Annotated in this window: 50 protein-coding genes, 1 tRNA gene and 1 pseudogene (1 of these 52 cut by a window edge); 26 read left to right on the forward strand and 26 right to left on the reverse strand. The window is 68.2% G+C overall.

Annotated elements, in window-relative coordinates; genetic code table 11:
• Positions 1–468, forward strand: a pseudogene (locus tag GGR47_RS05990) (IS21 family transposase); the annotation flags it as partial.
• Positions 465–1316 carry an IS21-like element helper ATPase IstB gene (istB, locus tag GGR47_RS05995; RefSeq protein WP_371859768.1) on the forward strand — a complete coding sequence of 284 codons (852 nt, stop codon included), beginning with the start codon at positions 465–467 and terminating at the stop codon, positions 1314–1316. The pseudogene GGR47_RS05990 and the gene istB, both read left to right, overlap by 4 nt.
• Before the next feature lie 63 nt (positions 1317–1379).
• On the opposite strand, the gene GGR47_RS06000 is transcribed toward istB, so the two are convergent.
• Genes GGR47_RS06000 through GGR47_RS06015 form a run of 4 tightly spaced genes read right to left on the reverse strand, consistent with a single transcriptional unit; the run spans position 1380 to position 6244 of the window.
• On the reverse strand, positions 1380–3686 hold the full coding sequence (locus GGR47_RS06000; RefSeq protein ID WP_183949470.1) for a TonB-dependent receptor: 2307 nt from the start codon (positions 3684–3686) through the stop codon (positions 1380–1382).
• A 57-nt stretch (positions 3687–3743) separates the two neighbouring features.
• Positions 3744–4586 (reverse strand): alpha/beta fold hydrolase, encoded by an 843-nt coding sequence (locus tag GGR47_RS06005; protein ID WP_147037118.1) that lies wholly within the window; start codon positions 4584–4586, stop codon positions 3744–3746.
• A gap of 3 nt (positions 4587–4589) precedes the next feature.
• Positions 4590–5471, reverse strand: a complete 882-nt coding sequence (locus tag GGR47_RS06010) for a VOC family protein (protein ID WP_208663181.1) — start codon at positions 5469–5471, stop codon at positions 4590–4592.
• Positions 5472–5482: 11 nt separating this feature from the next.
• Positions 5483–6244: an SDR family oxidoreductase gene (locus tag GGR47_RS06015; RefSeq protein WP_244305261.1), complete on the reverse strand. Its 762-nt coding sequence runs from the start codon at positions 6242–6244 to the stop codon at positions 5483–5485.
• A 242-nt stretch (positions 6245–6486) separates the two neighbouring features.
• Here GGR47_RS06015 and GGR47_RS06020 point away from each other — a divergent pair, with 242 nt between their 5' ends.
• Positions 6487–7401 carry a LysR family transcriptional regulator gene (locus GGR47_RS06020; protein WP_147037121.1) on the forward strand — a complete coding sequence of 305 codons (915 nt, stop codon included), beginning with the start codon at positions 6487–6489 and terminating at the stop codon, positions 7399–7401.
• Positions 7402–7620: 219 nt separating this feature from the next.
• Positions 7621–8355, forward strand: a complete 735-nt coding sequence (locus GGR47_RS06025; protein ID WP_147037122.1) for an RNA polymerase sigma factor — start codon at positions 7621–7623, stop codon at positions 8353–8355.
• Here the strand turns inward: GGR47_RS06025 and GGR47_RS06030 are convergent.
• The 4 genes from GGR47_RS06030 to GGR47_RS06045 all read right to left on the reverse strand — a co-directional run bounded on the left by GGR47_RS06030 (position 8352) and on the right by GGR47_RS06045 (position 14265).
• Complete coding sequence (locus tag GGR47_RS06030; protein ID WP_147037123.1) at positions 8352–9077, reverse strand: TetR/AcrR family transcriptional regulator; 726 nt, start codon at positions 9075–9077, stop codon at positions 8352–8354. The genes GGR47_RS06025 and GGR47_RS06030 overlap by 4 nt on opposite strands.
• A gap of 269 nt (positions 9078–9346) precedes the next feature.
• On the reverse strand, positions 9347–11977 hold the full coding sequence (locus GGR47_RS06035; protein WP_183949471.1) for an AAA family ATPase: 2631 nt from the start codon (positions 11975–11977) through the stop codon (positions 9347–9349).
• Positions 11974–13101, reverse strand: coding sequence for a metallophosphoesterase family protein (locus GGR47_RS06040; RefSeq protein WP_221204678.1), 1128 nt, complete (start codon positions 13099–13101; stop codon positions 11974–11976). The genes GGR47_RS06035 and GGR47_RS06040 overlap by 4 nt, the downstream gene beginning before the upstream one ends.
• 225 nt (positions 13102–13326) lie before the next feature.
• Positions 13327–14265 (reverse strand): hypothetical protein, encoded by a 939-nt coding sequence (locus GGR47_RS06045; RefSeq protein ID WP_221204679.1) that lies wholly within the window; start codon positions 14263–14265, stop codon positions 13327–13329.
• Between the two features lie 128 nt (positions 14266–14393).
• On the opposite strand from GGR47_RS06045, the gene GGR47_RS06050 reads away from it, so the two are divergent.
• On the forward strand, positions 14394–15038 hold the full coding sequence (locus tag GGR47_RS06050) for a thermonuclease family protein (protein WP_208663163.1): 645 nt from the start codon (positions 14394–14396) through the stop codon (positions 15036–15038).
• Positions 15039–15064: 26 nt separating this feature from the next.
• Here GGR47_RS06050 and GGR47_RS06055 read toward each other — a convergent pair whose 3' ends face one another.
• From GGR47_RS06055 to GGR47_RS06075, 5 genes are read right to left on the reverse strand one after another with little or no spacing between them, the layout of a single operon-like run.
• Positions 15065–15589 carry a hypothetical protein gene (locus GGR47_RS06055; protein ID WP_147036550.1) on the reverse strand — a complete coding sequence of 175 codons (525 nt, stop codon included), beginning with the start codon at positions 15587–15589 and terminating at the stop codon, positions 15065–15067.
• Positions 15590–15633: 44 nt separating this feature from the next.
• The gene (locus GGR47_RS06060; protein ID WP_147036549.1) at positions 15634–16947 is read right to left on the reverse strand and encodes a hypothetical protein; all 1314 of its coding nucleotides are present in this window, start codon (positions 16945–16947) and stop codon (positions 15634–15636) included.
• Entirely contained in the window at positions 16944–23240 is a 6297-nt protein-coding gene (locus tag GGR47_RS06065) for an AAA domain-containing protein (RefSeq protein WP_147036548.1), read from the reverse strand. The genes GGR47_RS06060 and GGR47_RS06065 overlap by 4 nt, the downstream gene beginning before the upstream one ends.
• A complete protein-coding gene (locus tag GGR47_RS06070; protein WP_147036547.1) occupies positions 23237–23884 on the reverse strand; it encodes a 4Fe-4S cluster-binding domain-containing protein in 648 nt (215 codons plus the stop codon). Before GGR47_RS06070 ends, GGR47_RS06065 begins: the two co-directional genes overlap by 4 nt.
• Positions 23881–25677, reverse strand: coding sequence for an AAA family ATPase (locus GGR47_RS06075; protein ID WP_208663162.1), 1797 nt, complete (start codon positions 25675–25677; stop codon positions 23881–23883). Before GGR47_RS06075 ends, GGR47_RS06070 begins: the two co-directional genes overlap by 4 nt.
• Positions 25678–25997: 320 nt before the next feature.
• On the opposite strand from GGR47_RS06075, the gene GGR47_RS06080 reads away from it, so the two are divergent.
• From GGR47_RS06080 to GGR47_RS06095, 4 genes are all read left to right on the forward strand, one after another.
• On the forward strand, positions 25998–26576 hold the full coding sequence (locus GGR47_RS06080) for an SH3 domain-containing protein (protein ID WP_167509755.1): 579 nt from the start codon (positions 25998–26000) through the stop codon (positions 26574–26576).
• 541 nt (positions 26577–27117) lie between these two features.
• Positions 27118–28188 carry a hypothetical protein gene (locus tag GGR47_RS06085; protein WP_147036545.1) on the forward strand — a complete coding sequence of 357 codons (1071 nt, stop codon included), beginning with the start codon at positions 27118–27120 and terminating at the stop codon, positions 28186–28188.
• Positions 28189–28681: 493 nt separating this feature from the next.
• On the forward strand, positions 28682–29323 hold the full coding sequence (locus GGR47_RS06090) for a hypothetical protein (protein WP_147036544.1): 642 nt from the start codon (positions 28682–28684) through the stop codon (positions 29321–29323).
• Positions 29320–29826 (forward strand): hypothetical protein, encoded by a 507-nt coding sequence (locus GGR47_RS06095; RefSeq protein WP_147036543.1) that lies wholly within the window; start codon positions 29320–29322, stop codon positions 29824–29826. Before GGR47_RS06090 ends, GGR47_RS06095 begins: the two co-directional genes overlap by 4 nt.
• A gap of 179 nt (positions 29827–30005) precedes the next feature.
• On the opposite strand, the gene GGR47_RS06100 is transcribed toward GGR47_RS06095, so the two are convergent.
• From GGR47_RS06100 to GGR47_RS06110, 4 genes are all read right to left on the reverse strand, one after another.
• Complete coding sequence (locus GGR47_RS06100) at positions 30006–30176, reverse strand: hypothetical protein (RefSeq protein WP_167509754.1); 171 nt, start codon at positions 30174–30176, stop codon at positions 30006–30008.
• Positions 30177–30266: 90 nt separating this feature from the next.
• Positions 30267–30617, reverse strand: a complete 351-nt coding sequence (locus GGR47_RS06105; protein ID WP_147036542.1) for a hypothetical protein — start codon at positions 30615–30617, stop codon at positions 30267–30269.
• Positions 30618–30680: 63 nt separating this feature from the next.
• A complete protein-coding gene (locus GGR47_RS19270; RefSeq protein WP_276509319.1) occupies positions 30681–30815 on the reverse strand; it encodes a hypothetical protein in 135 nt (44 codons plus the stop codon).
• Between the two features lie 465 nt (positions 30816–31280).
• Positions 31281–31355 (reverse strand) — tRNA-Thr (locus GGR47_RS06110).
• 95 nt (positions 31356–31450) lie between these two features.
• Here GGR47_RS06110 and GGR47_RS06115 point away from each other — a divergent pair.
• Entirely contained in the window at positions 31451–31606 is a 156-nt protein-coding gene (locus GGR47_RS06115) for a hypothetical protein (RefSeq protein WP_167509753.1), read from the forward strand.
• Here the strand turns inward: GGR47_RS06115 and GGR47_RS06120 are convergent.
• Entirely contained in the window at positions 31603–33411 is a 1809-nt protein-coding gene (locus GGR47_RS06120; RefSeq protein WP_147036541.1) for an aminopeptidase P family protein, read from the reverse strand. The genes GGR47_RS06115 and GGR47_RS06120 overlap by 4 nt on opposite strands.
• A 349-nt stretch (positions 33412–33760) precedes the next feature.
• Entirely contained in the window at positions 33761–34693 is a 933-nt protein-coding gene (locus GGR47_RS06125; RefSeq protein WP_147037225.1) for a DUF808 domain-containing protein, read from the reverse strand.
• A gap of 186 nt (positions 34694–34879) precedes the next feature.
• Between GGR47_RS06125 and GGR47_RS06130 the strand changes: the two genes are divergently transcribed.
• The 3 genes from GGR47_RS06130 to GGR47_RS06140 are packed head-to-tail and all read left to right on the forward strand — an operon-like array spanning position 34880 to position 37910.
• Positions 34880–36955: a S9 family peptidase gene (locus tag GGR47_RS06130; protein WP_167509786.1), complete on the forward strand. Its 2076-nt coding sequence runs from the start codon at positions 34880–34882 to the stop codon at positions 36953–36955.
• The gene (locus GGR47_RS06135) at positions 36952–37518 is read left to right on the forward strand and encodes a DedA family protein (RefSeq protein ID WP_043060919.1); all 567 of its coding nucleotides are present in this window, start codon (positions 36952–36954) and stop codon (positions 37516–37518) included. The genes GGR47_RS06130 and GGR47_RS06135 overlap by 4 nt, the downstream gene beginning before the upstream one ends.
• Positions 37515–37910: an acyl-CoA thioesterase gene (locus tag GGR47_RS06140; RefSeq protein WP_183949472.1), complete on the forward strand. Its 396-nt coding sequence runs from the start codon at positions 37515–37517 to the stop codon at positions 37908–37910. Before GGR47_RS06135 ends, GGR47_RS06140 begins: the two co-directional genes overlap by 4 nt.
• A 434-nt stretch (positions 37911–38344) precedes the next feature.
• Here the strand turns inward: GGR47_RS06140 and ppc are convergent, their stop codons facing one another.
• The 3 genes from ppc to GGR47_RS06155 form a co-directional block, all read right to left on the reverse strand.
• Positions 38345–41029, reverse strand: a complete 2685-nt coding sequence (gene ppc, locus GGR47_RS06145; RefSeq protein ID WP_147037229.1) for a phosphoenolpyruvate carboxylase — start codon at positions 41027–41029, stop codon at positions 38345–38347.
• A 229-nt stretch (positions 41030–41258) separates the two neighbouring features.
• On the reverse strand, positions 41259–41714 hold the full coding sequence (locus tag GGR47_RS06150; protein WP_183949473.1) for an EF-hand domain-containing protein: 456 nt from the start codon (positions 41712–41714) through the stop codon (positions 41259–41261).
• A gap of 28 nt (positions 41715–41742) precedes the next feature.
• Entirely contained in the window at positions 41743–42309 is a 567-nt protein-coding gene (locus GGR47_RS06155) for an HNH endonuclease (RefSeq protein WP_017980402.1), read from the reverse strand.
• Positions 42310–42425: 116 nt separating this feature from the next.
• On the opposite strand from GGR47_RS06155, the gene gluQRS reads away from it, so the two are divergent.
• The 5 genes from gluQRS to GGR47_RS06180 all read left to right on the forward strand — a co-directional run bounded on the left by gluQRS (position 42426) and on the right by GGR47_RS06180 (position 47765).
• The gene (gene gluQRS, locus GGR47_RS06160) at positions 42426–43319 is read left to right on the forward strand and encodes a tRNA glutamyl-Q(34) synthetase GluQRS (RefSeq protein ID WP_147037442.1); all 894 of its coding nucleotides are present in this window, start codon (positions 42426–42428) and stop codon (positions 43317–43319) included.
• 9 nt (positions 43320–43328) lie between these two features.
• Entirely contained in the window at positions 43329–43559 is a 231-nt protein-coding gene (locus GGR47_RS06165; protein ID WP_017980400.1) for a twin transmembrane helix small protein, read from the forward strand.
• A gap of 18 nt (positions 43560–43577) precedes the next feature.
• Entirely contained in the window at positions 43578–44126 is a 549-nt protein-coding gene (locus GGR47_RS06170; RefSeq protein WP_147037443.1) for a cob(I)yrinic acid a,c-diamide adenosyltransferase, read from the forward strand.
• Positions 44127–44951: 825 nt separating this feature from the next.
• Positions 44952–46286, forward strand: coding sequence for a NupC/NupG family nucleoside CNT transporter (locus GGR47_RS06175; protein WP_147035880.1), 1335 nt, complete (start codon positions 44952–44954; stop codon positions 46284–46286).
• 159 nt (positions 46287–46445) lie between these two features.
• Positions 46446–47765, forward strand: coding sequence for an amino acid permease (locus GGR47_RS06180; protein WP_208663148.1), 1320 nt, complete (start codon positions 46446–46448; stop codon positions 47763–47765).
• Between the two features lie 71 nt (positions 47766–47836).
• Here the strand turns inward: GGR47_RS06180 and GGR47_RS06185 are convergent, their stop codons facing one another.
• Positions 47837–47983, reverse strand: coding sequence for a hypothetical protein (locus GGR47_RS06185; RefSeq protein ID WP_017980396.1), 147 nt, complete (start codon positions 47981–47983; stop codon positions 47837–47839).
• A gap of 11 nt (positions 47984–47994) precedes the next feature.
• Positions 47995–48864 carry a 3-hydroxybutyryl-CoA dehydrogenase gene (locus GGR47_RS06190; RefSeq protein ID WP_147035897.1) on the reverse strand — a complete coding sequence of 290 codons (870 nt, stop codon included), beginning with the start codon at positions 48862–48864 and terminating at the stop codon, positions 47995–47997.
• 92 nt (positions 48865–48956) lie between these two features.
• On the opposite strand from GGR47_RS06190, the gene GGR47_RS06195 reads away from it, so the two are divergent.
• Both GGR47_RS06195 and GGR47_RS06200 read left to right on the forward strand, forming a co-directional pair.
• Positions 48957–49817, forward strand: a complete 861-nt coding sequence (locus GGR47_RS06195; RefSeq protein WP_147035882.1) for a CPBP family intramembrane glutamic endopeptidase — start codon at positions 48957–48959, stop codon at positions 49815–49817.
• The gene (locus GGR47_RS06200) at positions 49814–50881 is read left to right on the forward strand and encodes a DUF1176 domain-containing protein (protein WP_147035883.1); all 1068 of its coding nucleotides are present in this window, start codon (positions 49814–49816) and stop codon (positions 50879–50881) included. Before GGR47_RS06195 ends, GGR47_RS06200 begins: the two co-directional genes overlap by 4 nt.
• Before the next feature lie 17 nt (positions 50882–50898).
• Here GGR47_RS06200 and egtD read toward each other — a convergent pair whose 3' ends face one another.
• Together egtD and egtB are read right to left on the reverse strand one after the other, a co-directional pair.
• Entirely contained in the window at positions 50899–51876 is a 978-nt protein-coding gene (gene egtD, locus GGR47_RS06205; RefSeq protein ID WP_147035884.1) for an L-histidine N(alpha)-methyltransferase, read from the reverse strand.
• Positions 51876–53132 (reverse strand): ergothioneine biosynthesis protein EgtB, encoded by a 1257-nt coding sequence (gene egtB, locus GGR47_RS06210; RefSeq protein WP_147035885.1) that lies wholly within the window; start codon positions 53130–53132, stop codon positions 51876–51878. The genes egtD and egtB overlap by 1 nt, the downstream gene beginning before the upstream one ends.
• Positions 53133–53505: 373 nt before the next feature.
• On the opposite strand from egtB, the gene GGR47_RS06215 reads away from it, so the two are divergent.
• The 6 genes from GGR47_RS06215 to GGR47_RS06240 all read left to right on the forward strand — a co-directional run.
• Entirely contained in the window at positions 53506–54186 is a 681-nt protein-coding gene (locus tag GGR47_RS06215; RefSeq protein ID WP_063689782.1) for a queuosine precursor transporter, read from the forward strand.
• A 185-nt stretch (positions 54187–54371) separates the two neighbouring features.
• On the forward strand, positions 54372–55271 hold the full coding sequence (gene argB / locus GGR47_RS06220) for an acetylglutamate kinase (RefSeq protein ID WP_147035886.1): 900 nt from the start codon (positions 54372–54374) through the stop codon (positions 55269–55271).
• 69 nt (positions 55272–55340) lie between these two features.
• Positions 55341–55652, forward strand: a complete 312-nt coding sequence (locus tag GGR47_RS06225) for a YggT family protein (RefSeq protein WP_063686846.1) — start codon at positions 55341–55343, stop codon at positions 55650–55652.
• Between the two features lie 10 nt (positions 55653–55662).
• Positions 55663–55965 (forward strand): DUF167 domain-containing protein, encoded by a 303-nt coding sequence (locus tag GGR47_RS06230; RefSeq protein WP_017980387.1) that lies wholly within the window; start codon positions 55663–55665, stop codon positions 55963–55965.
• A complete protein-coding gene (gene folD, locus GGR47_RS06235; protein WP_017980386.1) occupies positions 55962–56828 on the forward strand; it encodes a bifunctional methylenetetrahydrofolate dehydrogenase/methenyltetrahydrofolate cyclohydrolase FolD in 867 nt (288 codons plus the stop codon). The genes GGR47_RS06230 and folD overlap by 4 nt, the downstream gene beginning before the upstream one ends.
• Positions 56825–56863: the 5' portion of a MarC family protein gene (locus GGR47_RS06240; RefSeq protein WP_043060971.1), read on the forward strand. 582 nt of this gene lie beyond the right edge of the window; the window shows 39 of its 621 coding nt (coding positions 1–39); the start codon lies at positions 56825–56827; its stop codon lies beyond the right edge, outside the window. Before folD ends, GGR47_RS06240 begins: the two co-directional genes overlap by 4 nt.

Consider the following 56863-nt stretch of genomic DNA (forward strand, 5'->3'; position numbering starts at 1 on the left):
GTGAAGGGGTTCGTCGACGAGGTCGTCATCAGCATCGCCGGCGAGGAGATCGCCCGCCATCCGCGCAGCTATGGCGAGGGCGCCTTCGTCGCCAACCCGCTGCACTATCTCGCGCTCATCGAGCAGAAGCCCGGCGCGCTCGACCAGGCGGCCGCCTTGCAGGGCTGGGATCTGCCCGAGATCTTCCAGCATCTGCGCCACCTTTTGGAAGCCCGTATGGGCAACAAGGGGAAGCGGGAGTTCATCCAGGTGCTGCGGCTGCTCGAAGCCCTGCCGCTCGCCGTCGTCACCGACGCGGTGACACAGGCCGTGCAGCTCGGCGCCATCGGCTTCGACGCGGTGAAGCTCATCGCGCTGGCGCGTATCGAACGGCGACCGCCCCGTCTCGATCTGGCCGCCTATCCGCACCTGCCCCGGACGGACGTGAAGACGACCCGGGCGGCGGACTATGGAGTGCTGGCGGCATGACAAGCGACAAGATGCCGACCGGCACGACCGGCGGGACACCCCAGGTGCTGCTCGCCCACCACCTCAAGCAGCTCAAGCTGCCGACCGTGCTGCGCGAATATGAGAAGGTCGCGCGCGAATGCGCCCGCGACGGTATCGACCACCCGCGCTACCTGCTGCGTCTCATCGAGCTTGAGCTCATCGACCGGGAGCGGCGCACGGTCGAGCGGCGGATCCGCGCCGCCCGCTTCCCGGCGGTGAAGAGTCTCGACACCTTCGACTTCACCGCCATCCCCAGCCTCAACAAGATGCTGGTGCTCGAACTCGCCCGCTCGGAATATATCCTGCGCCGAGAGAACGTCATCGCGCTGGGTAACAGCGGCACGGGCAAGACGCACGTCGCCCTCGCGCTCGGCCTGGCGGCTTGCCAGAAGGGTTTCACCGTCGCCTTCACGACCGCGGCCTCGCTGGTCAACCAGCTGATGGAGGCGCGCGACGAGCGGCGTCTGCTCAAACTCCAGCGGGAACTGGCGGCCGTGAAGCTGCTCATTGTCGACGAGCTCGGCTATGTGCCGCTGTCGGCGACCGGCGCAGAACTGCTCTTCGAGGTGCTGTCGCAGCGATACGAGCGCGGCTCGACCATCATCACGTCGAACCTGCCGTTCGAGGACTGGACCCAAGTGCTCGCCTCGGAGCGGCTCACCGGCGCGCTGCTCGACCGCCTCACGCACCACGTCTCCATCCTCACCATGAATGGCGACAGCTACCGCCTCAAACAGTCCGCCGGCCGGCGCTCCGCCAGAAGGGCGGAGCAAAACCAGGCCACTGTGTCGGCCGACCCGAACACCGGAGAGATCCCGCCGACATAGCCGGGAGAAAACGGTCGCGACGACATGGAAAGGGCCCCGATCGGGGCCCTTTCCATGTCGTCATCACACCTCGACCGCTGGCCTACTTTTACACCGCCACCGTGGCCGGATTTTGCTCCGCCGTTGACACGTGCGCGAGACGATCCTAGCGAGCTGCAGATCCTTGTAGCGGTAGTAGAAGCCCGTGAGATTGAGCCGCAGCTGCCCGCCTGCGAACGTGTTCTTCGAGCCGATCTCGAACGCGTCGATCGACTCGGGCCGGAAGGTCACCGGTACGGCGAAGATGGGCGAGACCGGGGGATTGATTCCTCCCGACTTGTACCCGCGCGAATAGGAGGCGTAGACCAGATTGTCGCGCGTGATCCGGTAGTCGAGAACGGCTCGGCCGGTCAGTCGGCTGAACTTAACGTTCTGCTCGGCGAACGGCTGCGCACCTGCGCGGGTGACGTCGTAGTCGAGCGAGGCGTAGTTCAGCGCCTGGTCGAGAGCGGTCGCGCCGTAGGGCAGCAGCGGATTGGCCCCGGCGGAGTCGATGAGGTAGGTGGTCCGCGCCCGGATGTACTTGTCGTCGTGGTTGTACCTGGCGCCGAGCGTGAGCTTCACCTTCGGGCTGAACTGAAGGTAGGCCTCGCCGAAGACGCCATAGGAGTTGAGACGGTATGCATCCGCATTGCTGCGGAAGTAGGGCGTCGAGAACATCACCGGCGGCAGCGTCGCGGGGAGCGCCCCGTTCGCCTTCGCGAGCGAGGGGAGCAGACCGGGACCGTAGTCGACGCCGGCCGCGGTCACGTAGTAGTCGTTGTCGCTGATGCTCTGGTGCGCGTAGATGCCGCCGAGCAGGAAGTTGAACGCACCAGCGAATTCGCTGTCGATGTGCCCTTCCGCCGAATACTGCCGGTAGGTGCCGGTGGACCTGTCGAAGTCGAGGCTGTTGGGTAGGCAACCCGCCGAAGCGCCCGAGTAGACGCCGCCGTCGTTCGTCGTCGGCGCCGACTGGCAGAAGCCGCCGGCCGCGCCGTTCGGTATCAGCACACGCGCGAGCGGAGCGAACGGATTGACGCCTCCCGCTCTGGGGAAGAGCGCGTTGAACTGCCCGGTCGGCAGCGACGCGAGGTTCTGCAGCTGCAGCAGACCGGCGTTGTTGGTGAGCGGCGCGGCCACCGATTGGGTGTAGTCGGTGGTGGAGTCGACGACGTTCCTTGTGTAGCCGCCGGTCAGGTTGAAGCTCACCTTTCCAAAGTCGTGGTAGAGCTTCAGCTGATACTGCTCCTCCTCGGCGAAGTACGTCGGATCGTAGTCCTGCGAGACCGTCCGCAGGTCCGCGGGACTGGCCGTGGTCGCCAGCGGATCGGAGCCGTAGATGCTGCCGAGGCCGAACGCTCCTGCGGCCGCGCTGCCGGTGGCGATGCGGAAGAACTCCGTCGAACTGAGGACGTTGGCGAGGACGGCGTTGCCGTTGCCCCGTTCGAAGGCCAGCCGGTCCGGCGAGCATCCCAGCACTCCGGTCGGATCCCTATGGCACAACTGCTTCTGTATGCGTGCCCGACGGTCGTTCTCGTGGAAGTAGTATCCCATGAGGTCGACCCGCGTGTCGCTCGTGGGCTCCCAGGACAGGGTTCCCCGCACGGCGTAGAGATCGCGATCGTCCACGTGCGTGTCGTTGTAGGAATTGTACGTGTAGCCGTCGCGCTTCAGGTAGGTTCCGGCGAGGCGGATGCCGAGCGTGCTGGTGATGGGGAGGTTGAGCATACCGCGGGCGCGCCTGGAGTCGTAGTTTCCGTACTCGATCTCGCCCGCCGCGTGGAATGCGTTGAGGTCCGGTTTGGCGGTGATGAAGTTGATGACCCCCGAGGTGGCGTTGCGCCCGAACAGGGTTCCCTGCGGACCGCGTAGGACCTCGACGCGCTCGAGATCGAAGAACTCGCTCTCGAACAGCCTGGTCGACAGCAGCGGCATGTCGTTGACGTGGACCGCCGTGGCCTGGTCGCACGTGGTTCCGGTGCACAGGTCGCCGATGCCTCGGATGGTGAAGCTCGACCCGGTGAAGTTCGTCTTCGTGAAGGTGATAGACGGAAGCGACTGCTGCAGCGCGGTCGGATTGACGATCTGCTGGCGCTCGAGGGTCTCGGAGGTGAAGGCGCTCACCGCTATCGGGACGTCCTGGAGCCGCTGCGACTGCCGCTGCGCGGTGACGACGATGTCCTCCACCGCCTGCGGGGCGGCCGACGCCTCGGGTGTCGGGTCGGCCGGCGCCTCGGACGCCGCGCGTCCCGAAGCGCTTCCGGCTTGGCTCTGCGCCTGGGCCCGAGTCTGAGCCGGTTGGGCGACGACCGCGGCGACCGCGCAGCCGATGAGCAGCTTCACCTTCATGTATCCTCCCGTCGTGGAGGCGGGCCGGTCGCGTGTTCGCGATCCGGGTCCGCCGTTCTATTGCGTTGCGAAATCGATCACGGCCCGGTTGAAGTCGTCCGCCTTCTCCCATTGCGCCCAGTGGCCGCACTTCGGCAGGACGAGGAGGCGCGCGTCCGGGATCTGGCGCATGAGGATCATTCCCTGCTCGAGCGGGTTGACCCGATCCTCCCGGCCCCAGATGATGAGCGTGCGGTGGGGCAGCCGATCCAGCCGCTCGCGCCACAGTTCCTCGATCGGAGTGGGATCGCCCGGCCGATGGCGCAGAGGGAAGTTCTCTGCCGTCTCGGGGTCGATCGCGACTTTGAACCGCTCTTCGAGGACGTCGTCGGTGACCTGGCTCGGATCGTACACGAGCTGCTGCACGAAGCTCCTGAGCTTCTCGATGGACGGTCCTGGCGGCCCGTAGAAGGTGAGGATCTGCATGATCCCGACTGTCGGCGACGCGTTCAGGGTGGCGTAGCCACCACCCGGACCCATGAGGATGAGGCGGTCGACCTTGTCCGGGAAGTCCAGCGCGGTCTTCAGCGCCGTCGCTCCACCGAGCGAGTTGCCGACCAGATGCGCCCGTCCGATCCCGATGGCGTCCATGAAGCCCGCCACCGCCTTGGCCATGAAGCCCCAGAGGGGCTCCCTGATGCGCGGTTTGCTCGATTGGCCGTATCCGGGAAGGTCCAGCGCGATGACGCGGAAGCCTGCGGCGGCAAGCGCGTGCACGTTCCTGGAGAAGTTGCTCAGGCCGTACGACCCAGGCCCGCCGCCGTGGAGGAGGATCAGGGCGGGTCCCTCGCCGACTTCGTTCCAATGCAGCCTGAGGTCGCCGACTTCGACGAAGTTGCTGGAGGTGCGCGGCTCGCTCATCGATCAGGCTCCGTTGGGTCGAGGGCGTCGGTGCCCCCAGCTGCTCATCTTGTCGTGACGGGTGACGCGCGGACCTTCGGCGCCGATCGTCGAGCCTCCCCAGCCGAACTCGACCTCGAAGCCCGAGGGAGTGGCGGCGTAGAAGGAGATCATGCCGTCGTTGGTGTGCCTGCCGATGGTCTGCGTGATCGGCGAACCCGCGTCCTGGGCACGGTCCAGCGCGAAGCCCACGTCGTCGAGCGTCCGCGCCTCCAGCATGAAGTGGTGCATGCGCTTCGGGGCGGCCGCGGGCACCAGCGCCAGCGTATGGTGGCGCGCATTGCAGTGGTGGAACTCGAGGTCGATCGCGATGCCGGGCGCGGGTCGCATGGTGATGACGTCCGAAAGCCGGAATCCGAGGACACCGACGTAGAAGGCGCGTGCCGTGGCGATGTCGGGAGTCGAGATCACTATGTGGCCGAGCCCCTGCTCACCCGTGTTGAAGCCCGAGACGGCCGCCGGGGAGGCGAAGGGTCGGTCGCGCCGCTGGGTCGGGCCGTGGAAGAACTCGAGGCGAAGGCCGTCGGGATCGGTGCAGCTCGCAAGGCCCATCACGCCGCGATCCGCACGAAGCTCCGCATCGGCCCGGCTGACCGGATGTCCCGCTTCCTCGATCGCGGCGACGAGCTCTTCCAGATCGAAGGCGTCGGCCACCTCGTATCCCGCGTACAGGAGGTCGTCGTCGCCCTGATGGACCGCGATGCGCCAGGCGAGGTCGTCGAGCCGGTAGCGGCGGCCGTCCCGGCCGTTCTCTGCCCTCATGAGACCGAGCACGTCTGTGGCGAACGCGATCCAGGCATCGGTGTCCGAGACTCCGAGTCCGAGATAGCCCAGGCTTCGGATCAACGGCCGCCGCCTCACGGCGTGCTGCCGCCGTTGGCCGCCACGACCTGGCCCGTGATCCATCGCGCATCCGGGCTGCAGAGGAAGCCGATCACGTCGGCGATGTCGTCGGGCCGTCCCAGACGACCGAGGCTCGTCTGCGCCGCCGCCGCCTCCTTCATCTGAAGCGGCATGGCCGCCGTCATGTCGGTGGTCACGACGCCGGGCGAGACGACGTTGACGGTGATCCCGCGCGGACCGAGTTCGCGCGAGAGGGACCGGGAGAACTGCTCGATCGCGGCCTTCGATCCGGCGTAGGCGGCTGCCATCTGCGCCCAGTTGCGCGTCAGACCGGTCGAGACGCTCACGATGCGACCGCCGTCCCGGAGGCGGCGGGCTGCGCATTGGAGGGTGAAGAACGTGCCCTTCGTGATCGAGAAGAGCCGGTCGTACGCCCCCTCGTCCGTTCCGGCGAAGGGCGCCAGGTGTCCGACGCCGGCGTTGTTCACGAGGATGTCGGCACCGCCGAAATGTTCGTCGGCCGCATCGAAAAGGGCCGTGCCGGACTGCGGATCGGCGGCGTCGGCCGCAAGGGCGACGGCCCGGCCGCCTGATCGCCCGATCTCGTCGCACGTCCGGAGCGCGGAGTCCCTCGAACGCGCGTAGCTGATGACAACGTTCGCGCCGTCGCTGGCGAGCCGCCGCGCGACGGCGGCGCCAATGCCGCGCCCGCCGCCGGTGACGATGGCGGTGCGCCCACGCGATTTCGTCGCGTCCGTATGCACGATTGTAGCCACGTCCTCTCCGCGCCTGTGGGCTTCAGCATGCGGTGCGTATGCCGAGCCGTTGATCCCGAGCAGGCCGATAGTTGCGATACGAGCGATCGGCGGGGCCGGTGGCTGAGGGACGCTTCCAGCCGACCTCCCATGTCTCACTCTGCCGGTTCGGGTTGATGACGCGGCGGGCTGGAATGCCTTTGACCCATCGGGCATACCGATGCCTGCCGCCTGGTCGATCGGCGGGAGCGATGGGATGACCGATGACGAATTCGCTGCGTTCGCTGAACCTGAACCTCCTCCCGATCCTGCGGGAGCTTCTGCGCAGACGGAACGTCACCCGGGCCGCGGAGGCCCTGAACATGAGGCAGTCCACGGTCAGCGAGGCGCTCGGTCGTCTTCGCGAGCTTCTGCATGACGACATACTCGTGTCCCAGGGGCGGCGTCTCGAGCCGACCGCGTATGCCCAGCGGCTCGAAGCCTCTCTCGACGATGCGCTCGCCACCATCGAGACGCTCTTCCTCGAACCGACCTTCGACGCCGCCGATCAGCGCGGCACCATGGTCATCGCGACGGCGGACTACGTGGTCCTGACGCTCGGCCCCGATCTGGCGCGACGGGTGTGCAGCGAAGCTCCTGAGCTGACGATCCAGTTCGTGAACGTCGCATCGAGCAGTCTCACGGCGCTGAGACTGGGCGAGCTGGACGTCGTCGCGGTCCCGAGCGGGCTTCGCGATGGCATCGCGAACGAGTTCGACTCCTGCTTCCTCTTCGAGGACGATCTGGTGTTCCTAGTTGCCGACGATGCCCCGGAACGGACCGAAGCGCAGATGCTCGGCGGCAGGTTCGCCTTCTTCTGCGCGGACCGTGATCCGTCATCGTCCTTCGAGGGACTGGTTCTGAACCAGTTGGGAGCGCAGCACAGCGACGCCGTGCGCGTCGCCCACTTTAGCCTCGTGCCCTTCTTCGTGGAGGGCACGCAGAACGTCGCGCTCCTCCAGCGGCGCCTGGCCGAACGTCTTCTCGCCTCGGCGCGCGTGCGCATCGTGGAGCCGGAGACCGCACTGCCGAAGGTTCGCGTCCATCTGTACTGGAACAAGTCCCGGACGCGCGATCCCGCCCACACCTGGTTGAGGGAACGCATCATCGAGAGTTCGGCGCTGTTGACCGCACGCTAGGATCGCACGCGTGCTGCGAGGAAGAACGGGGCGCCGGAGGGCGGGACGTCTGTGAACGACCGCGTGTCGGACCGGGAGCGACTTCGCCCGCGCTGAGAATGCGGCAATCTTTACACTGCATAGATTGAGGTCTAGGGGCTCCTGATCCGCTGCACAGTCGCTGTGGAGGCCCGATCCGACGGCGCCTCGGTATGATTTGAGCGGCCGGTTGGAGTTCAGATGATCGGTTTCGATCAGGGCGTGTTGGCCCGCCTGGGTGCGAGGCTGCGACTTGCCTTCGCGGTTCCGAGCGAGCGTTCCGAGCGGATCGAAGCGCTGCTGGTACACCTCGGCGCTCGTGACGAGCCGGATCGCGCGGCGTTCGGCGAAGAGCTCGCCCGGCTCAGACCCAGGTTGACGGCGTTCGCGAGACGATGGACCCGCGATCCGGATCTTGCCGAGGATCTGGTGCAGGATACGATGCTTCGTGCGTGGGTCGCGCGGGCGAGGTTCGATCCCGGCACCAACATGCGCGCCTGGACGTTCACGATCCTCAGAAATCGTTTCCTCAGCCAGCAGAGAGGCAACCGCTTCCTCGCCGACTACGACGAGACCGCGGCCGAGGCGATCCTCTCGAGGAACGAGACCCAGAGCGCGTCCCTCGAACTCAAGCAGACGCTCGCTCTCTTGGCCGACCTCCCTCACGATCAGCAGGCCGCGTTGAGGCTCGTGATCCTTGAGGGCGAGAGCTATGAGAACGCGGCCGACAGGCTCGGCGTGGCGCTGGGAACGCTCAAGAGCAGGGTCTTCCGTGCGAAGGAGGCCGTCCGGCGGATCGCGGGTGAGCAGCACGTGCCCTCAGAGGACCCGCCGGAGCGCGAGGATGCGTCGGCGATCCAGATTTCGCGGAAGGAGGACGCTCGTAGGGCATGGGCCAGCGCCAAGGCGGCTGGCCGTCCGTTGATCATCGGTTAGCGGGTGTTGCCGATCGGCTCCGCGGCCTCGACGCTACGAACGGTTTCGTCGGGCCACGACAGGGCGACCAACGTGCGGACTGAGTTGCCCATGATCGCGGGCCGATCCTCTTCGAAGTCCTCGGGCCCGACGCCATGGTCCAGCGCGAGGTGAGCCAGTCCATGTGCGAGCGCCAGAGAGCCGACGACCTCCGGAGGCACGTCGGACGGAAGTTCGGCGGGTATCTCCAGACCCGCGTACGACCCCATCAGTCTGCCCATCCGCTCCAGGGATCTCCGGGCGGCCGCCTTGAGTGGATCGCCCGCCCGCTGACCATGCATCCTCGCCATCAGCTTGTAGAGCTCCGGCTGATCGATCGCGAAGCGGACGAAGGCGAGAACCAAGGCTCTGATGTCCCCCGAGACGCATCCTGTCAGAGGGACTCCCTCCAGGTGGGCGGCCAGGGCGTCGAACCCTTTGGTCGCGACCTCGCCCAGGAGATCCTCGACCGATCCGAAGTGGTGTTTAGGAGCCCCGGGGGACACGCCCGCGCGCCGGGCGGCCTCACGCAGGGAGAAGTTCTCGTGCCCCTTCTCCCTGATGATCCCGTCCGCCGCCAGCAGGAGAGCCTCCCTCAACGACCCGTGGTGATAGGATCCTCTCTTCGCTTCCGGTGTCATGGGTGAGGCGTAGTCCATGACGTGGTCGCGCGCGATACCCGAACGACCGTTCCGGCGGGCCATTGGGAGGTTCCTTTTCCGTGCGAAAGCACGAACCCCGACGCGACGTCGGTCGCCACCGCGATCCAAGGGGGGAAACCAGCGCCTGGTTCACCCATCGCGCCCGGATCGGGAGACCGCACGCCCGCGTCACGAGTCCGGCCTCGCCCGTTATCCGACCGTGGGTGGAGGTCATTCGAAAGGACGTGTCGGCAGGACGGAGCTTCTCCGGACGGCGGTCGACCCCGACGTGTTGAGGCTTGGCCGTACTCTCCGCCGATGCTCGCCCGGACTCAAAGCAGCGTGATCCTGTTTCCGTCCACGTGGCGGAACGCCTTCGAACGGCAGGTCAGAAGGATGACCTGCATCCTCTGCGACGCCTCCTGCAGGATGTCGGTCATCGTCTCGAGCCGCGCGTCGTCGGAGTAGACCAGCGGGTCGTCGAGTATGAGCGAGATCGGCGCGCCGTCTTCCAGCAGCATGTCGGCGAACGCCAGGCGCGTCAGGATCGCGAGCTGCTCCTGCGTTCCGCGGCTGAGATCGCCGCAGTTCTCCTCAATCCCGGTGCGCGCGAGCCCCGTCAGACGCAGTTCTCCGTCGAACGAGAGTTGAGAGCCGGGAAGAAGGCGCTCGATGTAGCGCGCCGACCGCTTGGTGACCGGTGCGAGGAACGTCCGCGTCGCCTCGCCGGCCGCATCCGTCAGCACCTTGCGCAGCGTCTCCAGCACGTCTGCCTCCTGGGTGAGCCGTTCGCAAGCCGCGGTCGCCGCGATCTCCTGCTCCTGCGCCTCGGCGAGCAGCCCGGCGGGACCTGTCGTGCCGGTGCGGACGATGGTGGCCTCGAGCGCTGCGATCCGACCTGTCAGTTCGAGCCTCTCCTGGCCGGCGCGGGCGTTCGCCCGATCGAGGTTGTCGATGCGGCGCCTGATCGCCGCGAGGTCGAATGCCCTGGCCCCCATGCGGGCCTGCTCGAGAGCTTCGAGCTTGGCGGCATGGTCCCTCTGCGTTTCCGCCAGGTTCTCCTGAAGGGCCGCGCGGTCTTCGCCCTCGAAGGCGACCCCGAGACTTTCCACGGCTGCGTCCCGCTCGCGCGTGGCGGCGGCGAGATTGGCCTCCGCCGTCGCGAGCAGGTTCTCCGCCTTCGACAGGGCGCCGCGCGCTTCGTCGTGCCTCGCGGCGGCCGAAACCTCCAACAGTCTGGCCTTCGCCAACGCCGCCTCCAGCGCCTCCGTGTCCTGGGGTGGGGTGAGTGGCTCCGCTTCGCCGACGTCGAGGCCTTCGACGAAGGCCCGCAGGGCGTCGGCACCCGGAGCGAGCCCGATCGTCGGATCCCCGGGGCATGCGGCGGCCATCTGCGATCTCAGCGCTCGAAGCTCGCGCTCCGCACTGTCGGCACGCTCGGCCCGGGCGAGGCCAGCGGCATGGGAGGCGATTCCGAGCGAGCGAAGGTGCGCGGCCAGATTCTGCCGTGCCGTGGCCAGATCCGCTTCGATCGAGCGACCGGAAGCCTGGGGAGGACGTACGACGATGCTGCCGGCGTCTCCAAGTTCGAACCGCGTGGTCGCGACGATGTCGATGCTCGCCGCGCTGCTCGCTTGTCCGTCGATTCTGAGCTCGACGCCGGTGGCGGTCTCGAACTGGATCTTGACGGTGCCGGCCTCGAACCGGGCGAGCGCCGCGATCTCTTGGCGCTCCAGCCTCGCAGCCTCGTCCAGCGATCCGCGATCGAGCGCGAGCGCCGTCTCGCCGAGCAGCTCCCGCTCGCGCGTCTCAAGCTCCCTCAGCGCCGTGCGCGACTCGATCGCGCGCCGCGCCGCCGCCGCTGCCGCAAACGCGCGCGCGACATCCCTGGCGGCGGCGAGCGAAGCCTCCGCCGCCTCGCGCGCGCCGCGCGCTTCACCCATGGCTTCGCGCTGCCTTCTCTCGTCCAGGCTGGCCGTTTCCGCGCGAGCGAGCGCGTCCGCTCTCGAGGAGAGACGAGAAGCGAGTTCGCGGTTCGCCGCGTCGATCCGCGCCTCCGCCGCATCGAGGCGCTCGATCCGGGACGCGGCCCCCTTCGCCAACTCGTCGGCGCGGTCGAACTGAGCCTCGGCTGTGGCGGACCGGAGGGAGGCGGTCTCGGCCAGCTTGGAGTCTGCCTCCAGCGCCCTGCGCTGTTCGAGCGATTCCGGATCCACGAGATCGCGCTCGACGATCCGGAGCCGAGCCCTTGCGTTGTCCAGATCGCTGAGGGACTGCTCGTACTCGCGGAACGAACCTTCGGCGCTTTGGCGAGCCGCGGTGGCCAGGACGAGGCGCGCCTCGGCTTCGGCGAGATCGCCTCTGGATCTACCCGTGGCGGCGGTCCGCAGCTTGCCGTACGCGATCTCCACGCTGCTGCGGATCGCGTCGAACCGACGGCCGCCCGTCACGGCACCGACCTCCGCCTCCAGCACGCTGCGCACGGAATCGCGCACGATCCGATTGGGACTCTCGATCTCGAGGCCCTTCATCTGCTCGACCCAGAGCATGCCGAGCGGCCCTCGGACGTCGTTGTCGGTTCCCCGGTTGTTGCCCCGTTCGAAGCCGAGAAGCTGCTGCAGCGCATCCTCGGCGGATTCGCTCTCCTTGCGGCCTGACGGTCCGCTAAGCCGAACGCTGGCAGCCTTCATGAACTGCTTCTCGAGCGTCCAGGCCTGCCCGCCCACGTCGAAGCCGATGGAGACGCGCGGCGCGACGTCGTCGCCGATCGGAACGTAGGAGCGGACAAGCTCCGTCTTCGCCGAGTAGCGGATGAAGAAGGCCGCGCGCAGCGCTTCCAGCAGAGTGGACTTGCCGGTCTCGTTGGGCTCGACGACGATGTTGAGGCCGTCGGTGAAGCCCTGGAGGTGCAACGGATCACGGAACTTGCGGAAGTTGGCGACTTCGAGCGATCGGATGATCATCGGTTCGACTCCCCTTCGTAACGCATGGCCTCGACGTAGAGCCTCTCGAGTGCCGCGGCCGCCGTCGCGGCGTCCGGGCCGCCGCCGGTCGCGCGGGCCTGCAGCGTCGCGGCCGCTGAGGCGAGTGCTCCGCGGACGTCTATCCGAGCGACGTCCTCGTCCGTGGGTCGTGCCGCCAGTCCGCTCATGTCGACGTCGAGATGCCGCAGCTCGTGCAGGAATCGCCCTTCGAGCGCAGAGATGGCGGCCACGCGCTCGGCGAGGCTGGCGACGCCGGTGAGCCTCAGGTTCAGAAGGACGTCGGAAAGGCGCGCCTCGGACCTCATCGCCGCGATCCGGCTCTCCACTTCCTCGGCGGTCCGCACCTCCCACTCCCTGGTGAGCCAGCGGTAACGCCCGGTTTCGATCCGTTCGATGATGGGGGCGTCGCCGGTGCGGACGTCGACAAAGGCGCATGCGCCGAGATCCTCCCGACCGAAGCGGTCGACTTCCGGCGTTCCGCTGTACGCGGTGCGGTCGCCGACCTTGAGGAAACCGTGCCAATCACCAAGCGCGAGATAGTCCAGACCCGCCGAGCGGGCGCGGTCGGGCGGAATGAGGTTGCTGCCTCCTCCGGATGCCCCGAACTCCGCGATGGAGCCGTGCGCCATGCCTATCCGCAGCGCGCCGGAAGGCGTCGTCATGTCGCCCATGCCGGCACTCGGGTCGGACACGGTCTTCCTGTGTTCGAGCGGCGCGGGCAGCAGCCAGGCGCCCTCTTCGATCTCGAGTGCCGCGGGCTCGTCGACGATACGGACGTTCGGCGGGGCGAGCCGCCGCACGCGGCTCCAGAGACCACCGGGACGCGCATGGTCGTGGTTGCCCGGCATCAGCCACCACGTGACGGCGGCGCGCTCCATCCTGGAGAGCGCCTGGCCGACGATACGGTCGCCGGGATCGACGTTGTCGAACACGTCGCCCGCCACGAAGACGTGACGTGCACCGTGCGCCGAGGCGACCGAGCCCAGCCGGTCGATGGCGTCGAGACGGGCTTCCGAAAGCGCATTGGCCACGTCGACGGGGAAGCGTCCGAACGGCTTGCCCAACTGCCAATCCGCGGTGTGGACGATCTTCAGCGCAGGCATGGCAGTCTCCCGATCGTAAATATCCGCCTGTTGTCACATGGGGGTGTCAATTCCTGTCACGTGGTGCGGTGGCCAGATGAAGGAAGGATCCGTCCTGGTCGCCCGTCCATCGCGACGGCCTTCGGCAGCCTCGCCGGCTTGGCTCCTGCATGCGCGCACTTCCGCCTGCTGGCCGATGACGCGATTGGCAGCGCGGGCGAGACGCGGTGACGTTCGATGCGTTCGTCACTCGTTCAGATCGATGCCGAACGCGGCGGGGTTCAGCGCACGGAAGCCGTCGCGCTTCGACCATTCGTAATGGCCTCCAAGCCGCTCGACGAAGGCCGCCGCGTCGGTGCGCGCCATGTTGGTGACCTGAAGCGCCTGCGCGCTCACCCGGAGGTGCAGGACCGGGGCGGAGGTTATGTGGCCGGTGCCGCGATCCAGGATGTCGGTGAGCATGAGCACCTCCACCTCGTCCAAGGGCAGTATGGTGAGGCACTCCATGGCGACGCGGGCGGCGGCGGAGCATATCGCGTCGCGGTGCATCTCCGTCCGCTTTCCGGCTGGGATGGCCTTGAGGGACGCCTTGCCCGACTTCAGGAGCGAGATGCTCTCCTCCGGCATGTCCTCCAGATCCAGCCCGTCGACTACCGCGATCACGCGATCGTCGATGAAGAGGGTGTCCATGCCTTCGACCGAGAATGGGAGATCGCCAAGGTCGCTGTGCAGTTCCAGTGCCTCGACGATCGCATCGGGCTGCCGTTCGACGAGTCTCTGGGCGGCCTCGATTTCGGCGTTGCGGGCATGCGCCGCCTGCACCAGCTGGATGTGCGCCTCGTCGTCCCGAGCCCGAGCCTCCATCACCCGTTGTCCGAGTCGATCGAGATCCCGCTGCTGCCGTCCGAACAGGCGGGACACCCAACCAGGCGCGTAGGCGTCGAACTCCTCCTGAGCGGCGTCCTCGGCGTCCGATCGCCGCTCGGGCGGAGCGACGCGCGGTGAGGTCGCCGTCTTGAACCAGTCGCGACGACGGAAGTCGACGCGGTGAGCGCCGATCAGCGCTTCGATGATCTCCTCGTACTGCGCCGCCGCTCGAGACGAGGAGTCGAGCACGGCCTGCTTGTGCAGCGCGTTCTGTCGCGCGATCCGCTGCCGCTCCGCCTGCTTGGCCGCGCGGTCCATGGCCTTCATCGTCCGCACGACGCCGCGCGTGATCTGCCTCGACGTGACCACCTTCGCTTCCCCCGGATTGTTGTTCCCCGGCAGCGGTTTATAGCCGGCCCGTTCCGGGGAGCTAGGGAGGTTCGGCGTTGACGTGGTTGGCTGCGCTGGCGGCGTTGGCGTCTATCGTGGGTTCGGCGCGGGCGATCGACGGGGATACGCTGCGGATCGGCGCGACGCGCATACGCCTGTACGGGATCGACGCGCCTGAGCTGCACCAGCTGTGCGGTAGCGGATCCCGACGCAATCCATGCGGCCGCGCCGCCGCCGACGCGCTCGGACGCGCCGTTGAGGGTCAGACGGTGACCTGCATGCCGATGGACGTCGATCGCTACGGCAGGACCGTGGCCGTGTGCCGGAGCGGGGGAAGGGACGTCGGAGAGGACTTGGTCGGCCGGGGGCTGGCGGTCGCCTACCGCCGCTACAGCACCCGCTACGTCGGCACGGAGGACGTCGCGCATGCAAAGCGCCTGGGCATGTGGTCCGATGTCTTCCAACCGCCGGCGGAGTTCCGGGCCCTCCGCCGTGGAGACGGAGCGCAGCCGGAAGAAGCGGTTAGCGCGCCGAACCCCTCCTGCACGATCAAGGGCAACGTCAGCTCGAAGGGCGCTAGGATCTATCACGTCCCCGGCGGCCGGGACTATGCCAAGGTGCGCATCGCTCCGCCGAAGGGTGAACGCTGGTTCTGCAGCGAGGCCGAGGCCGAGGCGGCCGGCTGGAGACCGGCCCGCTAGCGAGCTCCGACCGGCTCCTCGGGCGATCAGAGGAGATCGGACAGCATGTCCTGGAGCTCGGCCTCGGCCTGCTTCATCCTGACGGACGCGTATTCGAGGCTGACGCTGGTATCGTCGGAACTGAGGCCATTCACCCCGAGGAAGATCGAGTCGACGTCGTCCGGAAGTTGTCGGGCTGCCGGCCGCTCCCAGATGACGTAGCAATGCCGTTCGTTGGCGGTGAGACCTTGTGTCCAATATCGTGGTTCATCCCAGATCGATCCAGACAGCAATCGGTCCGTGTAGGCCCCGGTGCTGTATCGCTTTTCGAGCTGCGACCGCAGGGTGCCATGCAGCTGTCTGGCCTGCGCGCCGAACGCGTCGTTGCTCATTGCGGGGGAGATGCCTTTGATCCAGCAGATCCCGACCGAGGGGGTTGCCTGCACGACGTAGCTTTCGAAGCTGGGGTGCAGCTTTGGAGGCGTCACGAAATACTTGCCTTGTCCAAGCTCCCTGACGATTTCCAGATTCTCCACAGGTGTGTGGAATTCGATGCCGAACGGCGCTGTCATGGATAATGCTCCCTCTTCAATCGTGATTGCGCGTCGCCGCGCCGTCATCGGTCCGATCTGATCGCACGCAACTGGGGGGTCGCGGCCGACGCGACGGTCTCCGGTCCGGTGAGCCGCATCCGCTTGAGCGGCACCGCACCCACAGGCAGCGACTTCTCTATCTGGAGTCCCGCTCCCACGGCGGCGAGGCTGGCCTGGAGCGACGTCACGTCTCCGCACCAGATCGTCTCGGCGTCGCGGTCGCGGGCCGGGTCGGGCCCGAGGCCTCCGCCCTCGAAGGCGACTGGACGCATCTGCATCTTCGCTCCCGCAGGGGAGACCTCGACCCCGTAGTCCGGCCTGGACGCACTCCTCAGGATGAGTCGGCTGTCGCCTGCGACCTGCGTCGTCATCCCCTCCGCGACCTCGTAGCCGAGCTCCGCGAGCCCCTTCAGCACCGCCGCTCGTCGCGCCTGCGCGGCTGCGGCCGTGCGGTGGGCTTCGATGGCCGCCCGGGCGGCGGCTATGCCGTGCTCCAAGGCGGCCGCGTCCATGCTTTCCGCTCCGGCGTCGAAGGCCGCCCCGTCGAGACCGGCGGCCGAAGCCTCGGCCGACAGCAGCCGAAGTTCGTGCAGAAGGGCGGCCGTGCGGCGCGCGGCCGCCAGCGTGCGTCCGATCTCTACCTCCAGCCCGTCCAGCAGCAGCCCGCGTCGGCTTCCCGAAGCGCCACGCGCCTCCTCGAGCCGTGCATGCAGATCGTCGAACTTGATGGCATGCGCGATCTGGGCGAGTTCGGAGAGGCGGTTTTCGAGCCTGTCGATCTCGGGGTCGGTCGCGCCCTGCCTGTCGGCCATCCACTTCGAGAAGTTTCTGTCGACGTCCTCCTCGCGCAATCTGCGCGCGAGTTCGGATGAGGCGCTATGCTCCCAGGCGGCCGACGACATGATCTCGAACGCCTGCGGAAACGCCTCCTCACGCCCGTTCCGCAGGTCCTCGGCGAGCTGGGGAGGAACCGGCCCCTTCTGCTCGAGCGAGCGCAGAAGTGCCGCGCCGGTCTCCTTCGACCGGCGGTCCCGCGATCGCGCCGCCGCCTGCGCCTGTGCGACCTTGGTCAGCCTCCGTCTGAGGTCCTCCTCGAGGAACGCCTCCTCCGTGGGAGCCTGCTTCTGAAGGTCCATGAAGCGGTCGGTCCGGATGAGGGCCTCGAGGGCCGCCCTGCGTCGCCGTGCCGCTGCCAACGCGTCTTCGTCGATGCACTCGTTGCGCGTTCCGACGCGCGTCCATTCCTCCAGCGCGGCGTCGACCCTCGCGAGGTGTCCTCGGCAGATGTCGAGTATCTCCTCGCGCGTCACGATGCGCACGACCTTGGGGCCGCTCATCTCCGTCCTCCCATCGCGGTTTCAACCGCCACCTTCAGCCGCTCGCGCTCGCGCTCCGGCTCGGAGAACCAGCGATGCGAGGAGACACGGTGGATGACGGGGATCGAGCGCCGCAGCACCTGCGGCCGCCACATCTCCCGGGCCCGGGCGCTGGTCAGCAGTGGATGCCGGGGCGCATCGCATTCGATGCCGATGCCGTATAGACCGGTTCTCGGGTCCTCGATCGCGAAGTCGAGGCCGAACGCGCCGTCGTCACCGACGCTGGTCGGGTTCCACCCCATCGTCCGCAGTTCCTCCGCCACGCAGACGCGCAGGCCGTCCGCATCGTCGAACGAGGCACCTCCACCGCGTCGTCTTTCCGGCGTCAGTCGCGTCAGCAGCCCGTCCGCGGCATCGAGATCGCCTTCGGATATCGATCTCGCATATTCGAAGTACGCCTGCAGGAAGTCGCGTGGCGAGGATGCCTGACGGCGGGTGCTCAGGAGATCGGATATCTCGGATATCGGCATGGAGGTCACGAGGATCACCTTCTGACGGGCCCGGGTGACCGCGACGTTCAGGCGTCGCTCGCCGCCCTTCTGGCCCAGGACGCCGAAGAACCGACGGAAGGTGCCCTGCGCGTTGCGCCCGAAGGTCGACGAGAAGACGATGACGTCCCGCTCGTCGCCCTGCACGTTCTCGACGTTCTTGACGAAGAACCCCATGTCCTCGCCGCCTTCGACGCGGTCGCGTTCACGGGTCAGCGCCGCGCGGAAGGCGGCGTCCGTCTCCGCACGGCGTTCTAGCGCCTCCTCGATGACGTCCGCCTGCTTGCGGTTGAAGGTGACCACGCCGATCGTGGGCGGCGTTCCCTCGTTGCGCCAGAGTTCCGCTAGCTTCTCCACCACCTGCACGGCTTCACCGGGGTTCGTCTGGTCGACGTAGGTTCCTTCCGCCCGGACCACCTCGATCGGGCGCTTGCGTCTGATCTCGTCGGCGGGATGGCGGGCGGGGACGCTGAGGCGGTTCGAATAGAAGGACGCGTTCGAGAACTGGATCAGTTCGCGGTAGATCGACCGGTAGTGGATCTGGAGCGTCGTCGCCGGCAGGACGGACTTGCCGAGCTGCAGCAGATCCGGACAGTCCTTGATCTCCCGCCGGTTCCACGTCTCGTCCGCGGCCTCGCGTTCGTCGTCCTGCAGGTCCTCCTCGTTGGCGTACCCCTCGAAGATCTCGGCCTCGTCGCTCTCGACCTTGCTCGAGAAGAACGCCGTCGGCGGCATCTGCTTCTCGTCGCCGCTGACGATCATCCGCTCGGCTCGGAACAGCGTGGGCAACGCGTATTCGATGGGCATCTGCGACGCCTCGTCGAAGATGACGGTATCGAACAGGCCCTTGCGGAGCGGCAGCAGTCGGCTCGCCACGTCGGGATTGACCAGCCAGACCGGCCGCAGGCGCATGAGGCCCAGTTCGACCCCGCGATCGACGAACTCGCGCAGCCGGCGGGCCCTGGCCCCGCGAAGCCGCGTGATGTCCTCCCACTCCCTAAGCGGCCTGAGGCGGCTCGCGTCGAGCCCCTCGACCAGCAGCCGGCGGTTCAGCGCTCGCATGTCCCGGTCCGCCAGCGCCAGCGCCGCGGCCTTCGCCTCGAGCTCCTGCGCTTCGAGGAGGAGGGTGGGATCCGCCGTCTCCAGGCGGCTCTTCCACGCCAGGCGAGCCTCGATCGCCATGATGCGCCGGACCGTCGGCTCCAGTTCGACCTCTTCGATCCTCGAAAGTTCCTCCCTTATGCGGGAGAGCTGCGCGAAGACCTTCATCGCCCCTTCGCCCAGTTGGGGAACCCGCGCCCGGAAGCGCTGGAAGGCGGGCACGTGGGGCACTGCGCCGAGCAGAGGCTCGATCCTCGCCGCGTTGGATTGCTGCGATGTCACGGCGGCGCGGCACTGGTCGACCCAGGCCTCCGACATCCAGGCCGCGAGCCGATCGAGAGCGGAACGGCTTACGGTCCGGGCCGCGTGCCTGGCGAGGCCCTGATCGATTCCCTCCATGAGGTCCTCCACGGCCTGACGGGTCGCGGCTCTCGCCATCGCCGCCGAGACCGAGGGTTCGGGGTAGGCTTCGAGCCGGACGGCCAGCCCTTCCGCCCCGTCGATCAGAGCGCGGCACGCTCGGGTTTCTTCGATCAGCCGGGGGATGCGCAGGATGGCGAGGTGGCCGGCGGCCTCGCCCAGCCCGGCGGTCGCCTTCTCGAGCCTGCCGCGAAGCGGGCGCAAGGCTTCCTCGCGGTGGAGCGCGGTGCCGAAGGCGACAGGCTCGCTCAACCCGGCCTGCTTCATGAACGTCCGTCGTCGCCAGAGCGCCATCCACCTGGATGGCGTCAGGCGTTCCATGAACGTCGGTCGGCGCTGCAGCCGATCCGAGGTTTCCGTCCACGCCGCGAGATCGACGTCGTCGAGGCCCCGCGCGACCTCCACGGCGTCGTCCGGGGCGTCGTCCGCCGGCAGCGCGAGGAGCGAACGCTCCAGATCAGCGAGCTCCTTCTGGAGTTCGGTTTCGCCGGGCGTGCGCTCGGACGCGCCCGCGAGGAGCGGAAGCCAGCGTGCTAGACGTTGCCGCGCTTCATGGTCGATCGATAGGAACGCTGCGCCGTGCTCCGTCGACCAGCTTCGGTAGGGTTGGGGATCCTCGATCTCGAGGGCGTTGGGCGTCCGGGCTATCACGTCCCGGCGCTCCTGCTCGGCTGCCGCGAACGCTCCGAGATCTTCCGCGAAGGTCTGCACGGAGCCGGGATCGGTCCCGAATGGAAGCGTGTCGTGGAGGGCGCTGCCCTCCCAACGTGCGGGCAGCCACAGACGGGCGATGGGCGCGCAGATCTCCTGCAGGACCGTCAGTGCTCCGGGATCTGTGTCGGCGAGCACCGGGCGCAGCGACGGGAGGGCGGGCGTGATCCCTTCACGTGCCAACCCGATGAGGTCGCCCAGGATCAGCCGGAAGGACAGGCCCGTCCGTTCGTCGACGGCGTGCAGCGCGCGGTGCTGACCGTCGAGATCGGCTTCGAGCGCCTCTATGCGGGCCGCCGCCTGATCACGCAGCTGCCGCCAGCCGGTTGCGCCTCCGGACCTGGCGTGCAGCGCCTCGAGCTGCTCGCGGACGGCTCGGATGACGGGTTCGCGATCCTTGTTGACGTCGTTGACCATGACGACGCGCTCTCCGAGGCCCGAGGCTTCGAGCCGCTTGTGCACGACTTCCAGCGCCGACTGCTTCTGGCAGACCACCAGCAGGCTGCGCCCGGTGCCTATGGCGTCCGCGACCATGTTGACGATCGTCTGGCTCTTGCCGGTGCCGGGCGGTCCTTCGACGAGCAGCCCGCGACCCTGCCTGGCTTCGAGGACCGCGGCCTCCTGGGAGGGATCGCTGTCGGCGGTGAAGAAGCGCTCGCGCTCGGGGACGTGAAGCCGCTCCCCCCTGACGATCTGTTCGCCCGCGCGGAACGCCGTCTCGAGCGAGGTGCCCGCAGGCGGCCTGCTCTTGAGTTGCCGCAGGTCCTCCATCACGGCCTGACCCATGAAGCCCAGATGGAACAGGGCGGCGGCGCAGGCGACGCGATCCTCGCCGGGCCGCAGCCGGAGATCCTTGGACGGGATACCCTCCAGCGCTCGGCCTTCGACCCGGGCGAGCTCGCGGAAGGCCTCGACCACGTCCTGCGCGGTGACGGACGATCTGCCGAGCACGTCGTCCGCCGCCTCCTGCCAGCGGGCCGCGGTCTCGACGCCTAGCAGCGTCTCGAAGGCGGGATTGAGGCGGACCTCCTCCCGGTCCCGGTCGAACGCGAGGGTGACCCGCCCACGCGATCCGGTCTCGGGATGGATCCTGATCGGCCACAGGAGGACGGGGGCGATGCGGGGACGGGTTGAGGCCCGGGCCTCCTGCATGACGAGGAACGGGAAGCCCAGATAGAGGCCGTCGATCCCGGTGTCGCGGCGGTAGAGGGTGGCGTGGCTGTGGAGGGTCCGGAGACGACGCTCGACGCGCGGATCGTCGACGAGGGGCGTCGGGTCCAGATCGATTCTCTGATCGTTCCGGAGCAGGACGTGGTCGAGCAGCTCGGAAGCCCTCCGGCGAGGACTGTCGAGCTCCATCAGATCGAGGCGGGCCGTGGTCTTGCCGATCACCATCCGGGTGAGCGGCCCACGCATGATCGTGCCCGTTATCCGACGCGAGAAGAAGTCCAGCAGGGTCGCGATGTACGCCTGTCGCGGCGGCTGCCGCCACTCAGCCGCCGGCACCGCCAGAAGCGCGAGCGCGCGCGAGAGAGGCAGCCGCTTCTCAAGCCTGAACTGGTCGCCCCAATCGTCGATGCGCTGCCGGCCGCACCTGGCGAAGCCCTCGAGACGTCCTTCGATCTCCGCGTGCAGCTCGCGTCTCGGCGCGCCCGTGCGCGCAAGTGCCGCTGCACGGTCGAACTCCGCGAGCCCGGCGGCGGCGGCGGCGGATGCCGCTTCGTCGACGATCGCCTCCGCGGATCGGAAGTGGATGGCCGACGCGCTCACGAGGAGGATGAGGTCCTCCTCCTCGGTGATCCTGCGCTCGACGATGGCGAGGAGGCCCGGGTGATCTGTGTCCGGAAGGATGCGGCTGCGGTCAGCCCAGACGGCGGCGAGCCGCGACTTCGACGTGGACAGGACCGAGGCCCGGAGCTGGCCCTCGTCGATCTCGACGTCGAGCTGCTTCGCCCTCTCGCGCACGCGGGCCTCGCGGCGCTTCAGGCGGGACAGCCACACCTCGTCGTCGTCGCGTTCGAGGCGATCCGGCAGTGGGCCGGTGATGAGCGCGTAGCCGTCGTCGGGATGGTCGATCAGCCACCCGGGCGTGACGATCTCGCCGCGCACCACGAGCGGCATCGAGGGGTTCAGCGCCTTCAGCGCGAGCGCCAGCCTGAAGTCCTCCGATACGTCCTCCAGCGCGGCGATCGTCCTGACTTCGGCGCGAAGGTCGGCATGGTGTCCGGCTTCCTCGATCCACGTCGCCAGCTCGCCGCGGAGCAGCATCGACCGGGCCTGGTCCCAGTGTTCGGGCTCCGCCGCCGAGAGTGCGAAGCGTTCGGGCGTGTCGAGCTTCACTCCTGCGAGCATGATGCCGCGCATGCCTGCCCCGTCGCCCATCGGACGCAGTCGGGAAGGCGCCTGGGGAACGTCGCCCGCGAGCCAGCGCTGGACTTGGGGCCAGCACCAGCGTTCCCGGCGGTCGAGTGCAAGGAGCCCTCTCAGAAGCGCGTCCACCTCGTCGGGTAGACCGTCGGGGATCGGCGCTCCGTTCGTTAGGACGCTGATCAGGAAGGATTGGTCGTCGGCGCCGGCGAAGCAGGCGCCTCGGGTGACCTGTTCGAGCAGGATCATGCCGAGGCTCCACCAGTCGCTGGCGGCCGCGACGCCGCCGGCCACCGCCTCGGGGGCCGTGTACCGCGTGATCTCCAGGGGGGACACGACGTCGAGATCGTAGTCCGAGAGGCGCGCCGAGCCGAAGCCGGTGATGACGAGGTCCAGCGGCTCGCGCGTCCGCACCATGATCGCCGTGGGTCGCAGATCCCTATGTCGCAGACCGCGTTCGGCGAAGGCCGCCAGCGCGCCGCCCACTTCGTCCAGGATGCGGCAGAGCGTCGCCCGATCGGTCGCCATCAGCCCCAGGTCGGCGAGCGTGCCGCCGCGCAGGTCCTCCGACACCTCGTAGGCGCGATCCCGCCACCTTCCCGTATCGAGGATCTCCGGCACGTGGTCCCGGTCGAGGACGCTAAGCGCGTCGTACACCTCGGGATCCGGCTCGCTGCCGTTGGCGTAGAGCGTCAGGACCGCCTCCCGGCCGTCTTCGTCCCGGACAGTCTCGAACCGCTCCCGGACATGACTGGTCGTCGGTATCCGTCGCAGCAGGCGCCAACCGGCGATCTCCGTCTCGACCTCGGGTGCGGGTGCGGGTTCGGGGATGGGCGGCGTCGCGTTCTCGTCGATCCCGCCCGCGTCCCGGTTCTGGTCCCGTGGCGGGTGCCGTTCGACGGCGGCGTCCGCGGCGTCGTCGGGCACCAGCGGATCGGCGCCGCATTCGCCGCACATCAGGTCGCCGAGTTCGAGGGCGTGTCCGTTCGTGCAGGTCGGCGTCGATGCCGGGCTGGCCGCGGCCTCCTGGGCCGCGGGCGTCCAGCCGGCTGGTCGCAAGGGCAGGTCGGAGAGTTCCCATCCGCATGACAGGCCCGCGATGTCGCCGTCGCACAGGATCTCGTCGGCCGGCCGCTCGGTCTCGCAGTTGGGGCAGAAGCGGATCATCGGACGGTCTCCCGGATGGATGCGGACGTCGACGCCGAGTGACCCTCCCGGGCGAGCAGACGGCGCAGCTTCGACAGGTCGCCTCTGGCCGGTATGCCGGCGAACCAGGCGTCCCCCACGTCGTCGAACATGACGTCCAGTCGCCGGTCCCCGACCCCGGCGACGCGATCGTAGGCCCTGAAGGCCGAACCGCGTTCGGTGAGCACGTGCAGCGTCTGGTTGTCGCTGCCCCGAAGAGCGGCGGTCTGGGGAAGATCGGAGCGGAACGGACCCGTCATGACGACGTCGACGAGGTTGGGATGGACGTCGAACCAGCCGGCCACGTCCTGCATTTCGCGGCCCGTGAAGACCAGAGTGGGTGTCGCCGAATGTCGGCGCCACCCGTAGAGTATTTCGGCAAGGGCGTCGGGCTGATCGAACGGTTCGCCTCCCGAGACGGTAAGGCCGTCGCACGAGCCCGAGAGTTCCCTCAGACGGTCTACGACGTCCGCCGCGTCCACGAGGTTGCGGCCGGCGTCCCAGGTGTCGACCGAGATGCAGCCGGGACATCGGATCGAGCAGCCTTGGAACCAGAGCCCGATGCGACGTCCGGGTCCGAGCGTGGTCACGGGGAAGTGGATGCGGGAGATCGAGACCTGCGTCACGCCGGTTCGATCTCGAGGGTCGTGACGCCGCCCGTGACGACGCGGGCGATCCTCACCGCTCCTTCGCGGTCCAGGTCGAACAGCGCGCGGGCCAGCGGATTGATGAGATGCGCCTCGATCATGTTGCGGATGCCGCGACCCCCGTTCGAGAGATCGGTCGTGCACAGCTGTCGCAGGGCCTCGCGGGCCTCGTCGGAGAGGACGATGTCGCGTCCGCCCGAGGCGGCGTCCCGGATCACGCTGTCCACCATGGAGGCGAATATCTGGTCGGCGATCCTCGGCCGGATGAAGTCGAAGACGATGACGTTCTCACCGAAGCGGTTGAGGATCTCGGGTCTGTTGAGGACGAGCTTGAAGTGGTTCGAGATCTCGGCTCGGACGCGCGAACGCACCTCGTCGAAGGGCTGGTCGGGCGTGACGTTCGCGACGCGGGCGCCATCCGCGCCGGCGGAATAGATGCCGAGGTTCGAAGTGAAGATGATCAGCGCTTCGGAGAAGTACACGCGGTCCCCGCGACCCGAGGTCAGGACGCCGTCGTCCAGGATCTGGAGGAACTTGTCGAGGATGCGCGGATGGGCCTTCTCGATCTCGTCGAACAGCACGACGCTGAAGGGACGCTCGCGCACGGCGTTCGTGAGCTCGCCGCCAACGTCGTAACCCACGTACCCGGGTGGCGCGCCGATCAGGCGCTGGTCCGCGTGTTCGGCGCTGAATTCCGACATGTCGAAGCGGATGTACGCGCTCTCGTCTCCGAACAGCAGCTCCGTGACGGTCTTCGCCAGCTCCGTTTTGCCGACGCCCGTGGGGCCGGCGAGGAACGCGATGCCCCGGGGACGGCCTCCGCGACGTCCGCCGCCGATGCCGGTCGCCGCGCGCTTCACGATGTCGAGCATGTGCACGACCGCGTGATCCTGCCCGGCAACGCGGCGGCGGATGATGTCGGCGCCGTCGCGGATCTTCCGCCGCTCGATCTTGAGCCACGCGTCCTCGGTGACGCCCACCTTGTATCGGCGGACGGCCTCGCCGATGTCGGTGACGGCCACCTTCTCGGCTCGGGCGAGCTGCGCCACCGCGTTGAGGTCGACGAGCAGCATTCCTTCGGTCGCATCGACGAGCGAGCGGACGGCGTCCTCGAGAACCTCCGCCTCGGCGTCGCGCGCGCCGGGCAGCGTCTTCACCAGCGAGGGGGCGACGGCGCTTCGCGCCGCCCGATCGGGCGGCGCGATCGGCACGTGCCTGACGCGGGGGTTGTCGATGGTGAGCCAGTCGGGAAGGTCTCCCTCCTTCTCGGCTATCCAGATGACGGTGTTGTAACGCGGCGATCGTTCAGGACCGCTCGGTCGCGCGCGGGCGGTCTGGCTGAGGATCAGCGCCCGTGTGAACAGCTGCTGCTCGGCGGGCGACAGGGCATCGCTCCGGACGATCATGCGGGAGGCGAAGTCGGCGACGAGCGCGATCGGTTCGCCCTTGAGCGCCACGATCTTCTCGAGTGTGGCGCCGAATACGTCCGGGCCTGCTTGCGCGCGGCCGTTGGAGGGCGTCAGCCCGAGCCTCCTGAGAAGCGCGTCGCCGTCGGTCTGCGTCCCGTTCGGACGGCTCAGGACCGTGAAGCCCTTGAGCGGATCGTAATGCACGACCTCGGCGTATCCGGCCTCGGCGAGGGTGGAAGTTATGACGTCCGCGATCGGCGCGGCTACCGCCCTGCCGTCGATCACGCGGATCTGAAGGTCCCTGACGTTGCCCGTCAGGACGAACTGGCTCTTCAACGGCAGGAAACGCGTCAGGTCGCGCACCCAGCGCGACCTCAGGTCATGCGCATTCAAGCAAGTTCTCCCATCGCGACCGGTCCCCAGCTCCGGCGCGTCGGCGAAGACTATCGACCCCGAAGTTAAATACAATGCGAACAGGCGCTTGTTGCCGTCGATCGAAATGGCGGGCAGGCTGCTCCGGGGATCTGAGATCGTACGGGGGAAGTCTCATGGCGGTGCGCAGGCAGGTGAGAATGAACCGCACCGGAGGCGGCAGATCGCAGATGGCCGGAATCACGCCGCCGAGGCCAGCCGGCGGCAGGTCGACGGCGGGCGATCCTACCGGTGCCGGTCGTGGCTGCGGCGTGGTGCTGGTGATCGCCATCGCCCTCTTCGCGATCGGGAAGTGTTCGTCGAGCGCGCCGAACGACGCGACGGTCTCCGAGCCGATGGTCGGTGCGGCAGGCGCTTCGGAACCGGCCCGCGTGTCCGCTCGGAGCCTCAACTGCCGGGCCGAGCCTACGTCGTCGGCACGCGTGGTCGAAGCGCTGAGCAGGAACGAGCAGGTGGTGGTGGCCGAGCGTCGCGATGGTTGGGCCGGTCTCACCCGTGCCGGCGGCACCTGCTGGGTTTCCGAAGACTTCCTGGACCGCGGCACCGCCGATGCGGCCGGCGCGGCGACCCGATCCGGCGGTACGCGCGGTCTGCTGACCGCGGGTTCGGCCGTGGGCGCCGGTGCGGCAGGCGCGTACGTAGCCACGCGCGCCGGCGTTCATCACGCGAAGCGTCGATCGACGTCGCACGGAAGACATGGACGTCGTAGCCGCGGCGGAGGATCCTATTTCGGCGGCGGATGCCCGTGCTCCGGTTCGCAGATCTGCATCGGGCCGCGTGGAGGGAGGTACTGCATCACCAGCGGCGGCAACAAGCGGTACGGGGTTTGAGCCTGCTTCCCCTTTTCCCCAGTTTGACGCCGAAGTTCGTGCTTTCGAGTAACTAATTTGTCGGCGTGGCCCCATGTTGTCGGGAGGGGCCGCAGGCCTCATTTCGACGACCTGGCCGGGTGCCGGGGGTTCATCCCCTCACGCTTGAAGATCGCGGAGCGCCGGTGTGGCCCAGCGGTGCACGACCACTTGGACGAGCCATCGGCAGCCGTACGTCTCGCCGAGTTCGAATCGTTTGCGCCCTGCTGCAGACATGGAAACGCCAGGTGAGGACTAGCCTGACCTGGCGCACCGTATTCGATGTCGAGGGCGCATGGCGCGAGCCAGTGGGGCCACTTCGACTGCTGTTTCCCGAGTACCTCCACGGAAGTTAATGTCAAGTGAGGATGGTACCGCAGGGATCGACGGACGATGCATGGTTGCCCTAGACGCGAAAACACCAGGTGGGGACTAGCCCGACCTGGTGCTCCGAATTCCTGTCGAGGGCGCTTGGCGTTGACCAGTGGGGCCACTTCGACTGCTCAGGTAAGCCTACAACCGCATGGCCGACAGTCAAGTTCCGTACCCTTATCTCGCCGACCAGGTCACCGCGATAAGGGCCTCCATCTCGGAGCCTCGGTTCGGCGCATACCTGTACAAGGGCGGCGGCGACGTGGAGTACGCGCTCAGCTTGTACCTGTACAATGCGCGGCTGGCGAAGGCCTTCCTGTACCCCCTTCACGTGGTGGAGGTGACGTTGAGGAACGCGATCGATCAATACCTCGTATCGAGATACGGCATCAATTGGCCACACGAGAACGCGTTTCGCGATGGGGTTCTGAGCGATCCCGGGCGTGCGAACCTTGATAAGGCCGTGACCCGCGCCGGAGCGGGGGCGAGCCGCGGCCAAATCGTCTCGGAACTCACCTTCGACTTCTGGTCGAATCTTCTCAGGCCCGAGTATCACATGCTCTGGCGAACGGGGTTGAACATCGTGCTTCCCCACGTGCGCGGCGGAATCGGTCGTCATGAGGTTCAGAAGCTCGCCAAGTCGATCAACCTGTTCCGCAACCGGGTCGCGCATCATGAGCCGATCTTGGATCAGAACGTGGGCGACGTGCAGAAGAGCATCCTCGAGCTGATCGGCCTTCGATGCGTCGAGACGGCCGCGTGGACCAAGCATCACTCGACGGTGGCCGCCGTCATGAGGAGCAGGCCGCGTGGAGGTTCGGGAGCAACGGTCTCCGCCAGGCAGGCACCCGACTTCGTACTGGTGAAGCGGGAGACGACGCTTCAGGACGTCATCTCTCAACTCGATCGTAACCGGCAGGCGGCGGTGTGCGTGGGCGACGATGATCGTCCATGTGCTGCCTTCTCAGCCCTCGATGTAACGCGCTTCATCGCGATAGACGCCGCAAGGAATGCGGGGCTCTTCGCGCCGGGTGAGCGAACCGTCGCGGATATGCTGGCCGACGTGGACGTCGAGACCCGCTGGGCCGCGATCGCGGACGGGGAACCCGTCGCACTCGGGATTGATCAACTCAGACGGCCGCGCGTCGACGTTCTTGTCGGCGTCGACCCGATCGGCGGAAGGCCGACCGGTACGATCCTGCGGGCGCACCGTCGCTACTGAGTCGGACTTGCCCGGTCGGGGGTGCTCCGCTCGTCTCTGCAGCTTCGCGGATCGTCCGGAAGACGTGGGCAGATGCGGCCGGAATCGCGGCGGGATTACCGCCTCCGATGATTTGGCGGATTGAACGCGGTGACGTTCCGAAGCTAGAGTGCGGATGTTCGTCAGCAGGCGGACCGAGGCGTGGAAACCTCGCTATTAGTAGCCGTATGCCCGGCCCGAACCAGTTTCGGCCGGGAGGCGGACGCGCATGTCCAAGGCCTTCGGGCCCAAAGGCGTCCGCGCTCGTCTAATAGCGAGTTTCCAACTTCCGGCTCACGGGCCGGCACCGCCTCGTACCAACGGGCGGTGCCGCCGGCTGGACGGTCGAACGGCACCCGAGCGGAGATCGCGCATGGGCTTGTTCGTGAGACGACTTAGCATTCGGTCGGAGGCTGGTGCCGCTTCGCGGCCGCCTGTTCGGACTGCCCCTCTGCATTCCGGTCGGGGCCGTTAGATGGAGGTCGTACCGCCCGCGATCCGGGGCGGCGAGGGTCCTGCGATCCCGCTGCGCAGCTGGCTCGTTCCATCGCGCCGCATCGAAGGCATCGGCTACCAGGGCGACTGCCTGATCGCCCGCGTCAGGCTGGCTTCGTACCAGCAGCAATCCACCACGTTCGGTTCTTCGTCCGGCGTGTTCGGACTCGCCGGTCGGGGCGCGGGGTTCGTGGCCGGCGGCGGCGGCTTCGTCGACACGGTGCATCGCGGCGTCGTCAGCGTGGTGCTGGAGGATGCGGCGGGCATGCATGCCAATCTCGAGCTGCCGGCGGAGCTGGCGGTCCTCGACGGCGGCATCGTTCGCCTGGACCGGATCAACGGTCGCGTAGTCGCCGCCACCAACCTGACCGGCGGACGGGAGCCCGTGATCCTGGTCGGTCCGTCTGCCTTCATCGATCGGACCACGCTGACGAAGCGGCACGTGCTTCTGCTGATCGGAGCCGCGATGATGGTTCCGCAGATCCTCTCGCCCCATCCGTTCCTGGCGATCGGCTCGGCCGCGGCCCTGGCGGCGGCGCCTCTGCTCCGCTTGCGGAGGATGCGGTCGCAGGCACGCCAGCGAAGGCAGTTCAAGGATTACATGCTGGAGGTGATGTCGTGATCGTCTCGGCCCTCGCGATGCAGGTCGTCGTCGCCGCCGCCGTCGATCAGGCCGTTCACGATGATGCGGCCGCGCGAGTCGCGGCATCCATGCGCGGCTTCTTCCGAGCACGGCGCGGCGAGGCGGTCGAGAGTCGTGCGGCCCACCGATCCGATCCCCTTTCTCAAGGCTGGCGAACCATCGGCGACGAGGAGCTTCGCCGAAGATCGAGCTATTCCGCTCCGACCGGGTACAGGTTCCACCGGAGGGCCAGCGTCGATCTGGACCACGATGGTCGAGCCGACGTCGTGGAGATGGTCGAACGCTCCGGCCAGATGGCGCTCCGCATAACCTACGGACGTGGTGGGCGCGTCGTGGTGGCGAACGCTCACCGGGGTCGTTGGACGGATCAGGGACTGTTCGCCGCTGGTGCCGACGCGGTCATGGTCAACTTCCCCGAGAGCGGCGCGTACTTCCTGTTTCAGCGCGAAGGGAAGCTCCGGATCGAATACGCAGGCGATTGAGGCCGCGGCGGCATGCGAGTCCATTATGCGAGGTCATCGGCCGCTTCGACCTGAGGAGGCGGTTCCGCCCATTGGTCCAAGAGTTGTTGTGGGCCGGCTCATCACCGTTCGACTGCGTCCGCGGCCTCAAGGTGGATCAATGTCGAGAACGGACGACCGGCTGGAAGCCGGCCCTTCGATCAGGCCGCCACGGGCGTGGCCCAGGCGACGATCTGACCGCCTTCGCTGCGCAGCACGAAGATGTAGCCATTGTCCAGGTTGCGCAGGTCCTGGGACGCGAGAAGCCGCCGCAAGCGGACATCTGCTCGACGGAAACCCGCCTCGATGTCGCCGGGCAGCGGGCCATCCACGAATTTCAGCGGACGCCCGGGGCGGAAGGCGAAGTATCCGCGGCGACCGCCGCCTCGGGGGACCAGAAGCGCGCGCCCGTCGTTGGTGGGCTACCACAGGCGGCAGTTGCCGAACACGACCACGTCCTCGCCGCGAGGGCTGAAGACCCCGCTGGCGATGGGCGGACCCGCCGCGTCGTCCACGTCGAACGCGATGTAGACGTAGTCGGTCCCGCTGCGGCGAACCGTGTCGGCGCATATGCACTGCTCGCCGTGCATCAGCACGAAGCCCGCCCCGATCTGCGGTTCGCCCTTGAGGCGATCCCGGCCCCGCCGCCCGGTCATCATGAGGGAGTAGGCGGCCGCGTGGCGCAGCATGTTCGCGCTTGCCGCGGGATCCGACGCCGACAGATCCTGAAGCGCGTGACGCACCTGGCGCATTTCCTCGGTCTCGTTCATCATTTCTCAACTCCTTGCCGGTCATGACGAAGTCACGGGGCCGGGCCCGACCTCCGGTTTTTCCCCTCAGCCCCGCTTCGCACTCCGATCGCCCAGCATGCTGCTGAGGCGCTGCGGCTCGAAGGCGATGCCGCTCTTCGCCGCGGCCGCCATGTCGGCGGTCAGGCCATCCGACCGCCGGTCTTCAGGTGGAGCAGCCAATCACCAGAGCACTACCCATCGCTCCATAGTGAGGACGTTCGCGGTTTCGGCTGAGCTGATGCGTTCGTGCCGCCACGCGGCAATGTCGCCAGCGCGTTCGTCGTCACGGATATGTCCGGCCGTGCCGATGCGGTCGACATATCCCGATCAGGGGTCGGCTGAGTGATTCCGGGAGCCGTCAAGGCAGCGACAGCGACGGCGCCCGCTGCCAAAGCGGCGATCACCCTGCGGTCGATCGTCTATAAGCGTCGCCGGCCGACGGGAGCAGGCTGGTGACGGAGCGGCCATCGTAAGGCCGGTGACACCGGATGCTGCACCCTGAAGAGCGGCCTCGATGGCTCGCTTCGTCCCGTTCGCGCGGCGGCGCGCCTCGTGGACCACCTGTCCGGCGTGGTGATCTGGTGATGCCCCGGTGATGCCCGGGTTTTCCGACCGGCCCCGAAGGGCTGCTAAGTCATTGAAAAATGGTGCTGCCGGTGAGGATTGAACTCACGACCTCAGCCTTACCAAGGATGCGCTCTACCACTGAGCTACGGCAGCACTCGTTTTTCCGCCGGCGTTCGCCGCGGGAAGGGCGCCTAGAGACGACCGGGGGCGGATTGTCAAGCGTTACCGGACGGGGCTAGGGTCGGGGCATGGCAAATAGCGACGAACGGGCCGCCCGGCTGGCCGCGCAGCTGCGCGCGAACCTGCATCGGCGCAAGGCGCAGGCGCGCGCCGTGGCGGCGGGCACCGATCGCGGCACCGCACCCGCGCCGGTGCCGCCACCGACCGACGGATCGACCGATTAACCGCCGATCGGCGCGCATTTGGCGTTGAGCCACGCGCGGTCCGCAATGTCGAGCTCGGGGCCGATCCGCGCCGCCACCTCGGCATGATAGGCGTCCAGCCAGTCGCGCTCGTCGCGGGTCAGCAGCGCCGGGTCGATCAGCGTCCGCTCGATCGGCGCGAAGGTGAGCGTTTCGAAGCGCAGCATCGTCCGCTCGCGGTCGCCGCCGGGGATGGCGGCGGGGACGATCAGCAGCAGGTTCTCGATCCGGATGCCGTATTCGCCGGCCTTGTAATAGCCCGGCTCGTTCGACAGCATCATGCCCGCGCGCAGCGGCTCCAGGCTGGCGCCGCCGGGATAATTGGGCGCCGCGATCCGCTGCGGCCCTTCATGCACGGATAGATAGCTGCCGATGCCGTGGCCGGTGCCGTGCGCGAAATCGAGCCCCGCCTCCCATAATGGCCGGCGGGCGAAGGCGTCGATCTGCGCGCCGCTGGTGCCGTCGGGGAAGACCGCGGTGGCGATGGCGATATGGCCCTTCAGCACGCGGGTGAAGCGGTCGCGCATCTCCGCGGTCGGCGGCCCGACCGGCACGACGCGGGTCACGTCGGTGGTGCCATCCGCATATTGCCCGCCCGAATCGATCAGGAACAGCTGGCCGGGCAGGATCGGAGCGTTGGATTCCTCGGTGACGTGATAATGCGGGCTGGCGCCATGCGCGCCGGTGGCCGAGATGGTGTCGAACGACGTGTCGAGCAGGCAGCCGGTCTGTTCGCGAAAGGCGAGCAGCTGTGCGGCGGCGGAGAGTTCGGTCTGGCCGCCCTTGGGCGCCTCCGCCTCGATCCAGCGCAGGAAGCGGCTCAGCGCGGCGCCGTCGCGGATGCTGGCGGCGCGATGGCCGGCGATCTCGGCGGGGTTCTTCAGCGCTTTGGCGAGCACGACGGGGTCACGTAGCGCCAGCACCTTGGCGCCGCCTGCGGTCAACGCGTCGAACACCGCGGCGACGGCGCGCTCGGGATCGGCGGCGACGCGCTGGCCGGCGTAGCCGCGCAGCGCGGGCGCGAAGGCGTCGCGATCATGGATGCGCACCGCATTGCCCAAATGCTGGCGCACCGCATCGTCGACCTTCTCGGGCGCGACGAACAGGTCGGTGGTGCCGTCGCTGCCGACGATCGCATAGGAGAGCGCGACCGGCGTGTGCGCGACATCGGTGCCGCGCACGTTGAGCGCCCAGGCGATCGAATCGAGCGCGGTCAGCACCACCGCATCGGCGCGCTGCGCGCCCAGCCAGTCGGCGATCGCGGCGCGCTTGGCGGCGGAGGACTGGCCCGCATGCGTATCGGCGTGGACGGTCATCCGGGCGGGCGAGGGGGCGGGGCGGTCGGTCCACACCGCGTCAATCGGGTTGCTGTCGACCGGCACCAGCGTCACGCCGCGGTCGGCGAGCGTGGCGGCGGTGTCCTTCGCCCAGGCGCTGGTGTGCAGCCACGGGTCGTAGCCGATGCGGCTCCCCTCGCTGGCATTGGCGGCAAGCCAGCCGGCGATGCTTTCCTGCGGTACGGGGACATAGGCCCAGTCGTCCGCCGACACCTGTTCGCGCACCTGCAGCGTGTAGCGCCCATCGGTGAAGATCGCGGCCTTTTCCGCCAGTACCACCGCGCTGCCCGCCGATCCGCCGAAGCCGGTCAGCCAGCCCAGCCGCTGCGCATAGGCGCCGACATATTCGCTCATATGCTCGTCGGTCAGCGGCACGACGAAGCCGTCGAGGCCGCGGGCGGCGAGCTCTGCGCGGAGGGCGGCGAGGTTGGCGGCGGGCGTGCTGGTCATGCGTCGGGTCCTGTGATCACTCAGCTGCGCGCATACGCCCGCCGCCGCGCGGCGCCAACTCCATCAGGCCGGATCAACCCTGAGCGTGATCGCCTGAGCGTGATCATAAGTCCTCCCCCGCCAGGGCGCATCGGGATGAACGGCCCCCGGCCGTTCAAGATCATGCCGGGGGCATGATCGACCCGATGCGGTGGCATGCCGCAGGCATGACGGAGGGGGCGGTAAGGGTAGGGCTTTGTAACCAAGGACGTTTCTGTCCTCCCCCTCCGTCACCGCCTCCGGCGGCGCCACCTCCCCCTTGCGGGGGAGGAATAGGGGCACGGTGTCGCATGTCGATCGGCGGCCGGGATCAGTGGCCGCGCCGCGGGATCAGGTGGAGCACGCCCGCAATGACGCCGCCGATGACGATCCCGACGATCCCCGATCCGATCGCCCCGACCAGCCAGCCGATGACGCCGCCCAGCACGCCGGACGACGCCGCAGCGACCTCTGCCGCATGGTGGATCACATGTGGGATCGCAGTGAAGCCGAATGCCTCCATCCCGTGGACGATGATGCCGCCGCCCACCCACACCATCGCCGCGGTGCCGATGATCGACAGTGCCGACAGCACGCGAGGCATCGCGGCCACGAGGCCGCGGCCCAGCGCCTGGCTGCCCGATCCCGGCCGGCGGGCGAGGTGCAGGCCGATATCGTCCATCTTCACGATCAGCGCGACGAGGCCGTAGACGCCCGCGGTGATCGCCACCGCGACGAGCGCCAGCGCGATCGCCTGATTGACGAGGCTCTGATCGGCGAGTTCGGCGAGCGCGATCGCCATGATCTCGCCCGACAGGATCAGGTCGGTACGGATCGCGCTCGACACCTGCTGCTGCTCCAGCTCTTCCGGCGAGGTGGCGGCCGCGGCCTCGTCGCCATGGCCATGGCCGGTCAGCGCGCCGAGGATCTTCTCCGCCGCCTCGAAACACAGGAAAGCACCGCCCGCCATCAGGATCGGCGTGATCGCCCAGGGCGCCAGCGCGCTCAGGATCAGCGCCGCGGGCAGCAGGAACAGCAACTTGTTGCGAAGGGATCCCTTGGCGATCTTCCAGATGATCGGCAGCTCGCGCGCGGGGCTGAGGCCCACGACATAGGTCGGCGTCACCGCAGTATCGTCGATCACCACGCCCGCCGCCTTCGCCCCCGCCTTGCCCGCCGCGCCCGCGACATCGTCCAGGCTGGCGGCGGCAAGCTTCGCCATCGCCGCGATATCGTCGAGCAGTGCGACCAGTCCGCCGGCCATGTGTGTTCCCCTGTGTTATCCGCGATGTGCATGGCGGCGCGCGCGCACGGGTTCAACTGCGGTCGTGTTGCTGGCGTGTTGCTGGAGCGGGCCGCCAGCCCTCCCGCATCGTCACCCCGGACGTGATCCGGGGTGACGGACAGGATGGCGTTCCCATCGCCCGCCATCCTGTTCTACAGCAAGGCGATGACCGACCCCACGCCCCCCGTCGCCGAGCGCCGCCCCCACAGCTTCACCACGCACGGCGTGACGATCGACGACCCCTATGCCTGGCTGAAGGACCCGAAGTATCCCGAGGTCACCGACCCCGATGTCCTCGCCTATCTCGAAGCCGAGAACGCCTATTTTGAAGCCGTCATGGCGCCGCACCAGCCGCTGGTCGACACGCTGTACGAAGAGATGAAGGCGCGCATCAAGGAGGACGAATCCTCGGTCCCGCAAAAGGACGGCGACTGGCTCTACTGGACCGCGTTCGAGACCGGCGGCCAGTATCGCAAATGGTGGCGCAAGCCCGTCGCGGGCGGGCCGGACGAACTGCTGCTCGACGAGCCCGCCCTCGCCGAGGGCAAGGACTATTTCCGCCTCGGCGCCTTCGCGATCAGCAACAACGGGCGGCTGCTCGCCTATGCGATCGACGACAGCGGCGCCGAACGGTTCGAGGTGCGCGTGAAGGACCTCTCCACCGGCGAGCATCTGCCCGAGGTCATCCCCGGCATGCTGTCCGAGATCGTCTGGACCGCCGACGATACGGGCTTCCTGTACGGCGTCGCCAACGACCAGTGGCGCACCGACAATGCGCGCTTCCACCGGCTCGGCACGCCCATCGAAGACGACGTCGAGCTGTTCCACGAGGATGACGAAGGCTATCGTGTCGCCGTCGCCGAGACGAGCGATCGCCAGTGGATCGTCATCGGCACCGGCGATCACGTCACCAGCGAAGTCCGGCTGCTGCCCGCCAACGATCCCTTCGCCACGCCGATCCTGGTCGCCCCCCGCCAGGAAGGCCGCGAATATGACGTCGACGCGCACGACGGCACGCTCTTCATCCACACCAACGATACCGATCCGATGTGGCGGCTGTGTACCGCCAGCCTCGACGCGCCCGGCGACTGGCACGAGCTGATCCCGGCCGATCCGCATTTCTACATGACCGGGGTCGAATGCTATCGGGACTTCTTCGTCGTCGAAGGGCGCCGCGACGGCCTCGATCAGATCGCCATCCACCGCTACGACGCGCCGACCGTGCCCCAGCCGATCACCTTCCCGGAGGCGAGCTATGCCGCGGGCCTGGGCGACAATCCGGAATATGACGTCGCGACGCTGCGGCTGGGCTATGAATCGATGGTCACGCCGGGGACGGTCTATGACTATGACGTCGCGACCGGCGGCCTCACCGTCCTGAAGGTTCAGGAAATTCCCGCAGGCTATGACGCCGCCGGCTATCGCACCGAACGGTTGAAGATCACCGTCCGCGACGGCACGCAGGTGCCCGTATCGATCGTCTATCCGGCGGGCTTCCAGCGTGACGGGTCGCAGCCGCTGTTCCTCTACGCCTATGGCGCCTACGGCTATGCGATCCCGCCGGGCTTTTCGACCGGGCGCCTCAGCCTGCTCGACCGCGGCTTCGCTTATGCCATCGCGCATATCCGCGGCGGCGACGACCTCGGGCAGCAATGGTATCACGACGGCAAGCTGGAAAAGCGCACCAACACGTTCAACGACTTCGTCGATGTCGCCAAGGGGCTGATCGAGCAGGGGTGGACCAGCGCTGGCCGCATCGCCACCGCGGGCCGCTCGGCGGGCGGCGAGCTGATGGGCGCGATCGTCAATTCCGATCCCGATCTGTGGGGCGCGGTGATCGCCGACGTGCCGTTCGTCGATGTGCTCAACACCATGCTCGACGCCGATCTGCCGCTGACGCCGGGCGAATGGCCCGAATGGGGCAATCCGATCGAGGACAAAGCGGCGTTCGACCTGATCCGCAGCTACAGCCCCTACGACAATGTCACGGCGCAGAATTATCCGCCGATGTTCATCTCGGGCGGATTGAACGATCCCCGCGTCACCTATTGGGAACCGGCGAAATGGGCGGCCAAGCTGCGTTCCACCAAGACCGATGACAATGTGCTGCTGCTGAAAACCAACATGGGGGCAGGGCACGGCGGGAAATCCGGCCGCTTCGAATCGTTACGCGAGGCCGCGGAGGAACATGCCTTCGTGCTGTGGCAGTTGGGATTGGGGCAGATGGGAATAAGCGGCTGAGCATCGAGACACTGATTGCCGAATACGGCTTGGCCGCCGTCTTCCTGGGCGCGGGGATCGAAGGCGAGACGATGGTGCTCGCCGGCGGCCTGTTCGCGCATGAAGGCATGCTGTCGTTGCCCGGCGCGATGATCGCGGCGGCGTGCGGGTCGTTCGTCGCCGACCAATTGTTCTTCGCGGCGGGGCGGCGCTTCCGCTCGCACCGCTGGGTGCAGCGCGCGCAGAAAAAGCCCGCCTTCGCTAAGGCGTTGACGACGCTGGAACGCTATCCGGTCGGCTTCATCTTCGCCTTCCGTTTCCTCTATGGCCTGCGCACCGTCAGCCCGATCGCGATCGGCACCACGCATGTCCGCACGCGCCAGTTCCTGTGGATCAACGCTGTCGCCGCGGCCGTGTGGGGCGCGCTGTTCACCAGCCTCGGCTATGTGTTCGGCACGGGGATCGCCGAACTGCTCGGCCGCTACCGCCCGCACGGGCGGCAATGGCTGTGGGTCGCGGGTGCGGCGGTGCTGCTGGGCGGCGCCTTCGCCGCCTTCCGCTGGTGGCGGAGCCGGCGGGCATGAGCGCGCGCTTCACGAGGACGATCACCGCCGCGGCGGAGGACATCGACGAACTCGGCCACGTCAACAATGCCGTGTGGGTGCGCTGGATCCAGGACATCGCCGTCGCCCATTGGGATGCGGTGGCGCCGGCGGAGCATCGCGAGACGATGGTCTGGGTCGTGACCCGCCACGAAATCGACTATCGCGGCAACGTCGTCGCGGGCGAGACGGTGACCGGCGAAACCTGGGTCCCCGAACCCCCCAAGGGCGCCCGCTTCGACCGCCACGTCCGCTTCACCGGCGCCGACGGCAAGGTGAAGGTGGAGGCGGTCACGACCTGGGCCCTGCTGGAACGCGCCACCGGCCGCCTGATGCGCGTCCGGCCGGAGGTCGCGGCGCCGTTCCTACCGTAAGTCCACCCTCGCTTCAGCGGGGGAGGGGGACCGCCGCCGCAGGCGGTGGTGGAGGGGGCGTTTCCGCATACGGTCCGTTCGCCGTATCCTCCCCCTCCGACCGCCTGCGGCGGCCACCTCCCCCTGGCGGGGGAGGACTTGCATCACCCACTATTCCGCAGCGCTGGAACGCGTAACCGGCCGCCTGATGCGCGTGCGACCCGAGGTGGCGGCGCCGTTCCTGGCCAGCTGATGCGTTCTCCACAAACTTAACGTCACCCCAGCGCAGGCTGGGGTCCACCGGGCCGCCAGGGGGTGGCCAGAGCCTCCAGCCGTCCCCCTCGCCGCGGAGTGGACCCCGGAACGAGTCCGGGGTGACGGGGTGTGTCTGGCGTGCCTTGGCGCGCCGCCGCAGCGTCGGCTATGGACGCCCTCAGGGCATGACGCGCGCCGTCTCACCCGCTATTCCGCAGCGCCGTCGCGATCGCGTTGATCGACAGCAGGATGCCCTCGCCGATGCGCGGATCGTCCTCGCCGGCGCGGTGGCGTTTCATCAGTTCGATCTGCAGGAAGTTCAGCGGCTCGATATACGGCAGCCGCAGGCGGATCGAGGCATCGAGCGCCGGGTGCTTGTCCAGCAACCGCGTCTGCCCGGTCACGTCGAGCAGCCCGTCATGCGTCAGATGCCAGGCGTCGCGGATGCGGGTGAAGATGCCGTCGCGCAGGGCCTTGTCCTCGACCAGTTCGGCATAATGGCCGGCGATGGCGATGTCGGACTTCGCCAGCACCATCTCCATATTGGCGAGCGTCGCGGCGAACAGCGGCCACCCTTGCGCCATGTCGCGCAGCAGCGCCTTGTCTTCGAACGCCGCAATCGCCTGCCCGACGCCGTACCAGCCTGGCAGCATCGTGCGCGCCTGCGCCCAGCTGAACACCCAGGGGATGGCGCGCAGATCCTCGATCGCGTCGCTCTTCTTGCGGCTCGCCGGGCGGCTGCCGATCTTCAGCCCCGCGATCTCGCCGATCGGCGTCATCTGGCGGAAGAAGGTGCGGAAGCCCTCCGTCCCGTAGACGAGGTCGCGATAGGCGTGGAACGCGGTGTCGGACAGCGCATCCATCGCGCCGGTGAAGTCCGCATTCTGCGCGTTCGACAACCGCTCGGGCTCCAGGCTGGCGAGCAAGGTCGCCGAAGCGATCGCCTCCAGATTGGTCATCGCGCTGTCGCGGGTGCCGTATTTCGCAGCGATCACCTCGCCCTGTTCGGTGATGCGGATGCGGCCCTGCACCGTGCCGGGCGGTTGCGCGCGGATCGCCGCAAAGGCGCTGCCGCCGCCGCGCCCCACCGCACCGCCGCGGCCGTGGAACAGCTGCATGCCGACGCCCGCCGCCTCGAACACGGGCTTGAGCGCGGTCGACGCCTTGGACAGCTGCCAGGTGGAGGTCAGGTAGCCGCCATCCTTGTTGCTGTCCGAATAGCCGATCATCACCTCCTGATGGCCGCGCTTTGCTGCGATGTGCGCGATCTCGGGCAGCGCGAACCAGTCGGTCATGATGCCGGGCGCAGCCTCCAGATCGCCGACCGTTTCGAACAGCGGCACCGCCATGATCGCCGCCGACGGCTCGTCGCCACCGCGATACAGGCCCACTTCCTTCAGCAGCAGGTTGATCTCGAGCAGGTCGGACACCGACTGCGCCATCGACACGATATAGTTGGTGATGCACGCCGGGCCGTAGGTCGCATGCGCCTCCGCCGCGGCGAGCACGATCTGCAATTCGGACTGCGTCTCGTCCGAATAGGTGGTGAAGCGGCTGGCGAGCGGCCGCGCATGCGCCAGTTCGCGGCGCAGCAGCGCGACGCGCGCGGCCTCGTCGAGGCTGAGATAATCGTCCTCGACGCCTGCGGTCTTGAGCAGTTCGGCGACGACGCGTTCGTGGACCGCGCTGTTCTGGCGCAGGTCGAGCGTCGCCAAGTGGAACCCGAACGTCTCCACCGCGCGGATCAGCCGGCCGAGCGCGCCACCGGTCTTGAGCGCCCCGGCGCTCGCCAGCGCATGCGCGATCGCGGCAAGGTCGGCGCGGAACGCCTGCGGGTCGGGATAGGGTTCGCCTGTCAGCCGGCCGGGGCGCGCGGCGGGCTTGCCGGTCAGTGTCTCGTGCGTCGCGGTAAGGCGCGCGTAGATGCCCGACAGCGCACGGCGATAGGGTTCGTCGCTGCGGCTGGCGGCGGTGTCGCCGCTCGCGTCCGCCAGCGCGAGCACCGCGTCGTCCACCGCGGCATGTTCGGTCGAGATCGACAGTTCGGCGCCTAGCGCATGCACCGCATCAAGGTAGAAGCCGAGCACCGCCTCCGCCGCGCGGGCCAGCGCGGTGCGCAATGAATCGGCGGTGACGAAGGGATTGCCGTCGCGGTCGCCGCCGATCCAGCTGCCCGGCTTGACGAAGCTCGGCACGCGCTCCCCGAACGCGCGGTCCCAGCGCTGGTAGAGCGCTGGCAGGGCGGGCAGGAACACGTCGCGCATATAGCTCAGCGCCGTCTCGACCTCGTCGGTCACGTACAGTCGCTCGCGGCGCAGCACGCGCGTCTGCCACAGCAGCGCGATCTGGCGGGTGATCGCATCGTCGACCAGATCGCCGTCGGGCGTCTCGCTGCGGCCCGAATCCTTCAGCGCCATCAGCTCGGCGATGCGGTTCTTGTGGTCGATCATGCTCTTGCGCCGCACCTCGGTGGGATGGGCGGTCAGCACGGGGACGATCAGCGCATGGGCGAGCAGGCGCTGCACCTCGGCCCGGTCGATCCCCTCCGCCTGCAACGTCGCGAGCGCGGCGGCGACGTCCGCTCCCTGTTCGGCGGCGATCCCCTGGCGATCCTCGGCGAGGTTGGCGAGCATCGAGAAGAGCATGAATCCGCGGACGAAATCGAGCGTCTCGTCGAGGCCCAGGTCCTGAAGGTGGCGATGCACCGCATCGCCATCGCCGGTGCCACGATGGCGCTCCACCGACGCCCGCCGGATCGCCTCGGTCGCCTCGAACAACGCCTCGCCGCCATAGGCGCGGATGACGTCGCCGAGCTTCGCGCCCAGGAAGCGCACGTCGGGGTTGTTGGCGATCGGCGGAAGCGAAGCGGGGTCGATATTGGCCATGCTCGCATGCTGCGCTGCGGCAGGGACCGGGTCAACCGGGCTTGGGGTTTGCGGGGCAAAAGCTGAGGTGCGGAGCGTTTGCCGCAAATTCCTCGTCACCCCGGACTCGTTCCGGGGTCCACCGACCCGCAAGGGGGCGGCAAGAGCCTCCAGCCACCCCCCTCGCCGCAGAGTGGACCCCGGACCAAGTCCGGGGTGACGGCGTGGATGGGAGGCCTACGCCGCCCCCCTATTGCGCCCGCGTCCCCTGGTTGCTCAGCGTATCGCCCAGCACCGGCGTGGTCGGCTGCGCCGGGGGGGCTCGGCCGGCGTCGCGGGCGGCGCGCCATTCGCTTTCCTCTTCCGACGTCACCGTGCCGTCGTGGTTGAGGTCCATCTGGTCGAAGCGGCGCATCGTGCCTTCGCTCCATTCGATCTGGCTGATCACGCCGTCCTTGTTGCGGTCCAGCCCCATCAGGCGGCTGTTCTGGCGCGGCAGCTCGGTCGCGTCGATGCGGTCGTCGCCGTTGCGGTCCAGGCTGCGGAAGCGCTGGTCCATCGCGGTCGAGAAATCGATGCGGCTGGTCACGGCGGGCGGCACGAAGCCCGCCGCATTGGCGACCGCATCCGCCTGCGCCGCTTTCTCCTCGCTCTTCTTGCCGCATGCGCTCAGCAGGGCCACCGCAAGGACCAGCGATGCCGTCATTCCGTGTCGCCGCAACTATCGTCTCCGCTTATGCTTCCAGCTCAACATCCCAGTAGAGCCAGTCGTGCCATGTGTCGTGCAGATAGTTGGGCGGAAAGGCGCGGCCATGTTCCTGAAGGTGCCAGTTGGTCGGGCGGATCGGCTCGACATACAGCGGCATGCCCGCTTGCTTCGGCGTGCGCCCGCCCTTCTTGAGGTTGCACGGCGCGCAGGCGGTGACGACATTCTCCCACGTCGTCCGGCCCCCTTGCGCGCGCGGCACGACATGGTCGAACGTCAGGTCGCGGCTGACCCCGCAATATTGGCAGGCGAAGCGATCGCGCAGGAACAGGTTGAAGCGGGTGAAGGCGGGAAAGGCGGACGGGCGCACATATTGTTTGAGCGCGATGACCGAGGGCAGCTTGATCGCCGCATTCGGGCTGCGCACCTCGCGCTCGTAATGCGCGACGATGTCGACCCGGTCGAGGAACACCGCCTTGACTGCGGTCTGCCACGGCCAGACGCTCAAGGGATAATAGGACAAAGGCGTATAGTCCGCGTTGAGCACCAACGCGGGGCAATTGTCGGGATGGCGGATCAGATCGGGATGAAACACGGCTCCTCCCACGGGTTACCCATGGGCCATGTCGCCCATGAGAGTGACGGGGGTATGACAGCACGCGCCCTTGGGTGCGGTCAAGCGGCTTGCGGTGGCCGGCGGGGCCGCGCGGCATGAGCGTCCCCGGTGCCGGCATCGTGGTCACGCGTTTCGCCCCCAGCCCCACGGGCCTGCTGCACCTGGGCCATGCCTATGCCGCGATCCAGGCGCACGACCATGCCCATGCCGCGCATGGCCGATTCCTGCTGCGGATCGAGGATATCGACGGGACGCGCAGCCGCGAGCCATTCGTCGCCGGCATCCTCGACGATCTCGCCTGGCTGGGACTGTCGTGGGACGGCCCGGTGGTCCGCCAGTCGCAGCGGCTGGCGCTGTACGATGCGGCACTCGCCCGGCTGCGCGAAGCGGAGCTGCTCTACCCATGTTTCTGTACCCGCGCCGATATCGCGCGCGAGATTGCGGAGAGCGCCAGCGCGCCGCACCACGGACCGGACGGACCGGTCTATCCCGGCCTCTGCCGGCACCTCGACCCGGCCGTGGCGGCAGCGCGGATCGCGGCAGGCGAGCCGCACGCCTGGCGGCTGCGCATGGAGGCGGCGCTGGCCCGCACCGGCCCGCTCCACTGGCACGATAGTGACGCGGGCGATCGCATCGCCGATCCGGCGGCGTTCGGCGACGTCGTGCTCGCGCGCAAGGACGCGCCTGCCAGCTATCACCTCGCGGTGACGGTGGACGATGCCGCGCAGGGCGTCACCGATGTCGTCCGCGGCGTCGATCTCTACCCGGCGACCGATGTCCACCGCCTGCTGCAGGCGCTGCTCGACTTGCCGACGCCGCTCTATCGCCACCACCCGCTGCTGACCGGCCCGGACGGCACGCGGCTCGCCAAGCGCAACGGCGCCCCTTCGCTCGCCGATCTGCGGCAGGCGGGCGAGGACGGACGCGCCCTTGCCGAACGCTTGCGCGCCGGGCGGCTTCCCATTGGCTTTGCCGCGCGCGATGCTTAAGTATGTCGCATGAACACCTTCCTCGTCATTCTGCTGATCGCGGCGATGCTGGCGACGGTGGTCGCGCTGGTGCGGGGCGTCATCGCCTTCCTCCAGGATAGTCACGCCCAGGTCCGCAATGGCGAAGGGCCATCGGCGGCCTCGCTCAAATCGAACAAGATGATGCAGATGCGCGTCTTCTTCCAGGCGCTGGCGATCCTCATCATCGTCGTCATCCTGTTCGTCGGCGGCCGCACCTGAGCCGCTGACGCCCGCACGATGGTCAAGCTGAACCGCATCTACACGCGCACCGGCGACGCGGGCACGACGGGCCTCGTCGACGGATCGCGCGTGTCGAAGGCGGCCGCGGTGATGCAGGCGATCGGCGACGTCGACGAGGCAAACAGCGCGATCGGCGTCGCGATCGCCGCGTTGCAGGGCGCCGCGCCCGCGGACCGGTTGCTCGTCATCCAGAACGACCTGTTCGATCTTGGCGCAGATATCGCCACGCCGATGGGGATCGAGGGCGCGCTGCGCATCGTGCCCGCCCAGGTCGCGCGGCTGGAGGCGGAGATCGACGCGATGAACGAGGGCCTGTCCCCGCTCACCAGCTTCATCCTGCCGGGCGGCACCCCCGCGGCAGCAGCCCTCCACCTCGCCCGCGCGATCGTCCGCCGCGCGGAACGCAGCGTCGTGACGATGGGCAGCGAAGCGACACAGGCCCTCGCCTATCTCAACCGCCTGTCCGACTGGCTCTTCGTCGCCACCCGTGTGGTGAACGGCGCAGGCGAGGGCGACGTGCTGTGGAAGCCCGGCGCCAGCCGATAGGGCGGCGCGGGGGCGTCTCGCGCGCCACGCATCGAAGGACAGGATCTTCACGGATAAGCCACAGGGAGACCCCAGCCCGCGCTGGGGCGACCCAAGGTGGTGGCCGGAACCAAGCCCAAAAAAGACCCGTCACCCCGGACTCGTTCCGGGGTCCACTCTGCGGCGAGGGGGATGGCCGGAGCCTCTTGCCGCCCCCTCGCGGCCCGGTGGACCCCGGACCAAGTCCGGGGTGACGGCGTGGCTGGGGCGGCTTCAACGCATGTAGCAGACGCCTGAGGCAGGACCTGCGGGTGGAGGGCACAAGCCACAGCCCCATGCCCCAACCTGCGCCGCAAAGACGACTGAGGCGGCCGGAACCGAGCCCAAAAAAGCCCCGTCACCCCGGACTCGTTCCGGGGTCCACTCGGCGGCGAGGGGGACGGCCGGAGCCTCTTGCCGCCCCCTCGCGGCCGGGTGGACCCCGGACCAAGTCCGGGGTGACGGGGTGGGTGCGGCAAGGTGGCGCGCCATAGCGCCGACGAAGCCGCCAACCCCCACCGCCCTGTCCTACACGCCCCCCATCTGCTACACCCATGCCATGACCCGTCCGCCCTTCGCCCCGCCGCTGCGCGACGGGCGTCGCGGACCTCTCGCTTCCGACGAATACGTACCGTCCACTTCGTCCACTTCCGCGAGCCCCCTCTCGCGCAAACCCCGATTCGCGCCGCCGTCGCGCCCCACCGGAGCACCGCGCTTCAATCCTCACTTTCCTCGACAAAAAGCGCGTGTATGCTGCCCCGTCGCTGCCGGGGGGCCGCGGCTTTTCCCTATCCTCGCGGAAACACCATGAACCGTATCCTGATCGGCGTTGCCGGCATCCTCGTCATCCTCGGCATCGCCTTCGCGCTGTCCACCGACCGCAAAGCGATCCGGCTGCGCGTCGTCGGCGCGGCGTTCGCGTTGCAGGCGGCGATCGCGACGATCGTGCTCTACTGGGGGCCGGGTCGTGCGGCGCTGGCAGGGGCGTCGGCGGGCGTGTCGGCGCTGCTCGGCTATTCGCAGCGGGGCACGGAGTTTCTGTTCGGCAAGCTCGCCAGCCCCGATATCGGCGGCCAGAGCTTCGCGATCGCGGCGCTGCCGGTCATCATCTTTTTCGCCAGCCTCGTTTCGATCCTCTACTACCTCGGCGTCATGCAGGTCGTGGTGCGCTGGGTCGGCGGCGCGATCGAAAAGGTGATCGGCACGTCGAAGGTGGAATCCTTGTGTGCCGCGGCCAACATCTTCGTCGGCCAGTCCGAATCGCCGCTGGTGATCCGCCCCTATCTCGCCGGCCTCACCCCGCCGCAGCTGTTCACGGTAATGACCAGCGGCATGGCGGGTGTCGCGGGCACGATCCTTGCGGCCTATGCCTCGATGGGCATCCGCATCGAATATCTCCTCGCCGCCAGCTTCATGGCCGCGCCGGGCGGCATCCTGATGGCCAAGATCATCATGCCCGATCGCTCCATGCCGCCCGAAGGCGAGCTGCCGCTGGGCGACGTGCCCGACGAAAATCGCGTGATCGCCCTCGCCGACCATCGCATCAGCGGCGCCGGCCCCGCCGCGCTGCTTCCCGAAGGCACGCCGGGCGAGCCGCTGCCCGAAGCGACGCATGACGAGGAAAAGCCCGCCAACCTCATCATGGCCGCCGCGCAGGGCGCGCAGACCGGCGTGCGGCTCGCCGTCGCGGTCGGCGCGATGGTGCTCGCCTTCGTCGCGCTGGTCGCGCTGGCGAACGGCCTGCTCGGCGGGTTCGGCAATATGATTGGCCTGCCGGGCTTAAGCTTCCAGGCGCTGCTCGGCTATCTCTTCCAGCCGGTCATGTTCCTGCTCAACGTGCCGTGGAACGAGGCGGGGATCGCCGGCGGCCTGTTCGGCGAGAAGATCGTGCTCAACGAATTCGTCGCCTATATCGATCTCGGCAAGCAGGCCGCGCAGCTCAGCCCGCGCACCATCGCCGTCGTCACCTTCGCGCTGTGCGGCTTCGCCAATTTCTCGTCGATCGCGATCCAGATGGCGGTGACGGGCAGCCTCGCCCCCAACCAGCGCCCGATGATCGCCAAGCTCGGCCTGCGCGCGCTCGCCGCGGGTAGCCTCGCCAACCTCATGTCGGCGGCGCTCGCCGGCCTGCTGATCGGCTAAGGCGAACGCTATGACCGGCCCGCTCCCCCTCCCGACCACCCATACGGTATCCTGATGGGTGGCCGGGAGGGGGAGCGGGCCGGCACCGCCGGGAACCCTGCTCTTCCGCAGGGTTCCAAAAAAGCCCTCAAGCGCACGCTTGGGCCGGGCCAGCTCGCGATGATCGCGATCGGCGGGGCGGTCGGCACCGGGCTGTTCCTGGGCAGCGGCTTCGCGATCCAGCTCGCCGGGCCGGCGGTGCTGGTCAGTTATGCGATCGGCGGCCTCATCACGCTGGCGCTGATGGGGTGCCTCGCCGAAATGACCGTCGCCGACCCCGCGACCGGATCGTTCGGGCTGTTCGCCGAACGCTACCTCGGCCGGTTCGCCGGCTTCCTCGTCCGCTACGCCTATGTCACCTGCATCATCCTGGCGATCGGGACGGAAGTCACGGCGGTCGCGATCTACATGCGCTATTGGCTGCCCGACGTGGCCGGCGCGTGGTGGATCGGCGGGTTCGGTTTGGCGCTGCTCGCCGTCAACCTCGTCAGCGTGCGGGCGTTCGGCGCGGTCGAATATCTGTTTTCGGCGATCAAGGTCGCCGCGATCCTCGCCTTCATCGCGCTCGGCCTGTGGGTGATCGGCCGCGGCGCGCCGGGCGTCGGGCTGGCGAACTACACCGCGCATGGCGGCTTCGCGCCGCATGGCCTCAGCGGCATCTGGAGCGCGGTGATCGTCTCGATCTTCAGCTACCTCAGTATCGAGATGATCGCGGTCGCAGCCGGCGAGGCACGCGATCCGGAACGCGCGATCGTCCGCGCCTTCCGCTCGACGATGCTGCGCCTCGCCTTATTCTATCTCGGCAGCCTCGCGGTGATGCTGGCGGTGCTGCCGTGGACGCAGGCTGGCACCGCGACCAGCCCATTCGTGACGGTAATGGCAGCGAGCGGCCTGCCCTATGCGGCAGGCGTCATCAACGCCGTCGTTCTGGTCGCGGCATTGTCGGCGATGAACAGCCAGCTCTACACCGCCTCACGCATGCTGTTCAGCCTGGCGGACAGCGGCCTCGCGCCGCGGCGGCTGGGCGCGGTCGATGCGCGCGGCGTACCGGTCGCGGCGCTGCTCGTGTCGGCGGCGGGGATTGCGGTGGCGGGCGGCGTCTATGCGTGGCGGCCCGATGCGGCCCTCGGCGTGATGATCGCCGTGTCGATCTTCGGCGCGCTGTTCACCTGGGGCATGATTTTCGTCACGCACCTCGCCTTCCGGCGGCGGCACGGGACGCCGGCGGGGTTCCGGATGTGGGGCTATCCGTGGGTGAGCCTCGCCGGTGCAGCCACGATCCTCGCGATCCTGGCGACGACGCCCTTCACCGCCGCCTTCGCGCCGACGCTGGTCTATGGCGTGCCGGTGCTGGCGGTGCTGGCGGGGGTGTATGCGGTGTGCTTGCGCCCACCTTCGTCATCCCGGCGAACGCCGGGATCCATGGATACGAGAGGCTGATCGTAGCACGCGCCAATCGACGGCATCGAGTCCGTGGATCCCGGCGTTCGCCGGGATGACGGAAAACGGGGTCACTCCCCCGTCCGCGTCTTCACCTTGTTGGGCAGATCCTTGCCCTTGGTCCGGCGCGAAGGCAGCTGCACCGGGTTCTTCTTCTTCCATTCCTTGAAGGTCATCGGACCTTCGGGCGTGTCGACGATCGTGTCGTCCAGGCTCATGGCCAGTCTCCTCAGCGCGTCGGCTCGGGTTGCGGGCCGCTGTAATCGTAGAAGCCGCGGCCGGTCTTGCGGCCGTACCAGCCGGCCTCGACATACTTCACCAGCAGCGGCGCCGGCCGGAACTTGGGGTCGCCCGTCCCCTCGAACAACACGCGGGTGATCTCAAGGCAGGTGTCGAGGCCGATGAAGTCGGCCAGCGTCAGCGGACCCATCGGATGGTTGAGCCCCAATTGGCAGGCAAGGTCGATGTCGCGGATCGTCGCGACACCCTCGCCCAGCGCAAAGATCGCCTCGTTGATCATCGGCATCAGCACGCGGTTGACGATGAAGCCCGGCGCGTCGTTGGCGCGGACCACCGCCTTGCCCAGGCGCTCGGCATAATCCTCGATGATGCCGACGGTGGCGTCCGACGTCGCAAGGCCGCGGATCACCTCGATCAGGCCCATCACCGGCACCGGATTGAAGAAATGCACGCCGATGAACCGCGCCGGATCGGGCGTCGCCTGGGCCAGCCGCGTGATCGGGATCGAGGAGGTGTTCGACGCGAGGATCGCGTCCGGCCCGAGCACCTTGCCGACATTGCCGAAGATCGCCCGCTTGATTTCCTCGCGCTCGGTCGCCGCCTCGATCACGAGGCCGCAAGGCGCCATGGCGGCAACGTCGCCCACCGCCTCGATCCGGGCGAGCGTCGCGTCACGCGTCGCGGCGTCGATCTTCTCCTTCTCGACCGCACGGGCGAGCAGCCTGGCGATCCCCGCCTTGCCCGCCTCGGCGCGCTCGACCGACACGTCGGACAGGATCACGCGATAGCCTGCGGCCGCGCTCACCTGCGCGATGCCGGCGCCCATCTGGCCCGCACCGATCACACCCACTGCCTGCATCATGTCTCTCCATCGATCGCTTTGCCGTTCGCCATAGCCGCTTTCCCGCCGCCTGCCAGCCGGATAGGCTCGCGCGCACAGAGGAGAGGGGCATGATCATATTGGGGGATAGCGGGCTGTTGCGGCCGGGCCGATGGCGGTGGCTGGCGGCGATCGGCTGGATGGTCGCGCTGTTCGCGGTGATGAGCGTGCTGCTCTTCCCCGGCTGGCTGCATGCGGCGCCCGCCTATCGTAACGCAGTGCGGATCGGATCGGTGCTGGTCGCCTATGCGGTCTATGCGCTGGCGGTCCGCTACGGCGAACGACGCGCGCCGGTGGAGATCGCCGCCCGGCCGTTGCTGCCCGAACTGTTCGCCGGCCTCGCGATCGGGGCGGGGATGTTCGCGCTGGTCTTCACCCGCCTGCGCCTGCTCGGCGTCTATACACTCGCGCCCGGCCAATGGGGCGACTGGCCGAGCGATATCGTCTGGGCACTGCGCACCGGGTTCGCCGAGGAACTGCTGCTGCGCCTCGTCGTGTTCCGCCTGCTGATGCGCGCGGGCGGCCTGTGGCCGGCGCTGGCGATCTCGGCGCTGCTGTTCGGCGCGATGCACCTCGCCAACCCGAATGCGACGCTGGTCGCCGCGCTGGCGATCGCGGTGGAGGCGGGGCTGATGCTCGCCGCCTTCTACCTCGTCACCGGGCGCATCTGGATGGCGGTGGGCGTGCATGCCGCGTGGAATTTCGTCCAGGGGCCGGTGTTCGGCGCGCGCGTCTCCGGAGGCACCGACACGGGCAGCCTGTTCGTCAGCGCGCCCGTACAGGGCAGCCCCGACTGGCTGAGCGGCGGCGCGTTCGGACCCGAAGCGTCGCTGCCCGCGGTGATCGTCGGCTTCGTCATCTTCGTCGTGGTGCTGCGCACGGCGCTGCGGCGTTGGAACCGTGATCACGTTCACGGAGTAGGACTATCATGACCCGCCATGTCGCCCTCGCCGCCCTGATGCTCGCCGCCTGCTCCAGCCAGCCGCAGGCCGACGCGACGCCAACCCGGACGCCGGAGGCCACGCCCCGCACGGCGGCACGTCAGCCCGCGACGGCGAAGACGGATGCGCCTGTCACGCCGAAACCCGGCGTGCTCAAGACGTTCGGCGACTGGCAGGTCGGCTGCGACAATGGGCTGGTGTGTACCATGGCGTCGCTGCTGCCCGACGATGGTGCGGGCGCGGGCGCGACGCTCAACCTCACGCGCGACCCGGGCCCGCAGGGTCGCTATCACGCGATGTCGGGGGAGGGCGCGACCGATGCGTCGGGGCGCACCCCCGCGGCCCGTTTCACTGTCGACGGTCGTGATCTGGGCAGCGACGCGAATGCCCTTGCCGCCGCGATGGCGAACGGTCGGGTTCTCAAGGTGCCCGGCGGCACGATCTCGCTAAAGGGCGCCTCGGCCGCGTTGCGCTACATCGATGCGATGCAGGGGCGCGCCGGGACCGTGACGGCCACCGTCGCGAAGGGCGCCAAGCCCGCAGCGAGCGTGCCGCCCGCACCGGCGCTGCCGATCGTCGCCGCACAGCGGCTGACACACTATACCGCCAAGCTGCCGCCATCCGTGGTCGCGACGATGAAGCGGATCGGCCGGTGCGACCTGTCCGAAGGGATGGACTCGACCCCCTCGGTCGCCAGGACGCCAGACGGTCGCCTGCTGGTGATCCAACCCTGTTCGGCGGGGGCGTATAACGTCATCGGCGCGCTGTTCGTCGTCCGCGGCACCGACGTCCGCCCGGCGCAGACCGACGCGCCCGCCGGCTTCGACGCGACCGGCGCGGATTCGCAGACCCCCGTCCACAGCGTCGTCAACGGCGATTTCGACCGCAACGTCCTGACCAGCTACGCCAAGGGCCGTGGCCTGGGGGATTGCGGTATGGGCCAGACCTTCGCGTGGGACGGCAGCCGCTATCGTCTGGTGTCGCAGGACGAGATGAGCGAATGCCGCGGCAATACCGAATATATCGCGACATGGCGCGCCACGATGCGGCCGTGACGCGGCGGCTGGCGCGCTTATGGCGCCGGCCGCTCCGGCTGCGCTTCGGCGAGGTAGAGGCCGAACAGCCCCTTGGGGTCCGTCCATTCGCGGATCGGCGTCCACCCGCCCGAGCGCAGCAGGATACGCGCATCGCGCGAGGCGTATTTGTGGCTATTCTCGGTATGGATGCTCTCACCCGCACCGATGGTGAAGGGGCGCCCTTCGATGGTGAAGGCGACGTCGCGCTGCGCCACCAGATGCATCTCGATCCGCGCCCGATCGTCGTTCCAGCGCGCTTCGTGTGCGAAGGCGTCGACCGGGATCGTGCCGTCCAGCTCGCGATTGATCCGGTCCAGCAGATTGAGGTTGAACGCCGCCGTCACGCCCGCCGCATCGTCATAGGCGGCGACCAGCGTGCCCTCGTCCTTGATCCGGTCCATGCCGATCAGCAGCATCGCGCCTTCGCCCAGCGACGCGCGCATCGCGCGCAACAGGTCGACCGCCATCAACGGGATCATGTTGCCGATCGTCGAACCGGGGAAGAAGCCGAGCTTCGGCGTATCCGCCACCTCGGCCGGCAGCGTCAGCGGCCGCATGAAGTCCGCCTCGAACGGCCGCACGGTCAGGTCGGGGAAGGCTTCGCTGAGCACGCGCGACGATTCGCGTAGGAAATCGCCCGAAATGTCGATCGGCACATAGGCGGACGGCGCGGCACAGCGCAGCAGCAGCGGCGTCTTGGTCGACGATCCCGATCCGAACTCCACCACCGCGCGGCCGCGGCCGACGACCTCGGTCACCTCGGGGCAGATCTCTTCCAGGATCGCGGTTTCGGTGCGCGTCGGATAATATTCCGGCAGCACGGTGATATCCTCGAACAGCTCCGATCCGCGGCGATCGTAGAACCAGCGCGCAGGGATCGCGCGCGGGCGCCGCTCCAGCCCCGACAGCACGTCGGCACGGAATTGCGGATCGGCGAGGCTCGCCTGACCGTCCTCGATTTCGGGCTTCAGCATCAGATATCCTTGGCGAGCCGGACGCCGGTGAATTGCCAGCGCTGGTGGGGGTAGAAGAAATTGCGATAGCAGGGGCGGGCATGGCCGCGGGGCGTGGCGCAGCTGCCGCCGCGCAGCACGAACTGCCCGCTCATGAACTTGCCATTATATTCGCCGACCGCGCCATCGACGGTGCGAAAGCCGGGGTAGGGGCGATAGGCGCTGCCCGTCCATTCCCACACGTCGCCGAAAAAGGCGGGATCGCCGGGGGCGGCGGGGCGCGGCTCGACCGGGCCGGCGGCGTCCATCTGGTTGCCACCCGCCGCGTCGGCCGCTTGCGCAGCGGCCTCCCATTCGAACTCGGTCGGCAGGCGCGCGCCGGCCCAGGCGGCATAGGCGTCCGCTTCATACAGGCTGACGTGCGTCACCGGCGCGGCGGGGTCGATCGGCCGGCGCCCGTCCAGGCCGAAGCGCGTCCACACGCCGTCCTGACGTTCCCAGTAGAGCGGCGCGGCGATGCCGTTCGCCTTCACCCATGCCCAACCGTCGGCAAGCCAGTGCCGCGCGTCCGCATAGCCGCCATCGGCAATGAACGCCGCCCATTCGCCATTGGTGACCGTGCGGTCGGCGATCGCATGGCGGGCGAGCAACGCATCGTGCCGCGGCCCCTCGCAATCGAAAGCGAAACCGTCGCCATCGTGCCCGACGCGGACGATTCCCGCATCGCGCTCGATCCAGCGGATCGGCCCGGGCATGGCGACCGGCACCTTGGGCGCGGCGGGCCACAGCGCGGGCTCCAGCGGATTTTCACCGAACAGGTGCAGGATATCGGTGATGAGCAGTTCCTGATGCTGCTCTTCGTGATGACAGCCCAGCGCCACCAGCTCGCAGGCGGCATCGGGCAGGTCGGGTAATGCCGACAGCAGCGCCGCATCGACATAGGCGCGATAGGCCAGCACCTCGTCCAGCGTCGGCCGGGTGATCATGCCGCGGCGGTCGCGCGCGTGGCGGCGGCCCTCCGCCTCGTAATAACTGTTGAACAGGAACGGGAAGCGTTCGTCATGCAGCACATAGCCGTCCACATGATCGCGCAGCACGAAGGTTTCGAAGAACCAGGTGGTATGCGCGAGATGCCATTTGGCCGGCGACGCATCGGGCATCGACTGAACGCTGGCATCGGCGTCGGACAGCGGCGCGGTCAGCGCGACGGTGAGGGCGCGAACCCGATCATAACGTGCGGCAAGGGCGGCGTCGGGGCCGGGTGCGATCTTCAACATGGCCGGCCCCTCCTGCGCAAAGCGCGTCCCTCACGCGCGCGCAAGATGCTGAAGCGCATGACAGCTCAAAGAGTTGCGCCGGGCCGATGATAAAGTAGATTCGTCCCGATCGATATCCGGAGCGATGCTAAGTCCTCCCCCGCCAGGGGGAGGTGGCATGCCGCAGGCATGACGGAGGGGGAGGTCAGCGCAGCGCTTCGACTCCTATCCGCCGCCGTCGTCTCCCCTGCCACAGCGCCATCCCCGGCGGGAGAGGAACGACCTGCACCGTCGCATGGCGATTGCCCCCAGCCTCTTGAAAGCAAAGGCCGCCGAATCCGCCACACGCGCCAATCCCTTTGACGCGCGCGCCAAAGCCGATAGGGTCCGCGCGATGGACGACACCCACGCCGCGCCGATCCCGCGCTCGCTCTTCGCCTTTTCGATCTTCTACGGCGGCATGGTCTGCATCGCGGGCGTGCTCGGCAACAAGCAGGTGGCGCTGGGGCCGTTGTCCGCGCTGGGCCCGTTGGTCGGGCTGGGGCCGCTGGCGGTCGAAGCGGGAATCTTCGCCTTCCTGCTGCTCGTCGTCACCTCCAGCGCAATGGCCGAACTGCACGGGCGCAGCATCGCCAACCGGCTGGTGCAGATCGGCTTCGTGCCGCTGATCGTCTCGATCCTGTTGTCGTTCATCGTCCATGCGCTGCCCGCCGCGCCCGAAATGCAGCCGGCCAATCGCGATGCGATCCAGCTGGTGCTCGGTGGTACGTGGCGCATCTGGCTGGGCGGGATCGTCGCCTATGGCATCTCGCAGACGCTGAACGTCACGATCTTCGCGGCGCTGAAGGGGCGCGAGGGCGGCGGCCTCCTCTGGCTGCGTGCCGGCATCGCCAGCATGCTCAGCCAGATCGTCGATACGTTGCTGTTCGTCACCATCGCCTTCGCCGGCGTCTTCCCGATCGGCGAGCTGCTGGCCGGTCAGATGATTGTCAAGGTCGTGCTCTCGGCGCTCCTCGTGCCGCCGCTGATCTACGTGTTCGTCGGCCTCGGCAAGCGGCTCGACCGCCAGGCCTAAGTTCCCCGCCAGGCGCTCCGTCGCCGACGGCTGCACGCGAGCCCAATTCCTCCCCCGCCAGGGGGAGGTGGCAGCGAAGCTGACGGAGGGGGCGGTCAGCGACGCCGCCCGTTATGACTCGCCCGGCCTCTGTCCGGCGGCGGCAGGACTATGAGGACCGCCCTTGGGCCGCTAAAGGCCGCCGCATGACCGACTCCGCCGCCACCGCTGCCCTGCTCGCCAAGGCCGAAACGCTGACCGAGGCTCTGCCCTATCTGCAGCGCTATGCCGGTCAGACCTTCGTCGTGAAATACGGCGGCCATGCGATGGGCGATCCGGAACTGGCGCGCGATTTCGCCGAAGACGTCGTGTTGTTGAAGGCGGTCGGCATCAATCCCGTCGTCGTCCACGGCGGCGGGCCGCAGATCGGCGCGATGCTGAAGCGGCTGGGGGTCGAATCGCGCTTCATCGACGGCCTGCGCGTCACCGACGCCGAAACCGCGCGCATCGCCGAAATGGTGCTGGCGGGATCGATCAACAAGGAAATCGTTGCCTGGATCGGGCAGGCTGGGGGGCGCGCGGTCGGCATTTCGGGCAAGGACGCGAACCTCGTCACCGCGGTGAAGGTCGGTCGCGACACGCCCGATACGTTGCAGGGGATCGAGCGTCACGTCGATCTGGGCTTCGTCGGCGAACCGGTGGCGGTCGACCGCACGATCATCGACACGCTGTCGGCCAGCGGCATCATTCCCGTCGTCGCGCCGATCGCCTCGGGTGCGGACGGGCACACCTACAACATCAACGCCGATACGATGGCGGGGGCGATCGCCGCGGCGCTGGGTGCCTCGCGCTTCTTCCTGCTCACCGATGTCGCCGGCGTGCTGGACAAGGATAAGGTGCTTCTCACCGACCTCGACCCCGCGGGCATCGCGGCGCTGAAGGCGGACGGCACGATCTCGGGCGGGATGATCCCCAAGGTGGATACCTGCGTCGCCGCGGTCGAGGCGGGGGTGGACGCCGCGGTGATCCTCGACGGGCGGGTGCCGCATGCGATGCTGCTCGAAATCTTCACTTCGGCGGGCGCGGGGACGTTGGTCCACGCCTGACCGACAGTGCTTGGCCGCGCCGGGTTTAATCGCTAGGTCCGGCCTCTACCCATAATCCGGAGCCCAGGCGTGGTCGCGCTTTCCCTGATTCAGATCATTTCGATCCTGCTCGACGTGCTGTGGTGGATCATCATGGTCCAGTTCGTGCTGTCGCTGCTGATCGTGTTCAACGTCATCAACACGTCGAACAATTTCGTGCGCTCGCTGCACTACGGGCTCGATTCGCTGACGGAGCCGCTCTACCGCCCGCTCCGCCGCGTTCTGCCCAACATAAATGGAATCGATCTGGCGCCGCTCGCGGTGCTAATCATCATCCGCATCCTAGACTCCGTCCTCCTCCCCAACATCGCCGCTGCGATCCTGACCAACGGCGCGGCCTGAGGCGTCGCCGATGCCCGCCTGGACGGTGCGCGACGACGGCATTGTCCTTGCCATTCGAGTGACACCCCGTAGCGGGCGCGATGCCTTACTGGCTGGCACCGAAGATCATTTTGCCGCGCGACTGGCCGCCGCACCGGTCGACGGCAAGGCGAATGCGGCGCTCCTTGCGCTGGTGGCGGACCGGTTCGGCGTTCCGAAGCGCGCGGTCGTGCTCATCGGCGGAGACACCGCGCGATTGAAGCGGCTGCATGTTGCGGGGGACGCGGCCGTGCTGGCGAAAACCGCTGCCGCCCTCTATGACGTGGCGCCATGACCGCCACGATCATCGACGGCAAGGCGCACGCCCTTGCGCTCCGTACCCGCACCGCCGCGCATGTCGCCGCCTTCCGCGACGCGACCGGCCGGGCGCCCGGCCTAGCCGTCGTCCTGGTCGGCGAGGATCCGGCGTCGTCGGTCTATGTCCGCTCCAAAGGCAAGGCGACGCGTGAGGCCGGGATGGAGAGCTTCGAGCATCGCCTGCCCGCCGACACGGATGCGGATGCTCTATTGGCTCTGGTACGGCGGCTGAATGCCGATCCGACCGTCGACGGCATCCTCGTTCAGCTGCCCCTGCCGAAGCATATCGATGCCGAAGCGGTGCTGCTCGCGATCGATCCGGACAAGGACGTCGACGGTTTCCACCCGGTCAACGCGGGACGCCTCGCGATCGGGGCGGAAGGGTTCGTGCCCTGCACGCCGCTGGGCTGTCTGATGCTGCTGCGCGACATCCATCCCAGCCTGTCGGGCATGGAGGCGGTGGTCGTCGGTCGGTCGAACATCGTCGGCAAGCCGATGGCGCAGCTGTTGTTGCAGCAGAGCTGCACCGTCACCGTCGTCCACAGCCGCACGCGCGACGTCGCGGCGCATTGCCGGGCCGCCGATATCGTCGTCGCGGCGGTGGGCATTCCCCATTTCATCAAGGGCGACTGGATCAAGCCGGGCGCGACGGTGATCGACGTGGGCATCAACCGGACCGAGACGGGGCTGGTCGGCGACGTCGACTTCGCCGCCGCCAAGGACGTGGCTGGCGCCATCACGCCGGTCCCCGGCGGCGTCGGGCCGATGACGATCGCCTGTCTGATCCGCAACACGTACATATCCGCCTGCCGCCGCGAGGGCGTGAGCGTCGCATCGTGATCGAACTGTTCGTCTCGTCGCTCATCACCTTCTTC

The sequence above is a fragment of the Sphingomonas aquatilis genome, assembly GCF_014196115.1.
In the GTDB taxonomy this organism is placed as follows: Bacteria; Pseudomonadota; Alphaproteobacteria; order Sphingomonadales; family Sphingomonadaceae; genus Sphingomonas; species Sphingomonas aquatilis.

Excerpts from the sequence above, each read along its gene's own strand:
- istB (WP_371859768.1), top strand. The coding sequence starts at position 465 with ATGACAAGCGACAAGATGCCGACCGGCACGACCGGCGGGACACCCCAG.
- GGR47_RS06000 (WP_183949470.1), bottom strand. The coding sequence starts at position 3,686 with ATGAAGGTGAAGCTGCTCATCGGCTGCGCGGTCGCCGCGGTCGTCGCC.
- GGR47_RS06005 (WP_147037118.1), bottom strand. The coding sequence starts at position 4,586 with ATGAGCGAGCCGCGCACCTCCAGCAACTTCGTCGAAGTCGGCGACCTC.
- GGR47_RS06020 (WP_147037121.1), top strand. The coding sequence starts at position 6,487 with ATGACGAATTCGCTGCGTTCGCTGAACCTGAACCTCCTCCCGATCCTG.
- GGR47_RS06025 (WP_147037122.1), top strand. The coding sequence starts at position 7,621 with ATGATCGGTTTCGATCAGGGCGTGTTGGCCCGCCTGGGTGCGAGGCTG.
- GGR47_RS06030 (WP_147037123.1), bottom strand. The coding sequence starts at position 9,077 with ATGGCCCGCCGGAACGGTCGTTCGGGTATCGCGCGCGACCACGTCATG.
- GGR47_RS06035 (WP_183949471.1), bottom strand. The coding sequence starts at position 11,977 with ATGATCATCCGATCGCTCGAAGTCGCCAACTTCCGCAAGTTCCGTGAT.
- GGR47_RS06040 (WP_221204678.1), bottom strand. The coding sequence starts at position 13,101 with ATGCCTGCGCTGAAGATCGTCCACACCGCGGATTGGCAGTTGGGCAAG.
- GGR47_RS06045 (WP_221204679.1), bottom strand. The coding sequence starts at position 14,265 with ATGGACCGCGCGGCCAAGCAGGCGGAGCGGCAGCGGATCGCGCGACAG.
- GGR47_RS06055 (WP_147036550.1), bottom strand. The coding sequence starts at position 15,589 with ATGACAGCGCCGTTCGGCATCGAATTCCACACACCTGTGGAGAATCTG.
- GGR47_RS06060 (WP_147036549.1), bottom strand. The coding sequence starts at position 16,947 with ATGAGCGGCCCCAAGGTCGTGCGCATCGTGACGCGCGAGGAGATACTC.
- GGR47_RS06065 (WP_147036548.1), bottom strand. The coding sequence starts at position 23,240 with ATGATCCGCTTCTGCCCCAACTGCGAGACCGAGCGGCCGGCCGACGAG.
- GGR47_RS06085 (WP_147036545.1), top strand. The coding sequence starts at position 27,118 with ATGGCCGACAGTCAAGTTCCGTACCCTTATCTCGCCGACCAGGTCACC.
- GGR47_RS06090 (WP_147036544.1), top strand. The coding sequence starts at position 28,682 with ATGGAGGTCGTACCGCCCGCGATCCGGGGCGGCGAGGGTCCTGCGATC.
- GGR47_RS06105 (WP_147036542.1), bottom strand. The coding sequence starts at position 30,617 with ATGATGAACGAGACCGAGGAAATGCGCCAGGTGCGTCACGCGCTTCAG.
- GGR47_RS06115 (WP_167509753.1), top strand. The coding sequence starts at position 31,451 with ATGGCAAATAGCGACGAACGGGCCGCCCGGCTGGCCGCGCAGCTGCGC.
- GGR47_RS06120 (WP_147036541.1), bottom strand. The coding sequence starts at position 33,411 with ATGACCAGCACGCCCGCCGCCAACCTCGCCGCCCTCCGCGCAGAGCTC.
- GGR47_RS06125 (WP_147037225.1), bottom strand. The coding sequence starts at position 34,693 with ATGGCCGGCGGACTGGTCGCACTGCTCGACGATATCGCGGCGATGGCG.
- GGR47_RS06130 (WP_167509786.1), top strand. The coding sequence starts at position 34,880 with ATGACCGACCCCACGCCCCCCGTCGCCGAGCGCCGCCCCCACAGCTTC.
- GGR47_RS06140 (WP_183949472.1), top strand. The coding sequence starts at position 37,515 with ATGAGCGCGCGCTTCACGAGGACGATCACCGCCGCGGCGGAGGACATC.
- ppc (WP_147037229.1), bottom strand. The coding sequence starts at position 41,029 with ATGGCCAATATCGACCCCGCTTCGCTTCCGCCGATCGCCAACAACCCC.
- GGR47_RS06150 (WP_183949473.1), bottom strand. The coding sequence starts at position 41,714 with ATGACGGCATCGCTGGTCCTTGCGGTGGCCCTGCTGAGCGCATGCGGC.
- gluQRS (WP_147037442.1), top strand. The coding sequence starts at position 42,426 with ATGAGCGTCCCCGGTGCCGGCATCGTGGTCACGCGTTTCGCCCCCAGC.
- GGR47_RS06165 (WP_017980400.1), top strand. The coding sequence starts at position 43,329 with ATGAACACCTTCCTCGTCATTCTGCTGATCGCGGCGATGCTGGCGACG.
- GGR47_RS06170 (WP_147037443.1), top strand. The coding sequence starts at position 43,578 with ATGGTCAAGCTGAACCGCATCTACACGCGCACCGGCGACGCGGGCACG.
- GGR47_RS06175 (WP_147035880.1), top strand. The coding sequence starts at position 44,952 with ATGAACCGTATCCTGATCGGCGTTGCCGGCATCCTCGTCATCCTCGGC.
- GGR47_RS06180 (WP_208663148.1), top strand. The coding sequence starts at position 46,446 with ATGATCGCGATCGGCGGGGCGGTCGGCACCGGGCTGTTCCTGGGCAGC.
- GGR47_RS06185 (WP_017980396.1), bottom strand. The coding sequence starts at position 47,983 with ATGAGCCTGGACGACACGATCGTCGACACGCCCGAAGGTCCGATGACC.
- GGR47_RS06190 (WP_147035897.1), bottom strand. The coding sequence starts at position 48,864 with ATGCAGGCAGTGGGTGTGATCGGTGCGGGCCAGATGGGCGCCGGCATC.
- GGR47_RS06195 (WP_147035882.1), top strand. The coding sequence starts at position 48,957 with ATGATCATATTGGGGGATAGCGGGCTGTTGCGGCCGGGCCGATGGCGG.
- GGR47_RS06200 (WP_147035883.1), top strand. The coding sequence starts at position 49,814 with ATGACCCGCCATGTCGCCCTCGCCGCCCTGATGCTCGCCGCCTGCTCC.
- egtD (WP_147035884.1), bottom strand. The coding sequence starts at position 51,876 with ATGCTGAAGCCCGAAATCGAGGACGGTCAGGCGAGCCTCGCCGATCCG.
- egtB (WP_147035885.1), bottom strand. The coding sequence starts at position 53,132 with ATGTTGAAGATCGCACCCGGCCCCGACGCCGCCCTTGCCGCACGTTAT.
- GGR47_RS06215 (WP_063689782.1), top strand. The coding sequence starts at position 53,506 with ATGGACGACACCCACGCCGCGCCGATCCCGCGCTCGCTCTTCGCCTTT.
- argB (WP_147035886.1), top strand. The coding sequence starts at position 54,372 with ATGACCGACTCCGCCGCCACCGCTGCCCTGCTCGCCAAGGCCGAAACG.
- GGR47_RS06230 (WP_017980387.1), top strand. The coding sequence starts at position 55,663 with ATGCCCGCCTGGACGGTGCGCGACGACGGCATTGTCCTTGCCATTCGA.
- folD (WP_017980386.1), top strand. The coding sequence starts at position 55,962 with ATGACCGCCACGATCATCGACGGCAAGGCGCACGCCCTTGCGCTCCGT.